A 54,570-nucleotide genomic window follows, 5' to 3' on the forward strand; every position below is an offset into this window, starting at 1 on the left:
GGCATCGGCGATTTCCCGCTTCACTTCCTTTGATTTGACGACCTATCCCGTCGCCTTACAGCGATTCACCAGTGCCCTCGAATTCGATGCGCTCGCTCACCGACAAGGAAGTCATCAAGCACGTCGGGGACGTTCGGGACTTCCGGACCTGGTGGGAGGAGATTCTCGCCCAGGTCGAACTCGTCGCCGACGACCTCTTCGAATTCATCCGAGATGCGCAGGAGATCGATCTCGAGTTCTCCGAGCTCCCGTTCACCGTCACCGAGTTTTACAGCCTGCTGGGATTCCCGGACTATCTCGCAGAGCGTGCTGCCGAGGATGCCGAGGCGAACGCTGCGTCGCCGTTCGAGATCGATATGTGGACGCTGCACTCCGGCGCGACGTACGCGCTCACTCACTTCTTCCAGGGCAAGGAGGGTGCGTCGCTGGACGGCTACGTCCGCACGGCCAACGACATCCTGTTCAACCCCGAGGGTACCATCGAGCGCGTCGAGCGAGCCTACGAGGAGCAGCTCGAGGCGGACGGCGACGACGGGTCGCAGGCGTCGCTCGCCGGCGAGCGTGCGCTCGCGAGCATCGAGCGCGTCAGCGATGATCTACAGGAGAAGGTCGACCAGTTCGAGGAGCGTGAAGATGCGCTGCGTGAGCGGTTCCAAGAGGCGATGGGCTGATTGTCGGAGCGGCGTTCACTGAAACTGTCCTCAAACAGCCGTTTACGTGAGCGGTTCCGGTTCCTCGTTATATTCGACGACTAATTCGACATCATCAGGACCGAATTCATCGCGTTCCGCTTCCAGCGTATCAAGAGCGTCTTTAACCGGGAAGAAATCCGGCTTCTCGAGTGCATCTTCTGTGGCCCAAGCGTATCGAATCGTTTGCTCCGAATCGATGAGGAACACGGCACGCTGTGGAACGCGCTCGTGGTTCTCCCATTCGTCATAACAGACATCATATGACTCGGCAACCCGCCCGGAACTATCACTAAGTAACGGGAAATTGATGCCGTATTCCTCGGCGAATGCTCGGTGGGCGTAGATGCTGTCCCCAGAAATTGCCCAGACATCGAGCGCCGGCGTCAGCTGAAACCACTCTGCATCGCGGATCGCACACAGTTCGTTTGTACAAACAGGACTGAAATCAAATGGGTAAAAAACTAGCAACGCAGCCCGATCATCCGCAGTTGTCTCATCCAAGCTGTACTCGGTTTGTTCTCCGTCACGGAGACCTGGAAGAGTGAATGACGGTGCAGACGCTCCCTCGTTTATCATGCGTCACAGTAGCACACGAAGAAAGGATAGTCTTGGGGCTAACACCCCCACCTGAATGGAGTAGCCTCAAATGTGGGATGAAATTCACTGGAATCCGTACGTCAGGAGTTCGCCGTCGCCCACTCAAGAAGGGGTTCTAATCTCGAACGAATCTCATCCCCTTCGTCAGTTAGCGCGTATTCGACGCGTGGCGGAATTTCGTTGTACTGCGTCCGTGAGACGATCCCTGCCTCCTCGAATTCGTCGAGGCGTTTCGAGATTGTCGACGTGCTCGCTGTAGGGAGGTGCGCCTCGATCTCCGCGAACCGCAGCGAATCGTGTGCGCCGATGATACTGACGAGTTGCATCGCGTATTTTCGGCTCAACGTGTCGATAACTCCTGTGAGCGGACAATAGCACGTCCCCTCAACATCGCACGTTGGCGCCGGTGAAGTAGTATCTGCCATAGCTTCGTGGCCTCCAACCTACTCTATAGCTTCGGACTCTGGAGTATAAGAACTTCCCGTCGTAAAGTTTCGGTATAGATGACTCACACATCCGACTATGATCTCGTGATTCTCGGCGGTGGCGCCGCAGCTTTCGCCGCGATCACTGAAGCGAGCCGACGGGACCTCTCGACGGCGATGGTGAACACCGGCTTGCCCATCGGCGGAACCTGCGTGAACGTCGGCTGTGTCCCGAGTAAGCATCTGCTTGCCGTCGCCGAGAGCGGCGCTGCAGCGTCGGAGAATCCCTTCGACGCCGTTCGATACCCTGAGGAACCGACTGTCGACTGGGCCGACGCACTCGACGGGACCGACGACCTCGTCGAGGGATTCCGGCGGGAGAATTACGTCGATGTCGCCGAGCACTTCGAGACCGACATCTACGAGGGGTACGGCCAGCTGGTCGACGACACAACCATCGAGGTCGTCGACGGCGCCGACGAGGGCGCGCGCATTACTGGAGAGAAGGCGCTCGTCGCGACTGGCAGTTCACCGTGGGCGCCGCCCATCGACGGCCTCGAGGAGGTCGATTACTACACGAGCGAAACCATCCTCGAGGAGCGCGACCTCCCCGAGAGTATCCTAATGCTCGGTGGTGGGTACATCGCGCTGGAGTGGGGCCAGATCCTCCACCGTGTCGGCGTCGACGTGACGATTCTCCAGCGCTCCGAGCGCGTCCTCTCGGACATGGAAGGCCAACTTGGTCGCGAGATGCAGCGTGCATTCGATGAGGAAGGCATCGAGATACTCACCGATAACGACTTCCGGCGCGTCCGCAGGCCAGCAGCTGACGGCGGCGCCGAAGCGATCCAGTCGGGCGTCGCCGTCGAAACAACCGTCGACGGCACTGAGCGAACGGTCACCGGCGACGCGCTGTTCGTCGCGACCGGGGTCCAGCCCAACAGCGAGGAGATCAGTCTCGAAACGGTAGGGGTCGAAACGAACCCCGATGGAACGATTCGTGTCGACGAGTACTTCCAGACGACGAATCCCGACATCTACGCGGCGGGCGACGTGATCGGCGAGCCCGAACTGGAGACGGTCGCCGCCAAGGAGGGCAATCACGCCGTCAAGAATGCCTTCGGCAACGAGGGCGTCAGCATCGACTACGATGCAGTCCCCGCAGTCGTGTTCACCAGCCCCGAAGTCGCCGCCGTCGGGACGACCGAACTCGAGTATATGGACGAGCACGGCACCTGTTCGTGCCGGACCGTCCAGATGGCGGACGTGCCGCGGGCGAAAGCCGTGAAGAATACTGACGGCCTCGTCCAGGTCGTCAAACACCACGAGACCGACGAAATCGTCGGTGTCCACATGGTCGGGCCGCGTGCCGCCGACATGATTATGGAAGCCACGCTGGCTGTGAGGTTCGGACTGACCGTCGACGACATCATCGATACTGTCCACCCGTTCCCGACGTTCTCCGAGGCGTTCAAGCAGGCCTGTCAGGCGTTCCGTCGGGATACGTCCAAAATGAGCTGCTGTATCGAGTGAGGTCAGTCGTCGGTCGAGAACACGTCCTCGAGCGTGCCGCTCTCGCCCAGTTCGATGAGGGCACGGTTCAAAAGTTCGCGAACGATGAACTCCTCGTAGTGCTGGGTATCGCAGTATTCACAGGGTTTCATCTCGCGGGCGACCGCCTCGATCTCAGTACCGTGGTCCGCGTACAACGTCTCGATGAGGGATGTCAGCTCCTCGGATGCGGTGGACTGCGCCCCTGCAAGGGTTTCGTCGGCACCCTCCGGGAGCTCGTACGAGAAGACTCGCGTGTTCGACTTGTAGTACTTCCGCGTCCCCCCACCAGCTTCCTCGAGACGGGCGATCTCAACCATCCCCGCGTCCTTCAGGACATTCACGTGGTGGCGGACCGTTGTTTCCGCCTTCTCCTCGCCGCGACGATGCAGTTCGTCGTGAATCTCCTCGATCGTCAGTTCATCGGTCGCGAGCATATCGAGGATCTTCGCCCGGACGTCGTTCTCCAGCGCCTTCGCTTTTTCCGGGTCTGTCGTCACGACTTCGCGGATCGGCACATCAGATTCGAGGAGCGCCATTCTTGTGAGGAGATAGGCGAACAACGACAGTAAGAGTAACGCCACTCTCCCGACATCGGTATTAGGACTTTGATACCGCTATAATTATTGTCGTAATGATTTTCCGCGTCGCGCGATAACCACCACTCACGATGGGAACGACACACGAACAATTCAACGTCGGGGGAATGTCCTGCTCGTTCTGTGCCGAGAGCATCGAGAAGGCCTACGCCCGGACCGACGGCGTCGAGGACGTCGACGTGAGTCTCGCCCACGAGGAGGTACTCGTCCAGTACGACGATGACCGCCTGAGCGAGGTGGCGGTGAAGGACACACTCCGGGACCTCGGCTACACCATCCGAGATCCGGACAAGGCAAAACGATACGAGCAGCAGCAGGCCGAACTCACCGACGGGAAGCGGCGTCTCCTCATCGCTGGCGGCGCATCTCTCGTTGTCGCAGCCCTGATGGGGTGGATGATTCTCGTAATGGGACGCTTCGAGTCGGCATCGCTCGCGATGGACCTGGTGACGCTGGGGCTAGCGCTCGGGACGATGTTCGGTCCCGGGCGCTACATCAAACAGAAGGCGTTCCAGAGCCTTCGTCGGAGGATCTTCAACCAGCACGTCCTCCTAGAAGCGGGCGCCTTCGCCGGGCTCCTCGGGGGGTTACTCGGCCTGTTTGTCTTCCCGAGCTTCCCGACCGTCCACTTCTTCGCCGTCGCCGTGTTCATCACCACCTACCACATCCTCTCGGAGTACACCAGCCTCATCGTCCGCACGCGGGCTTCCCAAGCCGTCCAAGGCCTTCTCGACCTCCAGCCCGACACGGCACGCCGCGTCAGTGATGACGGTGACGTCGAGGAAGTCCCCCTCGACGACCTCAACGTCGGCGACTACGTCCGGGTCAAGCCTGGCGAGAACATCCCCGTCGATGGGATGGTCGTCGAGGGAGAGTCCACGGTCGACGAGTCGGTTGCCACCGGTGAGTCCATCCCCGAGGAGAAAACGGTCGGCGACACGGTGATCGGTGGCAGCGTCAACGAGACCGGGACGCTGCTTATCGAGGTGACTGCAACCGGGGAGGACGCGTTCCTGAATCAGGTGGCACGCGAGATCGAGGAGGCGCGGGCGATGAAACCCGGCATTATCCAGCTCGCCGACCGCGTCCTCAAGTACTTCGTCCCAGGCGTCTTGACGATTGCCGCGCTCTCGTTCCTCTTCTGGGTGGTCGCACCGCTCGCGTGGGGGGCAGACCCCAATGTCCAGCGAGGGGCGTTCGCAGCGCTGGCGGTCCTCGTCCTCGGCTATCCGTGTGCGCTTGGGATGGCAACACCGCTCGCCCTGATTCGGGGTGGCGGGAAGGCAGCGAACCGTGGCATCTTGATGCGCTCCGGCGACGCCTTCCAGATTTTCCCCGACGTCGACCACATCGTGCTGGACAAGACCGGCACGATCACCGTCGGCGAACCCGCCGTCAGTGCGGTCGTCGGGTTCAACGCCGACGAGGAAGACGTACTCGCGACGGCGGCCAGCGCGGAGGCCTTCTCCGAACACCCGCTCGCCGATGCGATCCTCGAGTTCGCTGACGAGCGAGATGTCGAGTACGCGGATCCCGACGTCTTTGACTCGGTGACCGGCAAGGGCGTCCGAGCGATCGTCGGCAGCGACGACGTGTTGGTCGGGAAACCCGGATGGCTCAGCGATGAGGGGATTGACCTTTCGAAGAGGAGCGACGATATTGAGCGACTTCAGGGCCGCGGCCTCACCGTTGCCGGAGTTGTTCGTCACGGTGACCTACTCGGCCTGATCGGCATCGGTGACGAAATCAAAGCAGACGCCGCCGAGACCATCCGGCGGATTCGCGACGCCGGCATTACGCCCGTGATGATCACCGGGGACAACGAGCGCACCGCGAACGCGGTCGCCGAGGAGGTCAGTATCGACCGCGTCATGGCCGACGTGTTGCCCGACGAGAAACGCGAGGAGATCGGTCGCCTGCAGGAAGCCGGCCACCGCGTGGCGATGGTCGGCGACGGCATCAACGACGCGCCGGCACTCACACAGGCGGACATCGGCATCGCCATCGGCGCCGGGACCGACATCGCCATCGAATCGGCGGACATCGTCCTGATGGGTGACCGGCTCGGCGGCGTGATGGACGCCTATGAGATCGGGAACGAGAGCTATCGAAAGACTCGCCAGAATCTCGTGACGGCCTTTGCGTTCAACGGCATCGGCGTCGCCGCCGCGACCACGGGGCTCGTTCACCCGGTGTTCGCGATGCTTGCGATGGTGTTGTCCGTCTCGGCCGTCCTCGCCAACAGCTTCGCTGGTCAGCTCCTCTCCGGTGAGGGTGTCAACACCGAATTCGCTCTCAAAGAACGCACCGACGGCGAGCGTGGAGACGGCCGAGTGACAGCCGATTAAGCCTTTACGTCATAGCCAGCCTGTTCGATTGCCGCGTTCACGTCGTCGTCTGAGACTCCATCCTTGAGGACGACGTCGACCGTGTCAGCGTCGTGGTCGGCCTCGACCCGATTTACACCATCGAGGTTTCGCAGGGCGGTCTCCACGTTCTGTTCGCACCCGTTGCACGACATCCCGATGACGGCGATCGTCTTTCGCTCCATACGGGCCTGTAAACACTCGCGGGGGATGACCATTACGGTAACTGTTGTATCGGTTTTATCTCTATTAGAGGCGGGGCGTCATCGTCCGGAGAGTTGTTTGTGTCGGCCCCAAAGGGGTGGAGGCTCTTCGAGAGGAGGGGACCACTGACGACGAAGAGTAAGTCCTGTCCTTAACCAACAATCCCCGCATAAGTTTCCCTGTTGTTGGTTAACAGACTGTACCTCGGTTTGTCAGGCCCCCAGAAGGGGCGCGGGGCGGCCAACAGCGGCCTCGTAACTCCAATCATGTCCCTCGAGCTGAGCTCCAGCGCCAGCACGGCGAGCGACATCGCTGCCGCCAGACAAGCCGACATCGTGGCGTTCCTCCATCGAGCGCCGTTCACTCTGGATGCCTATGAGCTCGGTTTCCTTCCCGGCTTTCGGGAGGACTGCGGGTATCAGGAGACCCAATATCAGAATCTCACCCTCCCCGTCGGGATGCTCGACAACGACTTCCAGAACCCCGATCTGGATCGATTCGTCGAGCGGTTCTTCGAGTACGAGCCACAGGTCGGTGTCATCGGCGACATCTACGAACCTACTGACGTTGACGCCCACATCGCTGCTGCTCGTGAGATTCAGGACAGCTTTCCCGATGCCGAGGTCATCATCGTCCCGAAATCCCAAGCGGTGATTGACACGATCCCAGATGATATCATCCTCGGCTATTCGCGAGGGTACGCCGATCGCCTGGCGCACGAGTTCTCCGACCCAACCGATTGGAGAGGGCGGCGCGTCCACATCCTCGGTGGGAGTCCGCCCAAGCAGCTCGACGCCATTCGACAGCTGACCAGGCCGACACTCACCGACGAGCCACCAGCCGACATCGTCGGCCTCGATTGGAACGGGCTGCATCGCGGCGCGCAGTTCGGGGAGTTCTGGACGGCTGACGGCTGGGATGATAGCGGTCGTGACGCCTCCCACGTCACAGTTCGGAAGACGGTGCGACACAGTCTCGCCCGCATCAAGGCCTTCTGGCAGTCCCACGGCGTCTGGCCTGACTCAGCGCCACATAGCGACATCCTCGAAATCGAGTACGAGGGGCCGTCACCAACCGACCTCGATAGTGCTGCGTGTACCGAATGTGAAGCGAACGTCTGGACGACTCGGCGCGGTCCCTTCATCGCGGAGTATGATACCGGCGTGCTCTGTGGCTACTGCAGCTACGAGTGCTACTTCTCGCATCGCCATCGGAACAACCTCGAGGAGATCGCCGGCGAGCAGAGCGTGTACATTCCACCGGCGTGACGCTACGAGTGGTTTTTCGCGCCCCGGAGGGGGCGAGGGCTCGATCCAAAAAGTCCTCCGAGAAGGTGATTTTCCGTGAGTCAACAACAGCGTCCGAACGATGTCTCGATCGACGATATTCCAGTCGACGTATCGAACACCCAATCAGGCGAGGTCGACCCCGCTGAGGTACCCGAGGAAATCCGATCGATCACTCGTGGACTCGCAAGCGAGCAACCGCCGACGAATCCGCTCGTCGTCCTGAAGGCCGCCCGCTGGTGGTATATACATGGCAAGGGCGGAACCGATCCCGCGTTCCAGTGGGCGATCGAGTGGGTTCGACACCTCGCGACGGACACGCCGAGCGATGTCGACCAGTTCGACGCGTTCCTCGAGTACCTCGTCACGGTCGGCTTCGCTGACGAGAAAGCAGCGCTCCGATAGCAGCCCCGATCTAAACCCCCCGAAGTCGCGCCGATGTTTATCGTGCGCCCCCGAGGGGCGCGGCGCGTCCTGACTTCTCGGAGACGTCGTCGTACTCGATGTGATGCAATCCATGATGACAGCCAGTGAGTCGGGAGTCTCGTTCGAGGAGACCGACACCCGACACGACGAGATGCACAGTACCATCGAAGACTGGATCGACGAGCTCGTCGCAGACGTCGACGAGGCAAAAGCCAGCCAACAGTTCCAAGAGTGGCTCGATGTCCAGTCCCGATTCCACGACTACTCCCATCGCAACACCCTCTTGATCAAGCTCCAGTGTCCCGAGGCAACCCGCGTAGCGGGCTACAATACGTGGCGATCGGAGTTCGACCGGCACGTCCAAGAGGGCGAACAGGCGATCTGGATCTGGGCACCCATTATTACGAAGCAGTGCCCCGAGTGCGAGAACTCACCGAGCTACCACGAGCAAAGCGACTGTGACTACGACGAGACACCGGCCGAGGAGTGGTCCAAAGGACTGGTTGGATTCAAACCAACTGCAGTCTTCGATGTGTCTCAAACCGAGGGCGAACCGCTCCCCGAGCTGGAAACCGAGGCCACTGGTAACGCCGACGACCTGGTGCCAGCGCTCCTTGATGCGGCAGCTACTCTCGATGTCGACGTCCGTGTCGTCGACGCTGCTGAGTGGGAGCATGACGACGCGAAAGGCGTCTGCAAACACCGGAATCTCGACGAGTGCCAACCCGTCGTCGAAGCGAAAGATAGAGCGAATCAGGCCGACCTCGCGGTGACGCTGATTCACGAGTACGCCCACGCACTGCTCCATTTCGATGTCAACGACGAACCCGAGCGCGCAAAACGCGAGGTCGAAGCCGAAGCCGTTGCGTACATCGTCGGGCGGTATTTCAACCTGGATACGAGCGGGTCAGCGTTCTATCTTGCCGCGTGGCAGGACGACGATGCGGAGAGCATTCAGGAGCGTCTCGGCCGGATCAGTTCCACCGCGCAAGAGATAATCGGGACGGTCGCCGAGGACTGAACACGCCTTCTCCAGCTGTTAACCAACGGCTTGGGGTACTATCCCACTCTGTTGGTTAATTCGTTCGGCGTCCGACCCTGCGCGTTTCGATCGATTCCAAGACAAACCCCACCGACAGTCGATGTTATCGTTCAGAATCGATTCGGCGCTGCTGGTCACGAAGGAACTCAACGACGGCATCGATATCCTGTTCGGGAACCGTTTGCTGTTCGAAGACTCCTTTGAATGCATCTGCGAAATCCTCCGACGTGAGGCGGTTGAGGACAGTCTCGATGCGACCAGCGAGCTTCTCGGACTCTCCGCGATGCAGATGGGTCGCGATCCGGTCGAAATCCGCGCCAGCAGCCAGCACCACCAGATCCCGAGAGTCTGCCTTGCGGCCACTGTGGAGTTTCACCGCGAACAGCAACTCCCGTTCCGGAATCCTGGCTGTTACCGGGCGCCCGGTTCGCAGTTCCTCGGTGACAGAGTGCTGGGCCAGATAGCGATACGACCATTCAGCTTCCGTCTGGCGACAGCCCAGCGCGTCCACCATCGCGTCGAACTGAACCGGATTCCCGATATCTTTCGTAAACCGGATAGTCCGGCCCTCGTAGAGTTCGTTTCGCTCGACATCGGCCGTTTTCTCGTAGCCGCGGTCGGTGAGAAGGTCCGTGTAGTCGTCGACCGCTTGGGCCGGAATGACGACGTCGACGTCCGTGGTGAAGCGTTGATTGAACGCCGCGATCGCCCACCCACCGACGAGCACGTACGGCAGGTCAGCGTCGATGACTGCCTCCAGCGTATCCAGTAGTTCGTCTTCGCGTTCACCGAGGCTCATGCATTGAGACGCGGATCCTCGTGGGACGCGTCGATATCGCGGTCGTACTCGTCGGCGATCATCTCCAACGCCGGCTCGTAGTTCACCCGGTACTCCAACATGTGCTCGATCGTCTCGTCCAACGGAATAACCGGATTGCCGTCGACCCACTCGCGAGTGATGCCCCCACTCGTCGGGAACAACACGTACGAGACGGCCGCGTCGGAGTCGGTCGCGTCCGGCCGCTCTTCGATCCGGCTCGGAATCCCGAACTCATCGAAGAACGCCGTCCACCGTTCGATATCACGGTCGGCAACCTGGATGAAGATCGGATAGTCGTCGTGGCCGCGGGCGATCTGATAACCGCCATGGGTCCAGACGTAGACGCCGTCGATTTTCGTGTACGCAAAGGGCATCCCGGCGAAGTGCGGAATGACGTAGCCGTCGTCGATCGAGGGGGGAACAGCGCGAGAGATGGCCGCGACGAGATCGTAGTAGCGATCCCTGACAGCGTAATTCTCGATGTAGACGCCGTCCTCACGCCGGATGAAGCCTGCGTCCTCCAACCGCTCGATCCAGTCGTAGACCCACGAGTAGGAGCCGTCGATCTTCTGGGCGATTCGACGAATCGAGTCGCCCGGCCGGGCCGCGACCATGATTTTCGCCGCGGTCTCGTCGACGTACTCCATCATCGCTAGTTATCGGTATCGCATCTAACGGTATTAGTCTTGTCCCCCGTATTCCCTATGACGTTATCGCTATACAGATATACCATTCTTGGCTCCGGTAATCCGATCCGGCTCAGAATTTGAGCGGAGATGAATTAACCAACAAAGGATACGATGGATCGCTATTCGTTGGTTAAGTTTTTCAGCGCCCGCCGAAGGGCGGAGGCGCACTCCTGTCTCCACCGACCTATGACCGACCGATATCTAACGACCGTTCTCGACGAGGCAGAGCGAGTCGCAGAGCACCATGAGCAGGTCGCCCAATCTTCGGACCATCCGGAACACGAGTATCTCAGGTACGCCGTCCTTCGGCTGCTCGAAGGAGAGGCTGACGACACATCGGTGGAAGTACCGCAGGTTGACGGCGTGACTGTCGGCTACGGAGAGGACGACGCGATGTGCAACAGTTGGGACGACGACGTCGAGTGGTGGGAGACGGTTCCGCCGCAGGAGGAGTGTACTCGGTTCCGGGTGTTCTACCCCGACGAGTACGACGCTGTTCCGCGAGTCATCGTCGACGTGATGGCAGCACTCGGGGCGTGGCGTGTCTGGACTGGGAGCGCTGCCGCCTGTGGCTCCTACGACCATCGCGAGCGGCGGGAAGTCCACTATCTGTGGCCGGAGGGCCATCCAGTTGAGGCCCTGCTTGCGGATCGTCTCCAGGATCCCAAGGCTGCGGTTGCTCCAGACGGCGGCCGCACCGGCGACGTACGCGATCGGATGGTCGTCACGGAGCACTCAACCCAGCACGACGACCTCGAGCCGCGAACCAGACGTGCCGTCGACGAATCGATGGCCGTCTCGCTGCTCGAAAAGGGTGGCCGCTATGAGGTCCGATCGGCGTCCGGAAACTGGTATGAAGTCGACGTGATCAGCGAGTCGTGTACGTGTCCAGACTGGCGGAAGCGTACGCCCGAGGGCGGCTGTAAACACCTCCGGCGAGTCGATCAGGAGATCAAGCAGGGGCGGGTCCCACGACCTGATGGGCGTCTCCCCTCGAACTCGTAGGATCGCCCAGCGTTCGAGATCTCCCGAGGCTACTGTAACATCAGACGAAACTCCTTGATGGAGAGTTTCGAGTATTGATACAGCTGCTGGAGAACCGGTGAGAGCCGTTGGTAGCGGCTTAACCAACAAAACTATGCGGTTTGCGCCTTTGTTGGTTAACACAGATCGGCCCATGTCCTACGAGCCACCGACGCCCCCAGCGGACCTCCCCACCGACGTCATCGACACACTCAACGACTATTCACCCGAGCTGCTCCGAGACGTTGCCCACTATGCCGAGGACCTCGCCGAGCATCGCGAGCGCCAGGCCCGCCTTGCCGAAGCGGAGGAGGAAGACGAGATCGACGAGCGACCCGATGACCTCCCCGATGATGTCCCGACGAAGGCGACGATCACGATCAAGGAGATCAACGATAACCGCTACTACTACTGGCAGTGGCGGGAAGGAGATCGCGTCAAATCAAAGTACAAATCCCCAGTAAATCCGGACGAGTAGACGGACTAGTACCTCAGTCGGATGGCCAGTTGTTCGGGGAGACACCCCGTCTGCGAAGTGAAAGACGCAGGGTACGAGAGAAGTCCCGAGTTGATGAGTGAGGATCCGGTCACTGTCGACGAACTCGTCGAGAAAGCCGACGAGTATCTGCACGAAGCCTCACCCACACCGGAAGAATACGAAGCGCTGAAACAGAGTGTTGCGGAGCTCACGCCGATCTTCTCAGCTGAGAATTCGTACTTTGTCCTCGGCAGCTACGGGAAACCCGAAATCCGTCCTCTCCAGCTCGTAAAAGATCGCCTCAACCGACAGCCCGGTGCGTACGCGTTCCTGATGATCGACATTCGAAGCGAGTGGACGAATACCTACCTCAAGTTCCGGCTGCTCGCCGATCATACAGACGTCATCCTGGGCGTCACCGAACACGCCCAGGGCTGCTTCCTCGTCGAGCAGGGCTACTTCACAGCCCTTGAGGAGTACTTCGCGAAGACGCACGTGTTCAAACACGACGTACAATACGATAGATGTGGACGCGATCGACACAAACGTAGCCGTCGAGAGTCCCTACAGTGGAATGCAGACCGCGATCTTCGAGATGCTCAACGATGCTAGGCGTCTCTGCCGGTGGACGACTGAGGACGACCTCGTCGAGTGTACCGAGGCTCTCGTGAGTGATCAGGAATACCCGTAGACAGAGACGAATCGGTTACTCCCACCCCCGACGTTTCTGTCGTTTCTCCACGAAATCCTGTTCACCGATGGCCCAGACAACGAATGAACTCGAACAGGAAGACATCCCCCGTTTTCGAGTAGTAAGTGCGGGGTGAATCCGTGCAAGATTGGGTCTTCGAACCACGAACCCTTACGCGATAAGTAGCCCACTGAAGAGCGATTGCAAATGCTCGTAAATGAAATTTCGTTTAAATGCTGTCAGACACTCCACTATTGCCAGTAAAATCGGAGGACAAGACGCTATTTGATGAAATTGGCAACGGTGGTCCTGATAGTAACTAGTCGGATTGATTAGAACAAGGAAGTTACTGGCAACACCGGAGAGGGTACTGGAGAAACTGGCACTGACGGTTGCGCGGTTACTGGCAAAAGTGGAGAGGGTATTGGCAGTACTGGTGTTGGCGGTTGAGAAGTCACTCCAGAACCCGATGCCGCTTGGCAGTTTCACGAATGTCGTTGAGCTCACCTAGTTCGCTCTCGAGTGCGTCGAGGGCCGACGACAGAGAGACATCAAGCTCGTATTCGTTGTAGTTCCCGCGTCCACTCGACGAGTCGACCAACCGTAAGATCCCGTGGAGGCTCAAATCCGACAGGTGGTCGTGTACTCGCCTGCGTTTCAGTGGTTCACTGCCGTGATTACGAAGAACCTCTCGATAGCGCTCATAGATCAGTTTCGTCCGTTCGGGTGTTTCTCCCTCTGCCGCTAGCTGACAGACAGTCAGCAATACATATTGCCCCTGCCGGGTCAACGAATGCATCCCTTCGACAACCTGTTGTCGCTGGATCTGATGCTCGGCCTCCCGAACGTGGTCTTCGGTGATTTTCGCCTCTCCACCCGCCATCGCGTCGTTCTCGGCGATATCAGCTGCTTTCCGGAGTAACCGTAATGCCTGCCGAGCAGATCCCGAGTCCTGTGCAGAGAATGCTGCGCACAATGGGATTACATCTGATTCGAGGACATCGTCGTAGAGCGCGATATCGGCTCGGTGCTTGAGAATATTCTGCAGTTCAGTCGCGTCGTACGGAGGGAACAAGATTTCCTCTTCGCAGAGAGTGTCCTTGACTTTCGGAGAGAGGTTTTCTCGGAACTTGAAGTCGTTCGAGATGCCGACCACACCGATTTTCACATCGAGATCCAATTGCGAGCGTGCTCGTGGAAGCTCGTACAGAATATCGTCATCCGAGCCGATGTTATCGATCTCGTCCAGAACCACGAGAATAGTCCCACCGATCGACTCAAGGTCGTTGTAGAGTTCGTTGAAGATGCGTTTTTGTTGATACCCGGTTTCGCTCATCGGTTCGCGCGAAGACGAGACTGTGGTGAGAGGGTGAGAAGGAGAGCGAATCTCGTTCACGAGATTGACCGCTACCTGATAGGATGTGGTGCAGCCAGTACAGTTGAGTTCAATAACGTTGAGATCGACGTCGTCGTACTCTCCGGCGGATTCTTGCAGCTCCTCAAGAAGATCGTGCGTAGCAGCTGTCTTCCCGACGCCGGTAACGCCATAGAGAAAGACGTTGTTCGGTTGCCAGCCCTGAATGACGGGACGGAGAGCGGCCGCATATTCGTCGAGTTCTTCGTCCCGCTCCTCGAGTGTCTCTGGCTGGTAATCATCCCGGAGGACGTCTTTGTCTTGGATGATGAACGATTCTCGATTGAATCGGCCCATAGGCGGACTCAAGACGAAGAACCATCATAAAACCATGGGTTCCAGTATCACCACTAACCCACCACTCGAACCAATTATGCCAGTGTCGCATCCACTTATAAAACACACACACTCCACTATTGCCAGTAAACCTTTGCAACAACTGGAGGGGGTCAACGACCCCCTCTCTAATTAGCGATACTCTTAATACATTGTACGTTAAACCATACCCGCACTAACGAAAACTCCACTAGTTGTAGTAGGTTTAGATAACAGTAACTAGACTAGAGACGTGACAGTTTCTGCCCTCCCGTCCATTCTCCCCTCGTTACTGGCAATGGTGGAGTGAGAGAGGTACTTAAACGACGGTATTATTGGCAATACTGGCAACTCTGGTCGCCCTCTCCCTGCTACCATCGTTGCCTGGCCGATATTCCAGTCGAAATCTACCCTTCCCGACACCAGTCGATGATGACCGTGGACCTCTTTCGGTTAACCAACAAATCGTATGTATTAACCGTCTGTTGGTTAACTGCTCATGGCCTATGCTCGATTCGCAGTCGGCACTCAGTACTAGTATCCCGTGATTTCGGCGTTTCGCGATTCCGCAAGGGTTCGCTTGATTGCCGCTCGATCTCACCCAATCGGAGACAGGATATTACTGCATCGGCGACGCAGCTTCCGAACCGACGAGTGAGTACTCCCGGTCCCGGCTCGTGCCTTCCGCATCGACGAGGTTGTACTGGACCATCTTGGAGAGATACGTCCGCACTGTCCGTTTCGTCCGAGGATCGTCGACCTTCTCGGTATAGCGGTCGTGAATCTCGCTCGGCCCGAGTGGCTCGTGATCGCGAACAATGTTGTAAACGACGCGCTGGTGTGGCGTGAGTGAATCGATGCTCTTCTGCTTAATCTGGGCCCGGGCATCCTCGGCGGCGTCCAGGAGAATATTGTCGGTGATGCGCTCGTGGTTCTCGCGATCGGCCTTGCCGGCGGCCGTTCGGAGGATGCCGATTGCGAGGCGGGCGTCGCCGGCGGCCGCGTCGGCGATCCGGTAGAGCTGGTCGTCGGTGATGACGTCCTCATCGAGTCCCCACTTCGCCCGCGCACTCAGAATGTCGTACAGCTGCTCGTCGTGGTACTTGTCCATCCGGACGTGTTCGCTGGAGCGCAGCCGGCTCACGAGGCGGTCGTCGACGCGGCTGAACAGTTCCTCTTCCTTGTTCGCGATGCAGATGATCGCGAACTGCGGGAGGCTGTGGAGGTCGTAAATGACGCTGGGGTCCTCCAGTTGGTCGACCTCGTCGAGAATGACGACGGTTCGTGGGCCGTCATGCTGCTGGAGGCGATCAACCAGTTCGTCGTGGGGCGTCGACTGCCGGTGGATGTCGATGGTCGCGCCGAGGTCGTCGAGGATCTGGTAGAGCGTCCGAAATCGGGTGTAGTTACGCCAGCAGTTGACGTAGGTGGCCTCGACGTCGAGCACCTCCTCACGTAGGCGTTCGGTGACGAATTGCGAGATGCAGGTCTTGCCGGCGCCGCTAGGTCCAGTGACGATGGCCGTGTCGGCGGGTTCCCCGTTCGTGATGGGCTCAAGAACGCTGGAGAGGTGGTTGACTTCGGCGTCGCGATGCTCAACTTCCCGAGGGACGAACCCGGCGCGGAGAACGCGAGCATCGCGGATCATCTTTGCTTGATAGACTGGTTTTCTGGCTAGTACTAAAAACGTGACCGGGTTGCTTCCGGAAACGCTTCAATTAGTCCTCTCCGACCTATGGATATTCCTGCGCTGTAACGCGGTTCGGTTTGTGGAAGACCCAGTTTTCCGGGAATTTCCGGAATGGATTTCGGGCGGGATTGTGTGACACCGGGATTCTGCTAGTCATCGGCGTCGTGCTCCTCCCAAGGGAGGGGGTATACCTGGCTTGAAACCTCTTGCAAGGGGGTACGTCGGGTGCATTCCTCATTCGGACTTCAAATCACGATATTTTGATACCTAAGCCCCAGCCGAACGTTTACCTGAGATGACCCCCTCATTTCGGCAAAGTGGGCGTTATAAGCGCAATCTCGTCGAATCCAATCGTCTCCGGCATCATAGTCGCCGTGGTGAGCGGCATAATCGTCAAACTCTACCAAAAGCGACAGAAGCGGAGACAGCGAGCGCGTGAGTGGTACGAGACCTCACTTGGGATGCTCGGTCGATTACAGCAGGCTGCGCATCGGGCCACCGAGTATCAAGACGAGCCTGACTACGGCTCACTCCGCGAAAGACTAGAACCGCTCACCGAGGAGATGATTGAACACGCCAACTCCGCTCCATCAAAGGTGAGTGAACAGGCCCGGATCGATATGGCCACCCTCTCCGCCTTCGCCACAGGACTCGTGATTATCAGCGAACAATCCGAGGAAATGGACGTGTTTGATCTGTACGAGACCATTCAGAAAAGTGCTCGCGAGAGCTACGACGGGGAGTACGATATGGACGACGTGGATGAGATTTTCGGTCCGTTTGGCATCGATGAGTTTATCGAGGAGACCGACAGGGAAATCGAGATGGACGAGGAGAGAGCCGAGGAGTTCTTGTCAAACTTCGCGCCGGAGTCCATCGAGGCTGGACGCCCGACAACCGTTGAAGAGGCCCTGAACATGCCGATTGGAGAGGTTGATGAGATAGTGAGTGACGAGGGGTATCTAGAATCGATGCTTGAAGACTCTCTTGAGGCTTACGTCCGCACGGCCCTGCTCAACGTCATTGAGGATATCCACGGAATGATGGAAGCGAGGAAGGAAAGTGTCTGAACCGAGGTCACTCGCGCCGCCACTCCTCGACATCTCTCTCCTGCCTGACGCACTCGAAACCGGTGGCCTGCATAATGTTCCGGGTGGTCGCCCGAACCTTGTTGACGAGGAGTTCGTCGACGGGTAGTGTTTGCGCCATAGTTGACCGCGAGCCTGTTGCCCGCTCGGTGATCGATCCGTCGCTGAGGAGTTCGATTTCGGTGCTCAATTCACCAGTTGCCCCCCTTCTCAACACCGCGTCAACCTCCCAAGTCTCCGCCGCTTGAGTCCGTCCATGTCGTATCGAGGCCAGTCCATCAGCACCTCCAGGAGCCGCTCGCCTTTCCGAAGCCGAGTAGCGTGCCACGCGATCTGCTTCCGGACGGGCGCACGGAGTGGATCAGGGTGGGATTTGTCGTCCGAAGATTGCTTTCGACGCGAGAACTCGTCGTACTCGCCCAGCAACACTTCGCGCCGTTTTTCATGCCGATTTGGACGTACAGCGCGGCGTCTCGAAGTTCGCCGTCTCGGCCGACACCGTGAGGAAGGTACTATACCTTCACGTTCCACGTTAATATACGCTGTCTGACCATTTAAACAGAGTCCGAACAACTGATGTACAGATAGAAACAAAAGTAGAGGCTTTCCGAACCTAGAAAGTTCTATCTGACCGGAATGACAGGTAGCAGTTATGGCAACCGAGGGAGAGGATTCCGAACAAGCAGAAATTGAGGGAAGTGACGACGGGAAAGTTCCTCCTCCGGTCAAGCCAACCTCGTTAAAGCGGTTCGTCAAGCAGCAATCCGATATGAATGCGGGCGGTGATGCGGTCGAGGAGCTGCAGCACCATCTGGAGTTCGTCGCCGAACGAATTTGGCTTGAGGCCAGCAAGCACGCCGAGGACGACGGTCGGAAGACCGTGAAAGAGCGGGATGTCCAACACGCCATAGACGAGTTCACGGAGCCACACGATCTGATCAAGAAAACGGTCGAGGACTTGGACTGGATGAAACGAAACCTCGAGAGGCAGGTTGAACAGTCCATCGTGTACGCCGAGGATAGATATGACGACTGATCAGTTCCTCTTCCGGGACGGCTACTCCATTCCCGAGAAGATCAGTCGCATCCCAACTGCGAAAATCACGGCGGAGACACCGGAGATTGACTCGCGCCTCCAAGACCTCTCCCTGTCGGAGAGCGAGGTCAGCCGGATGGGGAAGAACGACTTCTTCGATGAGGCCGAGGAGCAGCTCACTACTTCGGTCTACAAGAGTCTCGTATCCAAGCTCTTCGACAAGTACGGCGAGAAGGGCGACAAGTTCAACATGCAGCTCTTCGTCGCCGAAGAATCCCTCTCCCGCGAACACCTCTCCCGCCGTGCCGATCAGTACGACGAGGAGCGGATTGACCACGACTTCGACTCCCTCGTGGAACCCATCGTCCTCACCGATCACGAGGAGGACTCCGACTCCATAGACCTCCAGTTCCGAACGACGGCCCACCTCGAAGACATTAATCCAGACGACAAGATCCCGATCCAGATCATCGACACTGAGTCCGGCGACACCGTGGAGAGGTACGGTTCTGACTACCACATCAAGGCCCCGGCCCGCTATCGTGTCGAGGCTCGCGTCTACACCGAGACCGGCCTCATAGCGGTGTCGAATTACTCCAAGATCAAGGATGGGTTGAAAACCGACATTGCGAAGACCGTCACCGAGATGGCTCGGAGCGGAACGCAGACCGGGATCGGAAACACCAGTCGACTGGAAATGAACGAGACAGAACTTCTCCTCCTCCTGCAGGAGATGGAAGGCGACATCTCGGGTCTCGGCTACACCCTCGAAATCGCCGGCGTCGACACGGCGGACTTCACCGGCCAACGTGACGAGGATATGGTTGACACTGATGTCATCCGTGCCGCCGACGAGGCCGGCCACATCAGGAAGATCAAGTTCTACGTCGATCATCCTGGCGCAGACCCCGGCGACGAGCGCGACGTGATGCTCCGCATCTTCGACGACGGCCACCTCACCACGTCCAAGCCCGTACCCTCCGATCTGCTTGACGCCATCGTGCTTCAAATTAACACTATCCGCGGGTACGACGGTTTCCTGACTCCCCTGATCGAACTCATCCACTCCTACGTCGGCGCGAAGTTCCGCGGAAAGTCCTCAATGATGCGCAACACCCACATCTCAAAGACCAACCTTGCATTCAACAACCTCATCGAGGAGTACTTCGAGAAGCACCAGACGCCGACCGAGGAACTTCGGCTCTACAAGTCGATGATAGCCAACATCGGGATCAAGCTCTGCGACGAGGGCATACCAAGGGCCGCGGACGTGGACGAGGTCTCCGAGGTGGACGAGTTCTACGATCTCGAAGGTAAAATCGAGGAGTTCTTTCAAGATTACTCTCAACGCTCACTCGGAAAGACCAACATCGACTACGATGAACTGTCGAACCACCTTGACCACCTGCTCCGACAGGACTGGGAGAGCCCGGTCGAAATCATCGAGTACGCGATAGACCTGTATGATCTTAGCCGATGAGGCCGACGTGCTCGAAGAGGCCTTCTTTCGGGCCGACGTGAGCGACGTCTCCGCACTCGAATACCGGGAACAAGACCTCGAGGACTACGCCGAGTACCTGCACATCGAGCGTGACATCCTCCCCGACATTCGTCCCTACTTCTCCATCTCCGAGGAGCAGCGGTGCGAGCAGCACGGCATCCCAACAACCTCCTGCGGGTGCGGCGAGTCACGACAAGTGCAGGCTGCCATCTACCATCTAGATCCCGAGGCCCTCGTCGAGGACTGGGTGGCCGCCGTGAGGGACAGCGACACCTTCGATTCCATCGAGCTGGAGAAGATAGACTCCACGAGGTACGTGCTGAAGGCGTGGCTTGATCGCACCAAGATCACCTTCCAATGCTTCTTCGACGGGGACGAGATGGAGAGGCACGACTTCAAGCCGCAGGCGATGGAGTTCGGCGTCTCGTTCTTCGGCGATCAACAGGTGGTGGAGCGCGAGCATCGGTACTCGTGGCGCGAGTTCCTCGAAGACGACTTCAGGGATACGATTACCACCGATGTCAAGCACCTCAAGGAAGCCATCGGCTCGGACTTCTACGAGTACCGCCCGCTGGAAGAATTTCGCGATCGCGTGCGGCAGAGCCTCCGTGACTACTTCTCCGAGTCGGGATACGAGGTGCGCCGAGAGGTGGGAGAGGTCTGCGCCGTCGAGACCACCCAGTACGGCATCGACACGGGGAAGACCGACTTCGCGGCTCGCCGTGACGGGTCGAAGTTCATCGTCTGCCATTGCGAGAAGACGCCGGGGTGGCACGTCCACCACTTCTCGGACGGCCGCATTGAGTCCGCCGAGCAGACGCCGATCATCGAGGATATGACCGAGAAGATCGAGGGGAAGATCAACACGTATCAGGACATCCGCCTGAACAAGCAGACCGCGTCCAAGTTCGTGACCCTGCTGGCCACCTTCTTCTCCATCGGGTTCGTCGTCCTCTTCCTCGACAGACTTGGGCTCATCTCCTCCGTCCTTCGGGAGCAGTTCCAGCTCGGCGGGAGCCTGCATCTGATCGCGTTCGGTCTCCTCATCTTCGATGCCCTCGCGGCCATCGCGCTTGCGGCGGTGGTCACTCGCCCGTACGTTCGAGACGCGCTGTTTAGCTGGAAGATCGAGCCGTTCGACGGCGACGATCGTACCACCTAACTACAGAACGCTAATCAGACACGTCTCCGATACATCGAATATGGCTGATGACAGAACCGAGGGCGTCATCGTCCACCTCGTGGACAAGCACGGCGAGGGAGAGATAGAGCGCGAGTACGACGACTGGGAGATCGTCGACGAGGGATGGATCAGGTGCATCGGCCCCTCGCACGGCGGCGAACTCGACAGCGGCCACGTCCCGGTCGCGTACTACCCGCCCGAGCGAGTCGTCTCGGTCGACGTCTACGAGAGGCCCTCGCGGAAGTCGGTCTGACGGGGCTACGTGGACGCGATCTCGTCCACATGTTCCTTCAGCGTGTCGAGCGCGTACTCCGCCTCCTCTCTGCTCCAGCCGCCCGTCACGATCACCTTCCCCGAGCCGAACACCAACAGAACGCAATCGAACCTCTCGGGTCTGTACACCACGCCGGGGAATTGCTCCGGCTCGTACTCGGTGGACTCCAAGCCGAGTGAAACGGCCAGCGCAGACAGGTTCACGTCACGCTCGAGGTCAGTCATTAACACCGAGGTGACGTGCTCGAACTCGTACTCCGGCACGTCCACGCCGATCTCGTCCAGCACGTCGAGGAAGGTGTCCTCGGCGGCCGCCAGCTCGTCCTCCGACGCTGCGCCCCGGACTTGGAACGTGCCCGTGCGGTAGACCGTGTACGCCGGGCCGTCCTCGTCCAACCGCAGGGTGACGATGCTGTCGCTGGTGAAGTTCGCTTCGACTGATTGCCCGAGCGCGTTCTCAATCTCGGCCACGAGAGTCTCCAAGTCCACCTCGCGTCCGAGACTGCCGCTCCCCATCGTGCTGACCGTCTCCATCTCTACTCCCTGATGGCGTCGATGAACCCGTCCACGTCACCGTACTCGGCCTCGAGCGACTCCAGCCGCTCGTCGGTCACGCGGATGAAGCGGACGGGGAAGCGGTTGCCGTAGTCGAGCAGTTCCTGAACATCGTCGCCGCTCACCGAGACGGAAACCGGGTCATTGAGGAACACGAGCAAGTCCCAATCCCGGTTCTCGCTCTCGTCGGCGTCAAGAATCTCCTCCCGGATGGCGTCGCCCAACTCCGGGTTGTGCTCCTTCCCAGCAACCCTCGCCGCATACTCGTACTCGTTCTCGCGCGTGTAGAAGAGAAGCCAATCGCCCTCATCAATCGATTCCCACGCCGCCTCGATGGACGAGGTGAGACCCCACATGCGAGCGTTGTTTCCTCGGTCGACGTCCGAGTGGTTAGAGTAGAAGCTCCACCCGACACCGTCGAGAACCGTCCGCTCGAAGTACCTGTAGACACCGCCGCCCCGCGTCGCCGGCGCGAGATACAACTTACCGCTCATAACATCCTATAAACGGAAATCATACTTAAGCGGTCAGAAGTCGCTCAACGTCGTGCTTTCGCGGGCCTCTGACACGCCCGCGATGTCGATCACCTCGCGCTCCTCCTCGGCGCGATCAACCAGAACCTCGGTGTGCTGACCGGCGCCCTTCTCTCGCATCGTGATCATCAGCTCGACGGCCTGCTTCACGTCCTCTACCTTGTCCTCCAGCCCCATCGCCGACAGGACGGCCCGATCAAGCTCGTCGCGCTCCTCCTCGACATCCGACGCCTCAGGATCGGGGCCGTGCCGCTTCTCACCCTCGATCAACTCGTCGAACGCCTCGATGATGTCCTCGCGGTCGTCCTCGTCGATCTCGCGAGGGTCTAACAACGGCAAGTCCCGCGCCTCGTACAGCATCAGGTCAATCCTGTCCATCCCCTGACCGCCAGTCCACCTGCCGCCAAGCTCGGCGTTCAGATGCATCAGGCGGGTATTGAGGATGGCGCAGAGCAGCTTCGCGTCGACGCCCGCCTTTGGTTGCACGTTGTAGAACTTGTTCGTGCAGACGCCGTCGCTGTCCGCGGCCCACGAGGCACGGAACGTCCGCCACGTGAACTCCGGCACGAATATCGGCGGGTACGGGAGATCGCCGAGATCGAACCAGATGTCCCTCGACTTCATCGACGCCCGCTCGTGGTACCCCTGATCTTCGCCCCACCCAATGTACTCCACGAGCGTCTCGTGCCCGTTGTCCTTCAACCAGTCCTTCACCCGCGCCTCCTTGTCGGTGGTCATCACCGACTCGTCGTCGCCTGACGCGAACCGCTGCCCGATGTCCGACTGCGCCTCCTCCACGAGATCGTGCAGGTCAACCATCCGCCACTCCTCGCTGATCGGGCCGTCGAAGTCGATCTGCGTGATCTGCCCCGACGCCTTCAGCAGCGGCGTGGTGTACTCCTCGATGCCGAGATCTTCCACGTCCTCCGTCTTCCGGCAGAAAAACGGGTTGGCTCCCGTCTTTTTCCCGTACGAGAGATCGGCCACGTCGGACAGCTCGGTGTCCGTCTCGCCGAGGGCCTCGAAGTAGACTGGCGGCGCGATGAAGAACAGGTTCCATTTGTCCTCGCTGTACAGGTCTTCCTGCGTCCGAGTGACGAGTCGGTACTCGTCGGTGCGAATGATCTGCTCGGCCTCGTAATCGTCCTCGACGATCTCCACGATGTCGTCTATGTCGAGCGACTGCTTCACCCGCAGGAACTTCGTTGTGTTGTTGTCGCGCTCGCTCTGCGTCGGCTGCTTCTCGATGATGAGGACGGTCGAACCGATCAGCGCGTCCTCGAACGCCTGCTTGTCGAACTTGATGACCGCCTTGATCTCGTAGTTGTCGAGGATGAACTCTTGCAAGTCCTCACCGTACGACGTGTCCAGCCACCGGTCACTCGTGATGAAGCCGAGACGGCCACCGTCTCGAAGGAACTCGGTCGCGTGCGTGACGAAGTAGGCGTAGATGTCCGCCTTGCTCGATATATGGTCGGCATCAACGTACGGAAGGTGCCAGCGAACCCGTTCCTTGTCGTCTATGGACTCGTGGCGGATGTACGGCGGATTCCCGACGACTGCATCCATATCGTCCGGAGTCATAATGTACTCCTCGCTGGACTCACCGGACGCATCTCCAACCTCGCCCTCGTACTCTTCGGTGGCCGGAAGCACCTTGAAGAAGTCCTTCACCCGAATCTGCACGTTTTCGGTGTGTGACGAGAGGTCTTGGATGGCGAGGTTGATCGCCGAAAGGTGTGCCGGGAATCGGTTGATGTCGATTCCGTACAGGTCATCGAGGATTCGCGTGTGACTCCCCTGCGGTTTGGCCAGCATCTCGCGCTTCCGGTGGTAGGCCGAGACCGGGAAGCCACCCGAACCGCACGCAGGGTCAAGAACGTCGGCGTTCGCGTCGCGGATGGTGAGCCGCGTGATGAGATCACAGATCGCGGGCGGCGTGTAATACTCGCCCATATCGTGCCGCCTCTCGGCGGGGATCACACCCTCGTAAATCCGCCCGATCACGTCCGAGTCGAACTGCGTTAGGTCTTGATCGTCCAGCTCGATGATGAAGTCGCGGATGCGCCCGGCCACCGGATCGAGCGGAATCTCGCTGAAGACCTCGTCGTGCTCGAAGATGGCCTCGAAGTCAACGTTCTCCACCACGTCGGTGAAGTAGTCCTCCAAGTCCTCCTGCACCCGGTGAATGCTCACCGCCAGCGGCTTCACGTCATCGGCGTACGCATTCGAGTCTTCCAAAATTCGGTAGAAGATGATCTTGTTGACGATGAGGTACGCCGCCTGCTCCGCGAAGTTCTCCTGCACCTCCTCACGCTCGTCATCGTCCATCTCGTCGTACTCGAACCCCTGCGCCTCCACCCACTCGATGAAGTCACTCCGAAAATCCTCGCTCTCCTCGAGGTGGTCAGAGAGTGACGACTGCATCGGCGGCGTGATCTGCTCGTGCAGTGAACGAACCCGCTCGATGAAGGCGTCGTCGAGACTGTCCCACTTCGCCTCACCCTCCTCTAGCCGAGCGATCTCGTCCAGAATCGAGTCCGCGAACTTCTCCAGACTGCTGATCTCGTACGACTTGGTGCTCCGCTCGAGCAGTTGCGCACCCTCCTCGAACGTGTTGAACAGTACGAAGCGGTCACCGTTGAACGTCGCGAAGTACCGCGAGCCGATCTGCGCCGCGTAGGAGAACGCCTGCTTGATGACCTTCGGCGAGTAGGGGTCAATCTCCCGCTTGTTGCTCCCCTCCGGCTTCTTCGCCTCGATGGTCAGTACCGGCTCGTCGTCATCGTCGAAGACGATCAGGTCAGCAAAGCCATCGATGCCGTCACCGAACTCTGGGGAAACCGTCCCGTAAGTCCTGTTGCCCCGTCTTGGCCCGTCCTCGATCGCGTTCTGGAGATGGTGGTAAAGATCGAAGTGGATGGCGGCCTCGCTCATATCACCCATCTGCACAGTCCACCATTTAAGTTGTTTCGCAGAAAGTCGATGACAGATGGAGGACATCCCGCAAACGGCCGACGAACCCTACTCGCGGGGAGACGAGGTGCGGGTCTACCTCGGCCCCGACGATCCCGACTCGCGCCACCACGGGAAGACCGGGACGGTCGTTGATGTCCTCGAAGACTCTTTCGCCGAGGAAACCGAGCGCAATCTGGACTCATACTCGTACAGGATCGAAGTGGACGGTCGGGAACTCGACGTGTGGTTCCGCCATCGAGACCTCGTGCCGGAGACCGGGTGAAGATGGGGCGGAAAGCATCAATCTTCGTCAGAGTTTGGGGGAGACTCCTCCTCTACGGCACACTCCTCATCGGCGGTGCCGTGGCAGCCACCGGTGTGATAATGATCTTCTTCGTTTGGCCGTGGCTGACGGGTGCCTACCTGCACGGTGGCGTGAGCAACCTGCTGGCGGAGCAGCGGGTGATACCCTCCCCGTGGCCCATCGTCGGCTGGGCCTGGCTTCTCGTCGCCATCACAGGCGGGATCGCCCTCTATCAGACGCTCACCCTTGGAGACGACGACGGAGATGAGTGGGACGACGTGGAGCTGGAGCAACTGGGATGTTGTACGAGCTGTGGGGCCGAAATAGAACGACTCGTCGAGCAGGAGAGGAACACGGCGTACGACGAGGCCGTGAGAAAGTGCCCCGAGTGCGACGCCATCCTCGGAGTTGTCGGCACCACCGCGTGACCGCCGAGGACGCGTCGGAGTGTCCCACGAGCTCTATTCGTACTCGCTTTCCGGGCCGAAAATCTTCGGCGTCGCCAATCTGTCCTGCCACTCCGGCTCCACGCCCAACTCCCTCAGGATCACGAACATCACCATCTTCCGCATATCGACCAGAATGTCGTTGTTATTCTTCAAACGCGCCTCCTCGATGTGATGCAACACCTTGTTCCGGATTCCCCTCGCCTCGATGACAATCTCCTCCACCTCATCCATATCGAATCCCAAGTCCAAGTGCTCCACGTAGTCAAGTATCTTGACCTTCGAGCTGTCCTCGTAAATGTCGTTTCTGCCGAGCAACCACCTCAAGTGCCGCAACTGCGCGTCCGTGAACTCGTCCTCGAAGCCGTCCAACACAAACTCCCGAATCCTGGTCTGCTCACCCTCGTCAAACAGGGTCTCGCCGCGGGTCTTCTTAGTGCGATTGTAGTGCTTGTTTGCGTTCGCCTCCAGCACCATCCACAGACACGTGTGCTTCAACGCCATCACGTTGCTCGCCTCTGCCTCCAAGAACATCGAGATGTTCCTGAACACGTCTCTCCTGTCCGGCTCGCTTAGCTCATCCAACGTCTCCAAGGCCACCTCCACCAACGCCCCGATGTTTGCGTTCCAGCTTATCCCGCCTTCATAAACCGCCCTCACGAACCGCATCTGCGTGTTGTCCAGCGGGAACTGATACGTGCTCATCCGCCGAACTTTGTCAGGCGAACCCTCCGGGTGGTACGTGTCCCACCGCACGTCTCGACTCTGGAAAAACGAGTAAACGTACGTCAAGCATTCCGCCAGCTCCCTCGCCCGCTCCTCCTCGGCCTCAATGAAGCAGATGGCCGTCCGCCAGTACCCCGTCCTGTACTTGCTGCCGTCTTCAGTGCGCTCCTCTTCGAACCCTTCGACGCCCTCTATCGGTTCGATGCGGATCGGGAACGAGTCGCTGTCGTACACCTCATCTCTCGGAATGTACAGGTTCTGCATCTCGAAAACGTATGTTTCCATTTATACGGGAAATAGCAGATTGTGAAATATTACTGGTTTCGGTCCTCCACTTGTCGACAGGACTTTCCCACGACAGTTTGTCGAGCGTTCACCACACAGGGTAGCTGTCTTACGGATTCTTTGAATTATGATATTGCTGAGGATGCGTTCCACCATCTTCAGGAACACGAGACAACCCCACTCGAACATTAATATCTCTGGTTTCTCTGCGAAACCATATCTCTCGCAGTCCGTAAAACAACGCTTCTGAACACCTGCTTGTCGAACTGGCTGTCGGAGGTGGTAGTAGTCGATAGAATTCTTTCCAAGCCCGTCAGGTGTGATCGTCTTCAAAGCGCCCCTCATCCAAATATGATCTCAGACCCAGTGGATATTCTCGATGACCTGGCTGACCAGGTCGCCGAGGAATTCGAGGCGTACAGACAGCCGGACGAGTCCAAGGATGTCTCACTCGTGCTCAAGAACAACGACGAGGAGCGTTCGACGCTGATCGTCCACCTCGGTAGGGAGATTGCGGAGTCCCTTGCCGACCGCATTGATGAGTTCCTCCGCGAGCACGGAGCTCGAACTGAACGGGAACGACACTCAGCTACGGATGTCCGTGTGTTAGCGACGGTCGACTGACATCGCCCCTCCAATTTTTCGACTGACTGCAAGCGCCGCTGAAGGGCCCTATCTTCCCTTCCGAGCAAGGGGGTCCCGACCGCTTCAGCTCAGGTGGTTAATCTGTGCAGACAGATACTCTTGGAGAGCGGTGACCGTTTCTTCTGAGACTGCTGAGGCCCCGAAGTCACTCCGAAATCCGTGTTTGAGTTCGTCACTCTCCAAGATCTCCAGTCCACGCTCAAGCTGCTCTCGTAGCGCATCGTCGTCCCCTCGCCGAAGGTGAGGCGTGACAGCGTCGAGATCGATTTCTTCTGCGACTGCCAGGACGTCTCGGAGGTCCGTTTCTCTGCCGCTGTGGAGCTTTGCCGCCACGAGGACGGCCCCATCGATCACTCTGGCTGTCGTCGTCACTGTGCCTCCGCTCACCTCCTGTTGGTGGCTGTGGTCGTACAGGTAGTCGAACGACCACTGTGCCTTCGTCTGGCGACACGCGAGTCCGTTCACCAGGAGATCGAAGCCGATCGGCTGCTGCGGCGTGAGCCGCTTCTCGTACTCGATTACTTCGGTGTCGTAGAACCATTCTTTGGCGTGGCTGTCCGTTTTCTCGAATCCCCGCTGTTCGAGGAACTCGACGAAGTCAGCTTTGGAATCCGGCGCGACGACGATATCGAGATCCGTGGAGAAGCGAGCATTGAACGCTGAGACAGCGTAGCCGCCAACAAGAACGTACTCGTGACCCTGTTGGGTGAGCTCCTCGAGCAGCTCGATGAGTGCGTCACTTCGGTTGTTGAAGCTCATGGCTCTGCCCGTTCAGTCTCTCGATACGTGACGCCGAGGTCGAGGTCCTCGTACATCCGGTCGAGCATCGCCAGCGCCGACTGGAACTGGGCGTAGTTCTCGCGCATATACTCGATTGTCTCTGCTCTCGGGATCACCGGGTACCCTTCGACGTACTCGATATCGAGTGACGTGCGTGGCTCGAGGACGATCTGCAGCGGACCGTCCAACTCGTCTCCGGGCTGTCGCTCGAAAGCAGTGGGGAGGTCGAACGACTCGAAAAACGCCTCCCAGGCGTCGACGTCCTGCTCACGAACAGCGAGGAACAGTGGATAGTCATCCGGATTCCGCCCTACTTGGTAGCCGCCTTGGGTCCACACGTAGACGGCGTCGATCCGCGTAAACGCGAACGGCCAGTCGCCGAACTGTGGGATAACATAGGTTTCCTCGATGGAGGGTGGACTGACGCCGGCGCTGGCAGCGACGAGATCGAGCGCTGCGTCGCGTACGCGCTCGTCGACGACAGTGAGGCCGTCGTCATAGGAAACGTAGCCTGCGTCTTCCAGCCGATTGACGGCCTGTCTCACTGTCTCGTAGGGCGTGTGGAGGTGTTGGGCGACACGGCGGATTGAGTCACCACTCTCGATGGCGAGGATGACCTGCGCCGCGGTGTCGTCGAGCACCTCATACATCTGGTGGTTACCAATAATCCGGTAACAGTTAAAAGTCTTACTAGAGGACGGGGTAGACGGCTCTGTCTGAGTTCTATCACTCGGGATTCTCCCATTGAATGACTGAAGAATGTAGATATCATAGCCAATCTGCATAATGTGGATAATGTATATAATGCAAATTGGACTTCTTCAATTGGTTCGTGTGGGTGGCAAAGATTGCGATGAATACGTATGAAATGCTGATAATCTAAATTATGTAGATTGCGTAGGGTCGACGGTGAGTATGCCAATTGGGATTGTGCCAACAATCTACGTAATGTACAAAATGTAGATTGTGTAGATGGCGTACGCAATCTGTCTGACACAGAATTAAGGTGGACGAGCTTCATTGACCGCGTATGACCAGTGCAAAACGTACATTATCGACAAAACTCGCGCAACCTTCAACATCTACCCAATGTACATTACCTACAAAATGTACAAAATCCACTTCTTACGGGGGTGCTGAGCTATGAGTGCTGACGAGTTTGAAGGGCTCCCCGGAGCAGCTGTCTCGTTGCTCAAGGGAGGGGTAGGGAAATCCACGATCGCGCTCAACATCGCTGATCGACTCGCTGCTCGTGGCCATGAGACGGTACTATTGGATCTGGATAAGGACGGGCACATGACGACTCAGTTGGGATACGACGATGCGTACGACCGAGATGCGAACCTCGGTGACGCCCTTATCGATGGTGAGGACCCCGAAGACCTGCTTATCGAGACGGACTTCGGCGTTCACCTCCTCCCGTCGAGTAACGAGCTCGAGAATGTTGAGACGAGGCTGAAGGACGAACGGTTCGCAGACGTGAAGCTTCGGCGGAACGTTGTCGATCCGCTCATTCAAAACGGATACGACTACGTGATAATTGATGCCGCAGGCGGCCGTGGGAAACTCTCCGACAACGCCCTCATCGCCGTCCAGCGCGTCATAATCCCGCTAATCCCGCGTGCTGGCTCGATCAACGGCCTCAATAAGATGATTGAACGCCAGATCTCCCCAATCCGGCAGAATATCGGGTTGGATATCCTCGCAGTCACTCCGAATATGATTCGCGAAACAATGGGACAACGCAACGAGCATCGGACTCTCGTTGAAAATCTCAACCGGGAGTTCGGTTCATTCGTCCCCGAGTACGCTCGTGTGGACCCGGAGATCTTCGATGCCCTCGATGATTCGGGACGCACCATCGATAGTATTCCGAAGCCAGGGATTCGCGAACGGACCGCAATTTCCCGCGCCTTCAAGCAAGGAATGCCGGTCTCGGAGTTCGACGAAGATTGCGACCAGATCCCGAATTTCGATCACTTAGCGGACCTCGTGGAGGAACACAGCCATGCCTAATGAGGACGACCGTTTCGGGGACGTCGCTGAACAGCTCAAACAAACGGAGGAAGGAGCCGAATCGGATGACGACGAACGTACTGACGCCCAGGATGAACCGCAACCGGATGAAGAGATAACTACTGAGGACACAGAGTCGGAGACTGAGTCCATTCCTGAGCAGGATGAGGAGGATGTGGACGAATCCACCGGTGGACCGGCCTTCTCCTTTGATGAGACCGATATGCACGGCTTCTATGTCCGGGAGGACACGTGGGATGGCGTCACCCGGATGCGATCATCGGTAACTGCTGCGTGTTCTATGTTTGATGTTCCCGAGTTTGAGGGAAGAGAGTTTCAAGATGCGTGTCTCCGGGTAATTGCGGACCACGGTGATGAGGTTGCCCTCCAGATCCTCCGGGAGCGTGGTATCGAAGCCGATGAGGAACGTGTTCAGGAAGTTGTTGAGATGCTGAGCGAGCAAGCTACGAACGACTAACATTGGATTTGGCTGATTTTCCTCACCATTCAAATTTTGTGCGCATTGTACATTATGCAGATTGTGTAGCAAGCTATCTGCTTGCAGTCTTGCGATTATTCTCAGAACCGGGTCCGAACGGCGGTCGCGCAACAGTTGAGACTGGCAGTCTCAATGCATACGGTTCCGCTCGACTCTATTGGTATAGAATTGGGTAGATACTGGGCGGGATGAAACCGGTGGCGAACATCGCCCGTTTATCTGATCCAACTTATCCGTGAAGGTAGCTGCAACGACCTCTCGGCTCTATTCGATGGCGACGACGGCATCCACGGTAACTGCAGCATCGCCGAGCAGTTCACAGACGCCGATCGTCGTTCGGGCTGGATACGTCTCATCAAAGTACTGCTCATAGGCGTCATTCACACGCTCGTATGCATCCATCTCAGCGAGATACAGGGTGAGCTGCAGAACGTCACTCATTTCTTTCCCGTGCCGTTCAAGCTGGGTTTCGAGGTTTCCTAAACACAATTCGAGCTGACGCACAGGGGATGCATCGCTCGCGATCCGGTCTCCATCCTCCGGCAGTTGGCCTTCGATGAAGAGGAGGTCCGAATCTCCCGTTTTCTTGCCATAGCCGCCGATAAATTTTGTTCCGTCACGCTGCTTGCGGCTACTCTCACTGGCACGACTTAGCTGTGATTCGGTCACTGAGTTCGCCTCCATATTTTGATTTAGAGTATATTCAAGTATAATGTTTTCCGTCTGTTCTCGATTCTCGAGCACCACCGCACTGTGAGGCGCTTGAGTGAACAATACCTCGGCTATACCGCAACAATTAATTGAGAATCTACTCAAGTCGATATTGATGGCACAAACTACAGAACGACTTCGCCGCTATCTCGATGATGAACTCGGGGAGTGTCGCAACGAGGATGTTGAGCGCCGCCTCGACGAACTCAGCACCCTCGAAGCAGCACTCGGGACAGCGCAGGTGAACGCTGAACTCGATGTGCTCTCAGCACTCTCCAACGAGACACGATATACGCTCGTCCGTGTGCTCGTTGCCGCACAAGAGGAACTCTGCGTCTGTGAACTGAATGCGGTCGTCGACGTGACCGAGAGCGGGCTCAGCCACGCGCTCTCGAAACTTCTCGATGCAGGACTCGTTTCGGGCCGAAAAGATGGCCGGTGGAAGAAGTACCGTGCAACAAACCGGGCTGTCGCGCTTATCACTGTCCTCGAGGGGAGCGTGACCGATGAGTAACGTCGATGCTCACGACCATGGGCCGAACTGCGACTGTGAGAGCTGTGGCGACCCGCGGTCGATGGACTTCCTCGATAAGTACCTCACCGTCTGGATTCTCGGTGCGATGGCCGTCGGCGTGGGACTCGGATTCGTCGCCCCGTCGGTAACCCAGCCGATTCAGGACTTCCATCTCGTCGAAATCGGCCTCATCGCGATGATGTATCCGCCGCTGGCGAAGGCTGACTACTCCCAACTGCGGGCCGTGTTCAGCAACTGGCGTGTGCTCGGACTAAGCCTAATTCAAAACTGGTTGATCGGCCCGACGCTTATGTTCGGACTCGCTGTGATCTTCTTCAGTGGACTCGTGCCTGGCCTGCCTGCTCGTCCCGAGTTCTTCCTCGGCCTCGTGTTCATCGGAATGGCCCGCTGTATCGCGATGGTCCTCGTCTGGAACGAACTCGCAGAAGGCTCGACGGAGTACGTGACTGGGCTGGTCGCGTTCAACAGCCTCTTCCAGATCGTCACGTACGGTGTCTACGTCTGGTTCTTCGGGCTATTCCTCCCGCCACTGCTCGGGATGGAAACGCTCGTCGCGGGCATCGAGACGTTCAATGTGACGCCGATGCAGGTGTTCCAGGCGATCGTTATTTTCCTCGGCATCCCGTTCATCGGCGGGTTCCTCACGCGGTACATCGGCACGCGAGCCAAGAGCGAGGAGTGGTACGACGAGACGTTGGTCCCCAAGATCGACCCAGTCACGCTCGTTGCGCTCCTCTTTACGGTCATCGTGATGTTCGCCACGCAAGGCGAGAACATCGTCGCCTCGCCCGGTGACGTCCTCCTGATCGCCGTCCCGCTGACGATCTACTTCGTCGTGATGTTCCTCGTCAGCTTCGGGATGGGTAGGGGCATCGGCGCGGATTACTCGACGACGACGGCCATTGGGTTCACCGCCGCCTCGAACAACTTCGAACTCGCGATTGCGGTGGCGGTCGCGGTGTTCGGTGTCGGCTCCGGCGTCGCCTTCACCACCGTCGTCGGCCCGCTCATCGAGGTCCCGGTCCTATTAGCGTTGGTCAACGTGGCGCTGTACTTCCAGCGCAAGTTCGACTGGAGTGGTGCCACAACCGGACAGCTCAGCACCTCTTCCTCCCCACCGCCCGCTGAAGACGACTGATGGGGGAGCCACTGATGGTATCACACACAGACACCCTCGGTCCGCTTCGCCTCGGGTTCGTCTGCGTGCAGAACGCAGGCCGGAGCCAGATCGCCGCCGCGCTCGCCGAAACCCAAGTTCAGGTTCAGATGCGAAGTGACATCGAGATCGTTTCTGGTGGGACCGATCCCGCTGTCGCGATACATCCGACCGTCATAGAGGTGATGTCTGAGAAAGGCTACGACTTATCTGACCGGTCACCGACGAAGATCACCCGTGAGTCGCTCGAGGCGTGCGATTTTATCGTATTGATGGGCTGTGCACTGTCAATCGAGGACCTTCCACCCGGAGTCGTCGTTCGAGACTGGGGGTTTGTCGACCCAGTAGACTCCGATCGGGAGTCTGTCTGGGCGATCAGTACCGAAATCGAACAGCAGGTGATCGAACTTTTCGACGAGCTGCCGACACAGGCGGAGCGTCGCGCGAACTACGTAACACATGAATGAGAACACAGAATCCGAACCGCTGAGAATTGCCTTCGTCTGCGTGCAGAACGCAGGTCGCTCGCAGATGGCCTACGCGCTCGCACAGCGAGAAGTTGAACAGCGAGGACTCCAGGACGAAATCGAAATCATAACTGGTGGAACACGCCCTGCTGACCATGTCCACGACGAGGTGGTTCGGGCGATGCACGCAGTTGGCATCGATATCTCGGGACGGACACCTCGGGAGATCGCGTTCGAGGAAACACAGGGGAGCGATTACGTCATCACGATGGGTTGTTCGGCCGACGACGTCTGTCCCGCGGGATGGGCGGGCGAGAACCGTGACTGGAATCTCGACGACCCGGACGGGAAGTCGGCTGCTGAGGTCGGTCGCATCCGCGACGAAATCGAACGACGGGTAAACGACCTCTTCGATGAACTCGGATCGACGTAGCAACCCTCGTCACACCGATCGGTACCTGCGGTGTTGATCTCGTTGTTCTATCTTAGACGCAGATATGAGGCACTCTTGACCCTGTTTTGGCTCAACACTTGGTAATGTCCCAATCCCCAAAGTCTAACCGAACCGTGTTTCGTCGGATTGCACGGCAGTCACACGTTGATTATCCGGTGTATGATTCGACACCACTGTACGATAGAACCTCACTTGCAGGATTGGAATCGGATATTCGCGTTGTCTCGGCGACGTGGTTCAGACACGATAGCCACGTCTCAGTCGAGGAGTTCGTCTGTGAACTCCCGCTAGCCTACTTTCGGTTCAACACGCATGACTGCTATGGAGGGCTAACACGCTACGAGATGGACACGCTCTTTCGCGTGTTCGTCCTGAAGGAACTTCACGGATGGGACCACGAAACACCCCTGGTCGAGTATCTCGGTTCTCACCCAAAACTCAGTGAGGGAATCGGGTTGGACACGGTTCCTGATCAGTCGACGCTGTGGCGCAGCTGGAACCAACGCTTCACCACAGACCTTCGCGAAACCGTCGAGACCGCTGCTCGAACGATTCTGATTAAGGCTCAGAATGCGGGCGTCGATGTTCCCCATGAACCAGAGCGAAAGCTGCAACACCGCCTCGACGATTCTGACGAGCCGGAACCGGACGACCAGACTGTCTTGGACCAGGCGGAGAAGCTCACTGACCACGTCAGCCGCGTCGTCTTCCCAGCGTTCTCGTTGGACCGTGGTGGGGGCTGTGAGATCCACGAGAACGCGTACTGGGACTTACAAACGTATCTGGGGCTCCGAGAGAACTTAGCCGCAAATGAAGGCGCTCGCAGCTTCGTCTACGAGTCGACCCGGAAGAGAACACCACTCGGTCACACCCATCGCGAGCACATTCGAGATCTCTCGATCGAACAGATTCGGGAAATGTATCGGCAGGCTATCGGCCAATTGTTGGGTGAGGTAGCAGCGACGGAGGAGTTCTTCCGAGCAGGGGTCGTCGCCATCGACATCACCGAAGCCGATCCGTTCACGGGCGACCGAACCGGCCACGAAGACGAGATTATCGGGACGAAAGAGCAGACCGACGAGTATGCCTATCAGTGGGCAACGGTCCAGCTGGTCGGGAACGCCGTCCCAATCGTGCTGGACGCGCGCCCGGTACGGAAAGGCGAGTCACGAAAGGAGATCGTCGAGGACCTGCTGGATTCGGCTGAAGAGCTCGTCCACGTCGATAACTTGCTGATGGACCGAGAGTTCGACAGTCAGCACGTCTTGGAGAGGATCAGCCAGCGCGGGCTCTCTTACGTCGTTCCGAAGCGGATGCAGACCAGCGAGAAAGCCCAGGCCAAGCGGTTGCTCCAGCGTGACAAGGATCGGTATGAAACCGACCGGAAACTCCATCTCGGAAAGAACGAGTGGCACCAGACGACGCTGATCTATCGTCGAAAAGAGGACTCAGAGCACGACGACCATCGACAGTATTCAGTGTTCATGACGAATTGCGGGAGTGGTCACCTCACGGAGTACGGCGATCGCTGGGAGATCGAGAGCGGGTACCGGTCGATCAAGCGGTTCATGGCGGCGACGACGTCGAAAGATTTCGGGCTACGGTTCTTCTACTTCGCATTCGCGTGTCTCCTGTACTCAATCTGGCGTGCCGTTGATCTGCTTGTACAGGTCGAGTTGACTGGTGAGTACGAACACTCCCCGATGGTGACGGCTGACAACACGCTGACACTGTTGAAGAAAGAGACTGGAATCGGGTAGTGAGCAACTCTGTTCGGGTTAGCGTGCCGCTAAGTGGCTACGCTGCTGGAAGTCTCGAAAATTTGCCCATGTGATTGAGTATGTGACAGGAATAGCCGCTTGGAAAGCCATCTGGAGCAGTTTTCGCTGGCCGAATCGGTCAAATTCACGCATCACAGCCCTGCTAAACCCCCTGTAGTCTCAACTGTTCCCGGCTCAGTTTTGGTATAGCGATATATGGTTTATAGTTGGACGATTTGGCTTATTAGGGCTTGTAATTCCGGAAAACGACACTTTGGGTTGATGCCTGGTTGGTTGTGATTAGAATAGTAATCACGACCACTTTGAAGTACCCCGGCGCCGTCGGTGAAGCACGAATGCTGCAACCGCCTCACGACGACGCTTCCCCCAGGGTAGAGGACCCGAGACCGGGGCTGCAGGACGGTGGAGGGCCGGTGAATGCCTGACCGAGCGCTTTCGACGCCGCTCGACGACAGCTTCGAGCGCTACCTCCAAGACAAGGGGAAAGGCCGGGGCGGCGGCGGTGGGAACTATCGACGTAACGCTGCACGCGAGCTCGAACGGTTCGCCGAGTGGGCCGCCGGCGACCGCGGCGCCGACGACTGGACCGGGATCGCCGACGACGTCGGCCGCGAGCCGACCTTCGACGATCTCGACGAACGCGTGTTCCGGGAGTACGCCCGACATCTCGGTGGAGATCGGGGACTCAAGCAGAACACAGTACAAACCTATTACCGCTATATCTCTGCGTGGTGTGGCTGGTGCGTCAACGAGGGATATCTTGAGGCCCACTACGCGCAGCGAGCGAGTGCGATGGCGCCGCTGCCGGAGGACGACGGCCGCAAGCCCGGCGACCAGCAGGCCTGGACGTCTGAACAGCGCCACGCCCTCACCCGCCACGTCGACGAACGGGCCCGCGACGCTGTCGAGGCGTACACGACACTCCCAGAGGATACTGACCCCCTCGACAAGCAGCGAGCACGCTACGCGGCGCTGAAGGCGACTCGTGACCGGGCTCTGGTGTTCGTTCTCGCGTACACAGCTGTCCGCGTCGGCGAACTGCTCCGGGATCCGAACGACCCGCGCCGGCGCGGCGTCCGCTGGGAGGACCTCTCGCTCGACGACGGGAGCATGGACGTCTACCGGAAGAAACAGCAGTGGGACGCCGCCAGTCTTCCCGATCCGGTGATCTCGCCGCTCCGGAGCTATCGCCAGCTGATGGATCCGCCGACGGAGCGCTGGCCGGTGTTTCCGACGTTTGACCAACGGACGCTCGCAGAGCTCGTCCGGGAAGAGCTAGCCGAACGAGGGGAACGCCCAGAAGCAATCATTGAACGCCGTGCGGAGTACGCTCGCGACCTGCTGCTGGCGCTCGATGTGGACATTCGGCCGCCGTCGATCACGACGGACGGCGCACGGTCGATTCTCCAACGACTCTCGGAGGCCGCGGAGATCGACATCGACCATCCGAAACACGATTATCTTGCTCCGCACGGTGGCCGTCGTGGCATGGGCGAGGTTCTGGTCCGGGCATTCGGATATACTGTGGCGGCCCGATATCTCGATAATTCTGAGGAGATGGTTCGTGAGCGGTACTCGCATATCGAGGCTGGTGAGTTAGGTGATGTCGCTACTGAGGCCCTTGAGGAGATCGATAGTGTACCGCAGTAACTTATTTCGAGTGAGAGGGGTAGACCGTCGCGTTCACACCGCGTCGACGGTGAACAGCGAGTCGTCGCTGAGGACGACCTGTACCCGGCGGTGCCAGGCGTCAGCGAAAGCCTCTCGTTGCTGGTCAGTTGCCGATTCGTCGAGAATCCCTTGGAGGTTCCCGATTGCGGGTCCACCGTCAGGAACGTCGCTGACGTGGTAGGTCACTTCGACGGTCTCGTCCGTGTCGGTTCGCCGGAACCGGAACGTCGGGTCCGCCGTGTCCGGGTCGAACGCGTCGAAGCGCAGGAGGTCGCGGCGGCCGCCATAGCCGCCGGCGAGCCCGCTGAATCCGTCATCGCCGGTCGCGCCAGTCACGTACGAGATGATGCGGCTCATCACGCCGTACGCGGCATCGTCCTGCGGGCCGGCCGTCTGGACCTCGATTTCGCTCCGGACTGGATAGTCGTCGGGATACAGGGCGTCGAGCCCGAGCTGGACGATCCGATAGGCACCCGAGGCTGTCGGACAGGAGTGTCCGGCTTCTTTCACCGCGTCCCGGTAGGTGACGACGAACGGCTCGCCCGGTTCGAGGACGCCGAGGGCCTCCGCGACGGGGTCGCGGATTTCGATCGGGTCGGCGTCGTAGTCGACCTGCCAATTGGTTCTCGTCTGGGTCGTGTCAGTCGCAGTCGAATTCGATGTCATGAGTTGTGGTTGTGATCGTGTCTCGTGGTCAGTAGCGGAGCAGTCGCATCCCGTTGAGGATGACGAGGAGGACGCTGGCCTCGTGGACCAGCATTCCCGACGCGAGGGTGACGTAGCTGGTGAGCACGCCCGCGAGGAGGACGGTCACGGTCAGCACCGCGAGCCCGACGTTCTCGAGGACGTTCCAGCGCGTCGCCTTGCTGAGTTTGACCGCGTACGGGATGCGTTCGAGGTCGTCGGCCATCAACGCCATGTCAGCCGTTTCGATAGCGGTGTCCGTTCCCGCAGCACCCATCGCGATGCCGACATCGGCAGTGGCCAGCGATGGCGCGTCGTTGATGCCGTCGCCGACCATCGCGACGACGTGGCCGTCGGCCTGGTAGCCCTCGATGACGGACTGCTTGTCCTCGGGGAGGAGTTCGGCACGGTACTCGTCGATACCGACCTCCTCGGCAACGGCAGCGGCCGTCCGCTCGTTGTCGCCGGTGAGCATCACCGTCTCGATGCCAGCGTCTTGGAGCGCCGCGACGACCCCAGGAGCGGCCTCCCGGAGCTCGTCCCGCATCGCAATCGCGCCGATGATGTCCCCGTCCCGAACGACGTGGACGACTGTCTCGCCGCGCCCCTCACGCTCGCGGACGTAGTCGGCGACCCGATCGGGGACATCGACGTCGCGGTCGTCCAGCAGCGCGCGGTTGCCGACGACGACTTCCTGGCCATCGGCATGGGCGATGACGCCCTTGCCGGCGACCACGTCGAAGTCGTCGGGATCGGGGACCGACCTGCGCCCCACGTCCGTATCGTCCGCTTGGGCGACCGTCGCTCCACCGTCCGTCGCAGCCGTCTGGCGTTCGCGGGCCATGTCGACGATGGCGTCCGCGAGGTGGTGTTCGCTCTTCTTCTCGGCGGTCGCTGCGAGCGAGAGGACGTCGGCGGCGGCGACGCCGAACCCCTCGATACCGGAGACGGTGGTCTCGCCCTTCGTGAGCGTCCCCGTCTTGTCGAAGGCGACGAGATCGATCTTGCCGGCGCGTTCGAGGTGTTCGCCGCCCTTCATCAGCACGCCCGACCGGGCGGCGTTACCGATGGCCGAGACGATGCTGACCGGTGGCCCGATGACCAGCGCGCCCGGACAGCCGATGACCAGCAGCGTCAGCGACAGGATCGCGTTCTGCGTGACCGCGTACGCGCCGATAGCCAGGGCAATGACGGCCGGCGTGTAGTACTTCGCGAACCGGTCGATGAGACTCTCCGTGGGCGACTGAGCCTCCTGGGCCTCCTCGACGCGACGGATGATCCGTTCGAGAGTCGTATCCGATCCCGCTCCCGTCGTCCGGATTTCTAGCGCGCCCTCCTGGTTGACCGTCCCGGCGTACACCTCGTCGCTGTCGGCCTTGTGGACGGGCGCGCTCTCGCCGGTGACCGGCGCCTGGTTGACTGCGCTCTCGCCGTCGACGACGGTTCCGTCGACCGGGATCTTCCCGCCCGGCTTTACGACGACGACTTCGCCCTCTTCGACATCGCGGGCGGAGACCTTTTGGAGTGTCCCGTCGCGACGGACGGTCGCCGTGTCGGGCGTCATCTCCAGTAGCTCCTGAAGTGCCGTCCGGGTCTTCCGCATCGTCCGGCCTTCGAGGTAGCTGCCAAGGCTGAACAGGAAGACGACGGCGGCGGCTTCCCAGTACTCCCCGATGACGATAGCACCGATGGCGGCCAGCGTCACCAGCGTCTTGATGCCGAGCGTCCGGTTGGTGACCTCGTGGTAAGCGGTCTTGGCGATGTCGTAGCCACCCACGACCGTCGCGAGGACGAGGATGGCGGCGCTTGCCATCTCGAAACTCGTGAGGTAGCCGAGACTCCAGCCACCGCCGTACAGCAGGCCGCTTGTCGCCGTGACGATGGCCTTCCGGTGGTTCCGGTAGTACTGCGTGATCGATTGTTTGTTCATAGTGTTAGGCGGGCTGGGGAGTGTACCCCTGGTTTTCGATGGTCTCTGCGAAGGCGTCGGGGTCAGCGACGCTGTCGTCGTACTCGATCTCGACGCGGCCGGTCGCGTAGTGGACTTCGACGTGCTGGACGCCGTCGACGTTCGACAGGGCGCGTTCGACGGTACTCGCGCAGGTCGGGCAGTCGAAGTCGAGGACGCGGAATTGGGTTGTGTCGCTCATTACAGTTTGAGATAGTGCCCGTACCTCAATAAGTATTTTTTATATGATATGTTTGAATTCGCATACGAGTCGTTGGAACAGTCAAACGGGTCGTCTAGGGCTTTCGCTATCGCGGGTCCATCCTGTACTGGATACCTCGACAGACACCTACCCGACTCCTGCCCCGCTACCTTTTCCCGCGTGCTCGCGCTCAGTCCTCGTATGAGTGATTCCGATACCGACCACCGTCTCGACGACATCGCGGTGCGAGACACTCGGATTTCGGACGCCATCGACGAGCCGATGCGGGCGATGGTCCTCGACATTCTGTCCGAGGAAGCCCTAACTGCGACCGAGGTCCACGAACGCCTCGACGATCGCGGCATCGACCGGACGGAGAACACGGTCCGCCATCACATCAACGAGCTCCGGGATGCGGGCCTCGTCGACGTCGTTCGCTTCGAGGAGGGGCGTGGTGGGACGACGAAGTACTACCACGCGAACACGATCGTCCTCTCGTACTCACTACCAGATTCGGCCGACGCCGCCGTCGAGGAGATGATCGACGCTGCCCAGCCCCAGATCACGGACGCGCTCACTACGCTCACCGACGAGTACGACGACGCTATTGAGGAGATCGTCGAGGATATGCAGCCCTGCGAGCACTGCCAGACCCAGAAGTACGAGACGTACGTTCTTCTGACCGTCCTGCGACGTGCGTTCGTTCGCGCCCACAGAAATTCCTGAGGGGGAACCACCCCTACGCTGGCAGGGTCTTAGAAGGAGAACCGATCACGCGCGGATTGCATCGCGAGGCGAGTCAGGAGTCGCGCAGGGCCACGCTTTGGGAGGTCCCGTACAGTCTCGATGCTGGTCGGCGGTTCACTACCACCAATGTCTAACTCCCAGCCTGTCTCGTCCATGAAGCGTTCGACAGCCTGATTTACTCGCTGTCGCACGTCGTCCGAGTCCATTGTCTCGGGCACACCATTCCGGAGGACGACGTCGCCGTCAACGATCACTGTCTCGACGTCGGCCGGGACCGCGTTGTTCACGACGTGTGCGGGAACGTTGGTCAGTGGCGTGAACTTCGGTTTGTCGACGTCGAGGAGGATAATATCCGCGCGCTTTCCCGCTTCGATACTGCCGATCTCGTCGCCCATCCCCAGCGCGCGTGCGCCCTCGATAGTGAGCATTCGTATCAGTTCCATCGAGTCGAACTGCCCGGCTGAACGCTTGAGATTTGCCGCCAGCCGAGCTTGCCGCGCTTCACCGAACATGCTGTACGAGTCGTGCCAGTAGTGGTCGTCAATCCCTACTCCGACGTCGACGCCGGCGGCTCGAAGCTCGGGAACGGGCGTCCACTGCGTCTCCCCGTCCGGATTCCAGTAACAGAAGACGGACGGGCAGTGCGCAACAGCCGCGTCCGCCTCGGCGGTTCGCTGGATGTCCTCTTCGTCGCCGAGGCGGAAGTGAGCAGCGACCAGTCGGTCGTCCAGGAGTCCAACGTCGTCGAGCAATCCTACCGAGTCCTCGCCACCGTTCGCTCGTGCCATCGTGTTACTCTCCTCGAGTTCGAGCAAGTGCGTGTGGACGAGCAGGTCCGGATACTCTGCGGCGAGGGATGCGGTCCGTTCCCACAGCTGCCGGGTACACGACCAGTCGTCGTGCGGGCAGATCGTCGCCCTGATTCGGCCGTCGTACGTGTCGTGGTACGTTTCGACGAACTCGCGAGCACGGGAGAACTGCTGATCGACTGGTTGGTCCCAGAAGAGGTCCGAGATCGCCGGGCCGAAAAATCCGCGGAGCCCTGCTTCCCCGAACGCCTCTGCACCTGCGGCAGGCCGTGCGTCCATCGAGTTCACGGTCGTGACACCGCCCAAGAGGAAATTGAGCGCTGCGAGCTCGACGCCTGCCTCGACGAGGTACTCGAATTCGCCGTTCCCTAATCTGTTAAACAAGGCCGTCCCACTCCCAAGCATCTCCGTCAGCTCGAGTTCGCTAAACGCACCGATGAGCGGTGTCATCTCCAAGTGCGTGTGGGCGTTCACCAACCCCGGCATCACCAGTTTCCCGTTCCCGTCGATAACGGTGGACGCTTCTAATTCTCCGTCTCCTGCACGTGATGGTCGGACTTCTTCGATACAGCCATCGGTGATGCATACTGTGCCGCGCTCGTACAGGCGGTTCCGCTCGTCGGCTGTGAGAACGAGTGCATCATGGATTGCCAGATCGACAGCCATCGTAAATTAGGAAGTGGATGTGACAGTTACCGTACTGGACAACCGAGCAGGCCGGCGAAGGCTGTTCTTCCAGGTGGTGTTCCCCTCATTTGGGATATCATCGGTCTCTACTGGTCCCATTAGCCTCTAATACGTCGGCGTGATTTAATCAGATTCCCCTTTTGAATCTGAAGTCGGATTCCGTGGAGCTTGTGGAGGTTTGCAATGTTTTCCCCTCTTCACGATAGATCATCTATGGCCGACGGTTACGATGCCATAGTACTGATACCCTCATAGGCAGTATATTCTAATCAAAACCGCAATAGATGATCCCTACAATGATACACCTATGCAGGCGACGATAATCGACGGAGTTCTTGAATCCCTTCGTATCGGTGTCGGATTTCTCTGGACGGCGGCGTGGGCGATCATCATGGGCCTCACGATTACGAGTCTCGTCCAGGTCTACGTCTCGAAGGAGCGGATGGCACAGGTGCTGGGTGAGGGCGATCTAACTGGACTTACCAAGGCGACTGTGTTCGGAGCAGCAAGCAGTGGCTGTAGTTTCGGCGCCGTCGCCATCGGGAAGGGCCTGTTCAAGAAGGGGGCGCACGCGGTGAACTTCCTCGCGTTCATGTTCGCGTCGACGAACCTCATCGTCGAACTAGGGCTGATGATTCTCATCCTGCTTGGCTGGGAGTTCCTCGTCGCGGAACTGCTCGGCGGCCTGATTCTCATCGCCGTCATGGCCGCCATCGTCCACCTCACGCTTCCCGAAAACCTGTTTAACGAAGTCCGCGAGAAGCTCAACGAGCGCGACCGCCAGGCGGGCGTCACGGAAGATCCCACCTGCGGGATGGAGGGGAAAGACGAGTACACGCTCACGACCGACGGCGGTGAGACGCTCAAATTCTGCTCGGAGGGCTGTATGGAGACCTATCGCCAGGAGACGTCGAGTAGCGGCGGGTGGCGTGACGAGTTGCTGTCGTGGGGTGGCTGGTACAAGGTCGGGAATCAGTACCGCAAGGAGTGGTCGATGATCTGGAAAGACATCGTCGCCGGCTTCCTTATTTCTGGGTTCGTCATCGTCTTCGTCCCGCAGTGGGTGTGGAACACGCTGTTCATTCAGGGCGACGGCCTGCTCGTGACTGCCGAGAACGCCGTCATGGGCGTCATCATCGCCGTCCTCAGTTTCGTCGGCAGTATGGGCAACGTCCCGTTCGCCGTCGCGCTCTGGGGTGGTGGCGTCAGCTTCGCCGGGATCATCGCGTTCGTCTACGCCGACCTCATCACCGTGCCCGTCCTGAACGTCTACCGGAAGTACTACGGCTGGAAGGTGATGCTGTACATCCTCGGCGTCTTCTTCGTCACGATGGCGTTCACCGGCTTCCTCATGGAGCTGCTGTTCGACGCGCTGGGTATCGTTCCAGATCTGGCGGGCGGCGAGACGGCGACTGAACAGACGTACTTCGAGCTCAACTACACGTTCTACCTCAATATTATCGCCTTTGCGCTCTCCGGGTTCCTTCTGTATGTCTACCGGCGGGGACTCGGCGCACCAGGTCAGTATCGAGATCCGGTGTGCGGGATGCGAACCGACGATGAGGGCCCGAGTGCGTCCCACGATGGGACGACGTACTATTTTTGCTCAAAGAAATGCAAGCGTACGTTCGAAGAAGAACCAACGGAATTTACTAATCAAAGCCCGCAAATATCGAGCCACGATCACGATCATGACCACTGATGATCGCACTGTGGTTCATCCGCTGTGATGGGGTTCATCATCACAGTTTCAATCCGCAATTGTCACACCTACTGCGCTCAAATAGACGGTATGAATAGTCAAATCCCGCAACTCGGGGCTGTCATATGAATCGCCGTCGAGCAGATACTGTCGTCGGTGTGCTTCTCGGGTTCGTTCTCCTGGCCGGCGGGGTACTCAGTTGGCGGGCCTATCAACAGCGTCGGGCTATCGAGCAATCGATGGGGTCAATGATGGGTTCATCTATGGGAACGATGCACGGCCCAGACCCCCTCTGGTACGTGGTTGGAACCCTGCTGGTTGCTGGCGTTATCGGTGGCGTCTATTACGTGGTCCGGGGAGAACTCACCGATCCAGAAGTGGCCGACACAACGGCGCCTGTCGATCCTGCACAGACATCGGCGGCAACAGCTACGTCGATGGATGATGACGCTGCACCGGCGACGTCTATCAATCCTGAATCGGACCCCCAAGCACGCGTTCTCGATCTCTTACCGGATGATGAACGACGCGTCCTCGAACCCGTCCTGAACTCCCCCGGAATCACGCAGATTGAACTTCGGGATCGATCTGAGTTCTCGAAGAGTAAAGTAAGCCAGACCGTGAGTTCACTCGAGGAGCGAGGTCTGCTGTATCGGGAACGACAGGGTCGGACCTATCGTGTGTATCCGAGTGATGACCTTCGGCAGCAACAACCGGGAAAATAGTCGCTATCTATCGGGCGCTCTCCCTCTCGAATTCCGTAGGTATGAACGGTCTCCCTCGAGCAAAACGGTTAGAAGATGTTATAGACGTTCTCGAACGTTCTCCTGTATGGATTCACACCCATGTCGATAACTCCCGAGCAGGCCTACGAGTAACCGAGGAGAGAGACAATGACCAACTTCAAACTCGGCCGGTGGCTGCTCGTGGCGCTCGCGATTGTCGGACTCGCGTTCGCCGCACCGGCAGTCAGCGCACACGACAACGCAACGACCGCTGACGACGCGCCTACGGACAATGCCACCGCAGATGAATGGGCCACTTGGATGGAGGCACAGATGACCGAACACATGGGCCCGGGTAGCGTCGAGTGGATGGAGTCGCACATGGGTGTGACCGTCGACGAGATGGCCCAGGACATGGCTGACGGGGAATACCACGACGGGGCTGACGACGGCTACAACGGCGGGATGTACGGGCAGGGCCACTGCTGACGGCTCTGGCCGTTTCGATCGCTCCAATCGAACACCACAACTCACCAACGCAAGATAATGACGCAACTCACCACTCACATCGGACGCACTGCTCGGCGACTCGCGATCCTCGCCGTCCCGCTGCTAGTTGCGGCGACTGGACCGGCTGTTGCCCACGGTAGTGGGAGCTACGGCGGCGGCATGATGGGGGGCGGCTGGGGCCTCTTCGGTGGAGCGATGGGGCTCTGGGGGTTCCTCTGGATGGGGCTCCTCATCGCCGTTCCGCTCTACATTGTCTATGCGCTCCTCAATCGAGGCTCCGGTGGGAACGAAGAGCAGTCGCTGTCGGTTCTCCGTGAGCGCTACGCCCGCGGAGAGCTCTCGGATGACGAATTCGATCGGCGGCGAGAACAGCTCGAACGCACCGGATGACTGGAGCAGCTGCTGTTCCAGCCGATACATCATATTCCCAACGGCCGCCGTTGCGGCACCCAACCGTTAACCCCGTAGACGGGGTATGATACTTCATGGAATACACAATACAGACTTCAGTCACCGGTGAGTTCGACGACGTCGTCGACACGACGATTGCGGCGCTCAAAGACGAAGGATTCGGCGTCCTCTGTGACATCGACGTCCAAGCGACGCTCGAGGAGAAACTCGGCGAGGAGTTTCGACAGTACTGCATCCTCGGTGCGTGCAACCCGGGGCTGGCACACGAGGGCCTGAACGAAGAGATCGAACTCGGCGCACTCCTCCCGTGTAACGTCATTGTCTACGAAACCGACGGCGGCGAGGTCATGGTGAGTGCCGTCGACCCACAACAGCTCGTCGGCATCGCCGACAACGAGGCACTCGACTCGATCGCGAACGAGGTCCACGACCGGTTCGAACGCGTTCTCGCCAGCGTCGCGGACGAACTCGAATCATCGACCGAGATCTGAACCATGACATCATCAAACCAACTCGACACCACAACCATCGTCCTCCTCATCCTCGGGGCGATCATCGTCCTCCCCTTGCTCACGATGGGGATGGGATTCGGCGGGATGATGGGATACGGTGGAATGATGGGTGGATACGGGACGACCAGCGGCTGGTGGCCACTCGTCGGGATGCTCGTCCAGCTGGTCTTCCTCCTCCTCCTGCTCGGTGGCGGATATCTCGTCTTCCGTCGCGTGACGGCATCGCAGTCGTCGCGGAATCCCGCAATGGAGGAGCTGCGTATGGCATACGCCCGCGGAGATCTCACCGAGGAAGAGTTCGAGGCGCGTCGGAACAAGCTCGAACGCTCGGAGTGACGGTCCGACCACCAACCTCCGGCGTTACTCACGTCCGGCCCCTTGGAATCCGAAATCTGTGACCCTCACAGCTTTCGGATGTGAATAGAAGTGTGCTAAAAGCATAAGACCATACTAGCTACTATGACGGAAGTTATCCTGTTCACACAGGAGACTTGTGGAGCGTGCGCAACGCAGCGAGAGAAAAACGAGGGTATCGAAGATGCGTATCCGGATGTCGAGTTCCGGGAGGTCGACATCCAGACCGATCTGGAGACGGCCGAGGAGTACGGTGTCCGAAAGACGCCAACGACGCTCGTGTATGCAAACGGGGAACAGACGGCCGAGTTCATCGGCATCGTCGACCGGGACGAATTGGAGGCTGCCATCGAGAGCGCCGGCCAGCAATCGCCCGGACTCACGAACCGGCTCGCCAGCATCATCCGTGGATAACAGAAGCCAACCAGCTACAATGACAGACTACAGTAGACGCCAGTTCCTGGGAGCGCTCGGTGCTGGCACAGTCGCGAGTGCGGGATTCACCCAACCAGTCGCCGCACAGGAGACGCCCGTCGTGAAGATGGGCAACAACTACTTCGACCCGATCGGGCTCCACGTCGAACCTGGCACGACCGTCCGCTTCGAGATAGCAGCCGGAGCTCACTCGGCGACGGCCTATCCGGACCGCGTTCCCGCCGACGCCACCGCCTTCGACAGCGGGACCATCTCGCAGGGGAGCTTCGAGCACACGTTCGAGGTGCCCGGAACGTACGACTACTACTGCATCCCTCACAAGACGGTCGGCATGGTCGGTCGCATCGTCGTTGGTAGCCCTGGCGGTCCAGCTGAAGACAGCCCGATCCCGGACGGCGAGGTCCCAGACAGCGAAACGATCGTCCAGAACGGCGCCGTTGCCGTCGGCTCGGACGTCGACGGCAGTGGGAGTACCGATGGCGGAATGATGGGTCCAGGGATGATGCACGGCCGGAACGGTGGATGGTTCGGTGGGCTGCCGTTCGTCGGCGGGGCACTCGGGATGCTGGGGCTGGTCGGCGGCTTCCTCTACTGGGCAATGGGTCGAGGCGATGCACCTCCAGAGAGTGACGATTCCGCTATGGAAACCCTCCAACGTCGTTACGCACGAGGCGAGATCGACGAAGAAGAGTTCCAGAAGCGTCGTGAACGGTTGGAGACTGGGAGTGAAGACCCATCTCGGTAAGGCGCGGTGTCGTCGCCATTTCTACACGCCTGAGGTCCCTCGCTCAGGAGTCCTTCGAAGACCTGTTCCTACGCCGCGGCACTTCTCCGCGGAACGTAAGCCGCACTCATCGGTGCCCAGAGAACGAGGGACACAGCAGCAACCAGAGTCCACCGAACCGTTTGCCCGATCAGACGGTCGTAGTGAAATCCGAGTCAAACTATCCAATTGAGCGAAGCTGGATATAGTGCTGTTTGGGTCTTCTCCCCTACAGTTACCGGAGTAAGTAGTCTACTGGCCTGATCTTACTTCTCCTGTGTAATTCGGTAGTAGACGCCGATTGTGAGGACAGCTACGAGGAGGAGGTATCCAGTAGCCCACACCAATGAGAGAGTCGTATCTACGTCCGTTGTGAGTCCGGTATCGACCATCACACGGACGGGCCAATAGCCGGGGAGTAGTTTCATCCACCATTCGGGCTCGGACTGGATGAACAGCGGATCCTGGAAGAGTCCGATATCGAGCATCGGGAGAATCAGCATTAGCCACATCCCGGCTAGGCGGTCGAAAACGGCCCCGACGAGCATCCCGATGAGACCATACGTGACCGAGACGACGAGCATCGCTGCGACGAACCACCAGAGATGCTCAGGCTGGAAATCGACGAGCATCACGCCGACTGAGACGCCGGTAACGATGAGAGTGATTGCTGCGAGGACCCCAAACCGGGCAGTGATTACCTGTCGTGCACGATAGCCGGCGACTGCCAGACGACCGTCTGTGTCTTTGGCTTCTCGCATCAGGAACAACCCGGCGAGTCCCGCGATGAGGGCGCTCGTAATCGGCGTCATAATCACGCCGTGGACCTCAGGCATCCCTCGCATGACCGTCACCGTCTCACCGTCGACGAGCGTCCGAACCGGCATCTCGACGTCCTGGGTGACTGCGAACGCCAACGTGATGAACGAGACCGGTAGGACGACCAGTAGAGCGACGAGGACGTAGTTTCGCGCCTGTTCTTTGATGCCGATTGTGAACGCCGTTGTCGTACGACTCATGCGGACCACCCACCACTGGTGCGCATCGTCACTCCGAACACTGCGGTGACGAGTACAAGCAGGACTAGCAGGTATCCGGCGACGAAGCCGAGATCACCCGTCGTATATGTGCCTTGGAACATCGCCTCCTGAAGGAGTTCCTTTGGATGATAGAGCGGGAAGTATTCCACGAACTCGGGAACGTCGGCGGCCAGCGGACTGTCGCCACTGAGGAACGCATCCATCATCGCAAGGAACACCACGACGAGCGAGCCTTCGAACAGTCGTGGAAGGAGCGCCCCGACGAGTGCGCCAAGAAACGCATAGACGAGGCCGGCAAGTACGAGGAATACGAACGTCAGGACAGGGGCTTCCGGTGAAATCGTCAGCCAGAGAACGCCGTAGTTTACGGCAGCCACGACGACGGTCACACCTCCGAGCGTCGCTAATCGAGTCGCAAGCAGTGTTCGGGGTGGATAGCCTGTCTGAACGAGTCGCCGATCGGCTGCACGCGCACTAATCATCTGCGCGAGTCCCATCAGGCCGGCAATGATGGCGACCCCGAATATCGCTCCGAGGAGGCGACCTAGCTCGATCGGAATCGCCTCGACCGTCGGCATACTTGGTAACCCAGCCATTGCTTGTCCCCAGCCTTCGATAACGACAATCGGAAGGAGAAGTGCTAGGACAACATTCAGGGGGGTTCTGAGGAAGGTGGAGACGTTCGCCCGAATCCCCGTCCAAACCCTATTCATCGGTCTCTTCCCCCCGTTCACTGGCCGTTGCATCAGTCTCGCCTTCCTGGTCAGTCACGTCGTAGACCTGTCCGTCACGAACCTCATAGATGCGGTCGAGACGACTTTGCTCTTCGATCAGGTGTGAAATCATCGTGACAGCTGTTCCGTCGGCAGCGAGTTCCTCGGCGAGATCCCAGAACGTGAGATACGTTTCCCAGTCGAATCCAGTGTAGGGCTCGTCCAGCATGAGGACGTCCGGATCGTGCATCAGGGCGATACTGAGATTGATTTTCTGCCGGTTTCCACCACTGAGTTGGTCGATTCGGTAGTCAAGGTACTGCTCGAAATCGAGTTTCGACGCCAAGCGGTGTTTGGCCTCGTCGATTTCTTCGGCGGTCATTCCGTATCCGGAACCGAACAGTCGGAACGTCTCTCCGACCGTCAAGCGGTCGTAAAGCAGTGGTTCCTGTGGACACCAGCCAACGGTTCCCGTCCGTTCGACTGTTCCGGAATCCTGTTCGAGGACACCGACGAGGATGTTCATGAGCGTGGATTTGCCCGACCCGTTCGCGCCGACGATCCCGACGATTTCCCCCGTCCGAATTTCGAGATCGGCATCGGTGAGGACGGTCACTGACCGCGTAAATGGAAAACTCGATCCGTACGTTTTTTCAATCTCATTAGCACGGACGAGTACCTTGTTGCTTGTAGCTTCTCCTTTGGTGGTTGTGGACGCTTCCATAGGTGTATACACACGCTTCTAATTCACTGCGATTACTGTTTCAAATCAAAACTATTTGCAGCAAACTCGTAAGCAATCAGGAATTGAGTATACAGCTAATGCTAGACTCTAAGCATCAGATTTCTCTTGACTTTCTGTATACTGTTCCCTATACGTTGTTTCACAGTTCTCACTGCAAAACTGCTGGAGTGAACCACCGACACGGGTGGCTAGTCCGTCTTCACCGACAGTGGTTCCGCAATTTGCACATTTGAGTGCGGATTCAGTCCCCTCGGCATACGCTGATTGAGCAGCGTTCGACAGCAGTTGTACGTCGTATCGCCGCACGTCAGTCAGTGGTAGATATTGCTGCGCCCAGTTTCCGACTGTATTCCGCGGCGGCGTCGCAACAGCTACGATTTCGCCCTCCGCAGTTGTGAATACGTGTTCTACGGCTGGGGTCTCGAGGATCGATTCTCGAAGAGAATCCGTCTTTCCGAGCTCAGGCTGGAGGCGTACCATGACGTGTATCCGGTTTTCGTACTGTGTGAGGTCGAGATCAACGGTGAATCGACGAATGACATCTTCTTGCTCCAACTGACGGACGCGTGCTGAAACGGACGGGGGTGAAAGATTTACAGCCTCAGCAATAGTGCTGTAGGGTCGTCTCGCGTTCTCCGCTAAAAGACGGAGGATTTCGCGATCCGTGTCGTCAAGTTCTGGTTGGGTCATCGAAAGGCGGAATGGGGGTGGGTGTGGGGGAGCTACGACGCAGGTGTGGGGTGTGACGGTTAGACGTACTCCTCCGGTGTCGAGGTGAACGTCTCCTTGCAGCCCTCGGCACAGAAGTAGTACGTCTGACCGTCGTACTCAGCTGTGGCCGCCGGATCACTTTCATCGACGTCCATTCCACAGACTGGATCAGTTGCCATTCGGTTTCACCCCACATCAATGGTACGAGGGCCTGAATCAAGCAATTTGTTCTTAGCAATCCAAAGTCGGGATACATAGCGATTTGAGCCGTGCTGCACGGTTTGGCTTTTCTGACTCCACAATCAACGGTTAGTACCTCACAATCCCGAACTATCGTTCGAGTATACCAACGGATTCCTATCTGTGTCCTATATAAATACTGGAGTCTGAACCAATTCTAAACCTATGGGTCACGATCCACCACACGACAATCACGAGCAGTGAAGACCCCACAGGTCCATCCAAATTCGTGGATGCTCAAGCGTCGACGTGACGATCCGATTCTTTCTTGCGCCGTGCAAGTAGCAGTCAAGTAGTCTCTAGTTCCGCAACGAAGATAACGTGTCGCAGGAACGGCAGCGCGTGGTGAGCCTTCCGTACCTGCTCAGTAATCGCTGGGGGATCGAGATCATACGCTCCTAACAGTCGTTCAATGAGAGCCCGGAGCGGGCTCGTGAGTAGCTGGAGGTACAGCGTCGTCCACTTTCGGAAGCGTCCGACGCTGTGTTTCGTGATATCTTCGACCGCTTTGAGCTCAAAGCTCGTCTCGTCGAGAGCAGCTTTGTATCCTTCAACAGTACCCAAGGACGGCATATCCCACGCATCCGCAAATGAATCGACCAATCTCCGTTCCGTTTCAGTCACGTCTGACTGCATCACGAGATCGGAGACTACGAGAACCCCCTCGGGTTCGAGGGTATCTGCGACTGTAGCGAAAACGCGATTCCGCTCGGGGAGGTATACGAGTGCGTCGATGGCTGTACACGCGGTAAACGAGTCCCTGGTAAACGGGAGTTGTGTCGCGTCACCGATGATGAACTCGGAATCGAGGTGCTTACCCCGTGCGTTCTCGGTTGCCATCTGGATGTTGTACGGAACGAGGTCGACACCAGTGACGTTGAAGCCGAACTGATAGGCGAGGTGGAGGGCTGGACCCCCCCGACCGCAGCCGACATCGAGGAGGCGCACTCCGTCGGTTGTGGGTAGATGCGACGCGACCCTTGAGCCGACTTCCGTGACGAGGCGACGTTGACTCGAACCGGCTATATGTGGCTGGTACCACTCCGAGTAGCCGAGATTGAGGAACTCGTCAGTATCGAACAGGAGGTCGAACGCCCGCCAGATATCGGCTCGCTCGCCGCGGTAAGAAAACTGGTCGGTGATTCGGTGGCGGAGAGTACTCTGATCCATCGGCCACCTACTCGAGTTCGGAAACCTCCGAATAGCAGTACTCGGATTCGTCGCAGTACGCGAGGTCGGCACACCCGCGAGGACGCTGGTAGTCGATTCCCTTGTGCCGCCGGAGATACGTCACGTAGCCGTCGTCCACGCGGTCTAGGATGTCATGACAAATCCACTTCTCCCCGAACCAAGTGGCGCCCAGATTTCGGTACGGACACAGGAAGATCGTCCGTTCGACCGAATCGATCTGTGGCGTCTCGACGATCCGGACACCGACAAGACGATACGCGATACGAAGACGGGTGACGACCGAGTCCGGCGTATTCGCGCCAAGGAAAAGTACGTACGCGAACACATACCCGAGGCCATGGAGGAGTCGTCGAATCATCGTTCAGGCTGTCGACTGCCGTCCCAAAGTATCTTGACCAGATGTTCTCTGTTCAGATCTCGGTGTACACGTCACCTGTCTTTCCGCCGCCGAGTTTGTAGACGGTGAATGTGTCGGACTTCGTCCCGCCCATCCCCGGCGATCCAGCCGGCATCCCGGGCAACGCGATGCCGTCAATCGCCGGCTCTTCCTCGAGCATCGTCGCGATAACCTCGGCAGGAACATGTCCTTCGACGACGTACTCGTCGAGGACGAGTGTGTGACAGCTCTGTAGATCCGATGGAATACCGTGTTGGCGCTTGAGATCCGTCACGTCCTCGGTTTCGGTTTCCCCGAGCGTCGTGTCGAGCTGTTCCCGCAGGTACGACGCATATTTTCCACAACAGCTACAGCCTGGTGAACTGTATTGTTGGGCGTTCGTCACCGCTAGCGTTCCCTCGATATCCCACTCATCCCCACTCGATGACCCCAAACAACCGGCGGTTCCGAGTGCGACTGTCGTCGCACCGACCCGTAGTAGTTCGCGACGAGTTACGGCCCGTTCCATATGCTCGTCACTTGGCTCGGAAGTATTCAATTGTACGTCGACCTTTCCTGTGTATTGAGAACGGATTCAAGCACGACGGGGAAGGTGACTTTCAGTTCTGAGGAGGAAACCCCAAAGGTCAGAGTCCCGTATTCGTCTCTATGTGGCGACCCTCATCGGTCGAGGGTGCTGCCGTGACGGTTTTCCGTCAACGAGCATATCGGCCTTAAATTGCGCCCAACATGACCCAGAGCATGACTCGTCGCACCGACTCCGACACTTCACTCCTCGAAACTGTGGGAAATACGCTCTCGTCGAACTGATGCGACTCCAAACGACGTCTCCACTCTTTTCGAAATAGACGTGCTATAGCGAGTTACTTGCGATAAAAGCCTCAAGTCACCACCCCAGAGACTGTTCTCCCGGTTTCGATTCTTAACAGAAAGCACGGTAAATCGTCGTTACGTATAGATATGTATGAACTCCCCCAGCCATCTAGAAGTTCGAGAAGGTGCGGACATCAACCTGTACAACCAGATCCTCATTCCACTCTACGGAGCTGATATAAGGGACTCAGTGGTCCAATATGGCCTATCACTTGCAGAAACGTATGATGCGGCTCTCCACGTGTTATATATTCAAGATG

61 protein-coding genes and 2 pseudogenes (1 of these 63 only partly in view) are annotated in these 54,570 nt (G+C 58.7%); 35 read left to right on the forward strand and 28 right to left on the reverse strand.

Annotated elements, in window-relative coordinates:
• Nucleotides 1-77: 77 nt before the first annotated feature.
• Nucleotides 78-671 (forward strand): annotated as a pseudogene (locus SM753_RS17695) (hypothetical protein); the annotation flags it as partial.
• Between the two features lie 42 nt (nt 672-713).
• On the opposite strand, the gene SM753_RS17700 reads toward SM753_RS17695, so the two are convergent.
• Together SM753_RS17700 and SM753_RS17705 are read right to left on the reverse strand one after the other, a co-directional pair.
• Entirely contained in the window at nt 714-1,268 is a 555-nt protein-coding gene (locus tag SM753_RS17700; protein WP_135306298.1) for a peroxiredoxin, read from the reverse strand.
• A gap of 101 nt (nt 1,269-1,369) precedes the next feature.
• A complete protein-coding gene (locus SM753_RS17705) occupies nt 1,370-1,714 on the reverse strand; it encodes a helix-turn-helix domain-containing protein (RefSeq protein WP_128904656.1) in 345 nt (114 codons plus the stop codon).
• Between the two features lie 78 nt (nt 1,715-1,792).
• Here SM753_RS17705 and merA point away from each other — a divergent pair, with 78 nt between their 5' ends.
• Nucleotides 1,793-3,247: a mercury(II) reductase gene (merA, locus tag SM753_RS17710; RefSeq protein ID WP_134671652.1), complete on the forward strand. Its 1,455-nt coding sequence runs from the start codon at nt 1,793-1,795 to the stop codon at nt 3,245-3,247.
• Between the two features lie 2 nt (nt 3,248-3,249).
• On the opposite strand, the gene SM753_RS17715 is transcribed toward merA, so the two are convergent.
• Nucleotides 3,250-3,804: a winged helix-turn-helix domain-containing protein gene (locus tag SM753_RS17715; protein WP_128904658.1), complete on the reverse strand. Its 555-nt coding sequence runs from the start codon at nt 3,802-3,804 to the stop codon at nt 3,250-3,252.
• A gap of 131 nt (nt 3,805-3,935) precedes the next feature.
• Here SM753_RS17715 and SM753_RS17720 point away from each other — a divergent pair, with 131 nt between their 5' ends.
• Entirely contained in the window at nt 3,936-6,212 is a 2,277-nt protein-coding gene (locus SM753_RS17720; RefSeq protein WP_128904659.1) for a cation-translocating P-type ATPase, read from the forward strand.
• Here the strand turns inward: SM753_RS17720 and SM753_RS17725 are convergent.
• Entirely contained in the window at nt 6,209-6,415 is a 207-nt protein-coding gene (locus SM753_RS17725) for a heavy-metal-associated domain-containing protein (RefSeq protein ID WP_128904660.1), read from the reverse strand. The genes SM753_RS17720 and SM753_RS17725 overlap by 4 nt on opposite strands.
• A gap of 285 nt (nt 6,416-6,700) precedes the next feature.
• Between SM753_RS17725 and SM753_RS17730 the strand changes: the two genes are divergently transcribed.
• The 3 genes from SM753_RS17730 (at nt 6,701) to SM753_RS17740 (ending at nt 9,167) form a co-directional block, all read left to right on the forward strand.
• Complete coding sequence (locus SM753_RS17730) at nt 6,701-7,702, forward strand: DUF6610 family protein (RefSeq protein WP_128904729.1); 1,002 nt, start codon at nt 6,701-6,703, stop codon at nt 7,700-7,702.
• A gap of 75 nt (nt 7,703-7,777) precedes the next feature.
• Nucleotides 7,778-8,125 (forward strand): hypothetical protein, encoded by a 348-nt coding sequence (locus SM753_RS17735; protein WP_128904661.1) that lies wholly within the window; start codon nt 7,778-7,780, stop codon nt 8,123-8,125.
• Nucleotides 8,126-8,237: 112 nt separating this feature from the next.
• Entirely contained in the window at nt 8,238-9,167 is a 930-nt protein-coding gene (locus SM753_RS17740; protein ID WP_128904662.1) for an ArdC-like ssDNA-binding domain-containing protein, read from the forward strand.
• 124 nt (nt 9,168-9,291) lie between these two features.
• Here the strand turns inward: SM753_RS17740 and SM753_RS17745 are convergent, their stop codons facing one another.
• A complete protein-coding gene (locus tag SM753_RS17745; RefSeq protein WP_092893729.1) occupies nt 9,292-9,987 on the reverse strand; it encodes a hypothetical protein in 696 nt (231 codons plus the stop codon).
• Nucleotides 9,984-10,655 carry a helix-turn-helix domain-containing protein gene (locus SM753_RS17750; protein WP_135306301.1) on the reverse strand — a complete coding sequence of 224 codons (672 nt, stop codon included), beginning with the start codon at nt 10,653-10,655 and terminating at the stop codon, nt 9,984-9,986. Before SM753_RS17750 ends, SM753_RS17745 begins: the two co-directional genes overlap by 4 nt.
• Before the next feature lie 228 nt (nt 10,656-10,883).
• Between SM753_RS17750 and SM753_RS17755 the strand changes: the two genes are divergently transcribed.
• From SM753_RS17755 to SM753_RS17765, 3 genes and pseudogenes are all read left to right on the forward strand, one after another.
• Nucleotides 10,884-11,702: a hypothetical protein gene (locus SM753_RS17755; RefSeq protein WP_103992931.1), complete on the forward strand. Its 819-nt coding sequence runs from the start codon at nt 10,884-10,886 to the stop codon at nt 11,700-11,702.
• 172 nt (nt 11,703-11,874) lie between these two features.
• On the forward strand, nt 11,875-12,198 hold the full coding sequence (locus SM753_RS17760; RefSeq protein ID WP_004594473.1) for a hypothetical protein: 324 nt from the start codon (nt 11,875-11,877) through the stop codon (nt 12,196-12,198).
• Between the two features lie 93 nt (nt 12,199-12,291).
• Nucleotides 12,292-12,889 (forward strand): annotated as a pseudogene (locus tag SM753_RS17765) (hypothetical protein).
• A gap of 454 nt (nt 12,890-13,343) precedes the next feature.
• Here SM753_RS17765 and SM753_RS17770 read toward each other — a convergent pair.
• Both SM753_RS17770 and SM753_RS17775 read right to left on the reverse strand, forming a co-directional pair.
• Nucleotides 13,344-14,600, reverse strand: coding sequence for an orc1/cdc6 family replication initiation protein (locus tag SM753_RS17770; protein WP_004594472.1), 1,257 nt, complete (start codon nt 14,598-14,600; stop codon nt 13,344-13,346).
• A gap of 637 nt (nt 14,601-15,237) precedes the next feature.
• Nucleotides 15,238-16,266 (reverse strand): Cdc6/Cdc18 family protein, encoded by a 1,029-nt coding sequence (locus SM753_RS17775; RefSeq protein WP_222923975.1) that lies wholly within the window; start codon nt 16,264-16,266, stop codon nt 15,238-15,240.
• A gap of 359 nt (nt 16,267-16,625) precedes the next feature.
• Between SM753_RS17775 and SM753_RS17780 the strand changes: the two genes are divergently transcribed.
• Nucleotides 16,626-17,378, forward strand: coding sequence for a hypothetical protein (locus tag SM753_RS17780; RefSeq protein ID WP_222923976.1), 753 nt, complete (start codon nt 16,626-16,628; stop codon nt 17,376-17,378).
• A 7-nt stretch (nt 17,379-17,385) separates the two neighbouring features.
• On the opposite strand, the gene SM753_RS17785 is transcribed toward SM753_RS17780, so the two are convergent.
• Nucleotides 17,386-17,517, reverse strand: coding sequence for a hypothetical protein (locus tag SM753_RS17785; RefSeq protein WP_323192652.1), 132 nt, complete (start codon nt 17,515-17,517; stop codon nt 17,386-17,388).
• 531 nt (nt 17,518-18,048) lie between these two features.
• On the opposite strand from SM753_RS17785, the gene SM753_RS17790 reads away from it, so the two are divergent.
• From SM753_RS17790 to SM753_RS17805, 4 genes are read left to right on the forward strand one after another with little or no spacing between them, the layout of a single operon-like run.
• A complete protein-coding gene (locus SM753_RS17790; protein ID WP_222923978.1) occupies nt 18,049-18,432 on the forward strand; it encodes a histone-like protein in 384 nt (127 codons plus the stop codon).
• Complete coding sequence (locus SM753_RS17795; protein WP_222923979.1) at nt 18,422-19,912, forward strand: hypothetical protein; 1,491 nt, start codon at nt 18,422-18,424, stop codon at nt 19,910-19,912. The genes SM753_RS17790 and SM753_RS17795 overlap by 11 nt, the downstream gene beginning before the upstream one ends.
• A complete protein-coding gene (locus SM753_RS17800; RefSeq protein WP_222923980.1) occupies nt 19,896-21,095 on the forward strand; it encodes a hypothetical protein in 1,200 nt (399 codons plus the stop codon). Before SM753_RS17795 ends, SM753_RS17800 begins: the two co-directional genes overlap by 17 nt.
• A 40-nt stretch (nt 21,096-21,135) precedes the next feature.
• Nucleotides 21,136-21,369: a hypothetical protein gene (locus SM753_RS17805; protein ID WP_222923981.1), complete on the forward strand. Its 234-nt coding sequence runs from the start codon at nt 21,136-21,138 to the stop codon at nt 21,367-21,369.
• A 5-nt stretch (nt 21,370-21,374) separates the two neighbouring features.
• Here SM753_RS17805 and SM753_RS17810 read toward each other — a convergent pair whose 3' ends face one another.
• The 3 genes from SM753_RS17810 to SM753_RS17820 are packed head-to-tail and all read right to left on the reverse strand — an operon-like array spanning nt 21,375 to nt 25,414.
• Complete coding sequence (locus SM753_RS17810) at nt 21,375-21,923, reverse strand: TATA-box-binding protein (protein ID WP_222923982.1); 549 nt, start codon at nt 21,921-21,923, stop codon at nt 21,375-21,377.
• Nucleotides 21,924-21,925: 2 nt separating this feature from the next.
• Nucleotides 21,926-22,438: a hypothetical protein gene (locus tag SM753_RS17815; protein WP_222923983.1), complete on the reverse strand. Its 513-nt coding sequence runs from the start codon at nt 22,436-22,438 to the stop codon at nt 21,926-21,928.
• Between the two features lie 33 nt (nt 22,439-22,471).
• Complete coding sequence (locus SM753_RS17820; RefSeq protein WP_222923984.1) at nt 22,472-25,414, reverse strand: N-6 DNA methylase; 2,943 nt, start codon at nt 25,412-25,414, stop codon at nt 22,472-22,474.
• A gap of 55 nt (nt 25,415-25,469) precedes the next feature.
• On the opposite strand from SM753_RS17820, the gene SM753_RS17825 reads away from it, so the two are divergent.
• Nucleotides 25,470-25,718: a hypothetical protein gene (locus SM753_RS17825; protein WP_222923985.1), complete on the forward strand. Its 249-nt coding sequence runs from the start codon at nt 25,470-25,472 to the stop codon at nt 25,716-25,718.
• A 2-nt stretch (nt 25,719-25,720) separates the two neighbouring features.
• A complete protein-coding gene (locus tag SM753_RS17830) occupies nt 25,721-26,167 on the forward strand; it encodes a hypothetical protein (protein ID WP_222923986.1) in 447 nt (148 codons plus the stop codon).
• A gap of 33 nt (nt 26,168-26,200) precedes the next feature.
• Here the strand turns inward: SM753_RS17830 and SM753_RS17835 are convergent, their stop codons facing one another.
• Complete coding sequence (locus tag SM753_RS17835) at nt 26,201-27,196, reverse strand: hypothetical protein (RefSeq protein WP_323192653.1); 996 nt, start codon at nt 27,194-27,196, stop codon at nt 26,201-26,203.
• 351 nt (nt 27,197-27,547) lie between these two features.
• Here SM753_RS17835 and SM753_RS17840 point away from each other — a divergent pair, with 351 nt between their 5' ends.
• Nucleotides 27,548-27,820: a hypothetical protein gene (locus SM753_RS17840; RefSeq protein ID WP_222923988.1), complete on the forward strand. Its 273-nt coding sequence runs from the start codon at nt 27,548-27,550 to the stop codon at nt 27,818-27,820.
• Nucleotides 27,821-27,904: 84 nt separating this feature from the next.
• Here the strand turns inward: SM753_RS17840 and SM753_RS17845 are convergent, their stop codons facing one another.
• Nucleotides 27,905-28,600, reverse strand: a complete 696-nt coding sequence (locus SM753_RS17845) for a nucleotidyltransferase family protein (protein ID WP_222923989.1) — start codon at nt 28,598-28,600, stop codon at nt 27,905-27,907.
• Nucleotides 28,597-29,271 (reverse strand): helix-turn-helix domain-containing protein, encoded by a 675-nt coding sequence (locus SM753_RS17850; protein WP_222923990.1) that lies wholly within the window; start codon nt 29,269-29,271, stop codon nt 28,597-28,599. Before SM753_RS17850 ends, SM753_RS17845 begins: the two co-directional genes overlap by 4 nt.
• Nucleotides 29,272-29,764: 493 nt before the next feature.
• Between SM753_RS17850 and SM753_RS17855 the strand changes: the two genes are divergently transcribed.
• Nucleotides 29,765-30,637, forward strand: coding sequence for a ParA family protein (locus tag SM753_RS17855; RefSeq protein WP_004594451.1), 873 nt, complete (start codon nt 29,765-29,767; stop codon nt 30,635-30,637).
• On the forward strand, nt 30,630-31,115 hold the full coding sequence (locus SM753_RS17860; RefSeq protein ID WP_121513335.1) for a hypothetical protein: 486 nt from the start codon (nt 30,630-30,632) through the stop codon (nt 31,113-31,115). The genes SM753_RS17855 and SM753_RS17860 overlap by 8 nt, the downstream gene beginning before the upstream one ends.
• 285 nt (nt 31,116-31,400) lie before the next feature.
• Here SM753_RS17860 and SM753_RS17865 read toward each other — a convergent pair whose 3' ends face one another.
• On the reverse strand, nt 31,401-31,820 hold the full coding sequence (locus SM753_RS17865; RefSeq protein ID WP_135306283.1) for a RidA family protein: 420 nt from the start codon (nt 31,818-31,820) through the stop codon (nt 31,401-31,403).
• A 142-nt stretch (nt 31,821-31,962) separates the two neighbouring features.
• On the opposite strand from SM753_RS17865, the gene SM753_RS17870 reads away from it, so the two are divergent.
• The 6 genes from SM753_RS17870 (at nt 31,963) to SM753_RS17895 (ending at nt 37,890) form a co-directional block, all read left to right on the forward strand.
• Nucleotides 31,963-32,361, forward strand: a complete 399-nt coding sequence (locus tag SM753_RS17870) for a metalloregulator ArsR/SmtB family transcription factor (protein WP_135306282.1) — start codon at nt 31,963-31,965, stop codon at nt 32,359-32,361.
• A complete protein-coding gene (gene arsB / locus SM753_RS17875) occupies nt 32,354-33,520 on the forward strand; it encodes an ACR3 family arsenite efflux transporter (protein WP_135306281.1) in 1,167 nt (388 codons plus the stop codon). Before SM753_RS17870 ends, arsB begins: the two co-directional genes overlap by 8 nt.
• Nucleotides 33,521-33,585: 65 nt before the next feature.
• Nucleotides 33,586-34,005, forward strand: coding sequence for a low molecular weight phosphatase family protein (locus SM753_RS17880; RefSeq protein ID WP_323192654.1), 420 nt, complete (start codon nt 33,586-33,588; stop codon nt 34,003-34,005).
• Entirely contained in the window at nt 33,998-34,438 is a 441-nt protein-coding gene (locus tag SM753_RS17885; protein WP_135306279.1) for a low molecular weight phosphatase family protein, read from the forward strand. The genes SM753_RS17880 and SM753_RS17885 overlap by 8 nt, the downstream gene beginning before the upstream one ends.
• Before the next feature lie 104 nt (nt 34,439-34,542).
• Entirely contained in the window at nt 34,543-36,219 is a 1,677-nt protein-coding gene (locus SM753_RS17890; protein ID WP_136689350.1) for a transposase, read from the forward strand.
• A gap of 438 nt (nt 36,220-36,657) precedes the next feature.
• Nucleotides 36,658-37,890 (forward strand): phage integrase SAM-like domain-containing protein, encoded by a 1,233-nt coding sequence (locus tag SM753_RS17895; protein ID WP_222923991.1) that lies wholly within the window; start codon nt 36,658-36,660, stop codon nt 37,888-37,890.
• A gap of 33 nt (nt 37,891-37,923) precedes the next feature.
• Here the strand turns inward: SM753_RS17895 and SM753_RS17900 are convergent, their stop codons facing one another.
• The 3 genes from SM753_RS17900 to SM753_RS17910 are packed head-to-tail and all read right to left on the reverse strand — an operon-like array spanning nt 37,924 to nt 40,745.
• Nucleotides 37,924-38,577, reverse strand: coding sequence for a hypothetical protein (locus SM753_RS17900; protein WP_004594625.1), 654 nt, complete (start codon nt 38,575-38,577; stop codon nt 37,924-37,926).
• Nucleotides 38,578-38,605: 28 nt separating this feature from the next.
• A complete protein-coding gene (locus SM753_RS17905; protein WP_004594624.1) occupies nt 38,606-40,525 on the reverse strand; it encodes a cation-translocating P-type ATPase in 1,920 nt (639 codons plus the stop codon).
• 4 nt (nt 40,526-40,529) lie between these two features.
• Nucleotides 40,530-40,745, reverse strand: a complete 216-nt coding sequence (locus tag SM753_RS17910) for a heavy-metal-associated domain-containing protein (protein ID WP_004594622.1) — start codon at nt 40,743-40,745, stop codon at nt 40,530-40,532.
• A 201-nt stretch (nt 40,746-40,946) separates the two neighbouring features.
• On the opposite strand from SM753_RS17910, the gene SM753_RS17915 reads away from it, so the two are divergent.
• Entirely contained in the window at nt 40,947-41,471 is a 525-nt protein-coding gene (locus tag SM753_RS17915) for a helix-turn-helix domain-containing protein (RefSeq protein WP_004048660.1), read from the forward strand.
• Between the two features lie 29 nt (nt 41,472-41,500).
• Here the strand turns inward: SM753_RS17915 and SM753_RS17920 are convergent, their stop codons facing one another.
• On the reverse strand, nt 41,501-42,967 hold the full coding sequence (locus SM753_RS17920; protein WP_011222406.1) for an amidohydrolase family protein: 1,467 nt from the start codon (nt 42,965-42,967) through the stop codon (nt 41,501-41,503).
• Nucleotides 42,968-43,295: 328 nt separating this feature from the next.
• Between SM753_RS17920 and SM753_RS17925 the strand changes: the two genes are divergently transcribed.
• From SM753_RS17925 to SM753_RS17960, 8 genes are all read left to right on the forward strand, one after another.
• A complete protein-coding gene (locus tag SM753_RS17925) occupies nt 43,296-44,690 on the forward strand; it encodes a permease (RefSeq protein WP_004594620.1) in 1,395 nt (464 codons plus the stop codon).
• Between the two features lie 263 nt (nt 44,691-44,953).
• On the forward strand, nt 44,954-45,415 hold the full coding sequence (locus tag SM753_RS17930; protein WP_004594619.1) for a MarR family transcriptional regulator: 462 nt from the start codon (nt 44,954-44,956) through the stop codon (nt 45,413-45,415).
• Between the two features lie 168 nt (nt 45,416-45,583).
• Nucleotides 45,584-45,904, forward strand: a complete 321-nt coding sequence (locus SM753_RS17935; RefSeq protein WP_004594618.1) for a hypothetical protein — start codon at nt 45,584-45,586, stop codon at nt 45,902-45,904.
• A gap of 57 nt (nt 45,905-45,961) precedes the next feature.
• Nucleotides 45,962-46,315, forward strand: coding sequence for an SHOCT domain-containing protein (locus tag SM753_RS17940; protein WP_004594617.1), 354 nt, complete (start codon nt 45,962-45,964; stop codon nt 46,313-46,315).
• A gap of 95 nt (nt 46,316-46,410) precedes the next feature.
• The gene (locus SM753_RS17945; protein ID WP_004594616.1) at nt 46,411-46,827 is read left to right on the forward strand and encodes a DUF302 domain-containing protein; all 417 of its coding nucleotides are present in this window, start codon (nt 46,411-46,413) and stop codon (nt 46,825-46,827) included.
• 3 nt (nt 46,828-46,830) lie between these two features.
• Nucleotides 46,831-47,184: an SHOCT domain-containing protein gene (locus SM753_RS17950; RefSeq protein WP_004594615.1), complete on the forward strand. Its 354-nt coding sequence runs from the start codon at nt 46,831-46,833 to the stop codon at nt 47,182-47,184.
• A 123-nt stretch (nt 47,185-47,307) separates the two neighbouring features.
• Nucleotides 47,308-47,616, forward strand: a complete 309-nt coding sequence (locus SM753_RS17955) for a thioredoxin family protein (RefSeq protein WP_004594614.1) — start codon at nt 47,308-47,310, stop codon at nt 47,614-47,616.
• A gap of 19 nt (nt 47,617-47,635) precedes the next feature.
• The gene (locus SM753_RS17960) at nt 47,636-48,382 is read left to right on the forward strand and encodes a plastocyanin/azurin family copper-binding protein (RefSeq protein WP_004594613.1); all 747 of its coding nucleotides are present in this window, start codon (nt 47,636-47,638) and stop codon (nt 48,380-48,382) included.
• 284 nt (nt 48,383-48,666) lie between these two features.
• Here SM753_RS17960 and SM753_RS17965 read toward each other — a convergent pair whose 3' ends face one another.
• The 8 genes from SM753_RS17965 to SM753_RS18000 all read right to left on the reverse strand — a co-directional run bounded on the left by SM753_RS17965 (nt 48,667) and on the right by SM753_RS18000 (nt 53,945).
• Nucleotides 48,667-49,419, reverse strand: coding sequence for an ABC transporter permease (locus SM753_RS17965; protein WP_004594612.1), 753 nt, complete (start codon nt 49,417-49,419; stop codon nt 48,667-48,669).
• Nucleotides 49,416-50,018, reverse strand: a complete 603-nt coding sequence (locus SM753_RS17970; RefSeq protein WP_225935280.1) for an ABC transporter permease — start codon at nt 50,016-50,018, stop codon at nt 49,416-49,418. The genes SM753_RS17965 and SM753_RS17970 overlap by 4 nt, the downstream gene beginning before the upstream one ends.
• Nucleotides 50,019-50,145: 127 nt before the next feature.
• Nucleotides 50,146-50,769 (reverse strand): ABC transporter ATP-binding protein, encoded by a 624-nt coding sequence (locus SM753_RS17975; RefSeq protein WP_004594610.1) that lies wholly within the window; start codon nt 50,767-50,769, stop codon nt 50,146-50,148.
• Between the two features lie 216 nt (nt 50,770-50,985).
• Nucleotides 50,986-51,588 carry an AsnC family transcriptional regulator gene (locus SM753_RS17980; protein WP_004594609.1) on the reverse strand — a complete coding sequence of 201 codons (603 nt, stop codon included), beginning with the start codon at nt 51,586-51,588 and terminating at the stop codon, nt 50,986-50,988.
• Between the two features lie 59 nt (nt 51,589-51,647).
• Nucleotides 51,648-51,788 (reverse strand): YHS domain-containing protein, encoded by a 141-nt coding sequence (locus SM753_RS17985; protein WP_011222411.1) that lies wholly within the window; start codon nt 51,786-51,788, stop codon nt 51,648-51,650.
• Between the two features lie 349 nt (nt 51,789-52,137).
• Nucleotides 52,138-53,019, reverse strand: a complete 882-nt coding sequence (locus SM753_RS17990; protein WP_004594607.1) for a class I SAM-dependent methyltransferase — start codon at nt 53,017-53,019, stop codon at nt 52,138-52,140.
• Nucleotides 53,020-53,026: 7 nt separating this feature from the next.
• Nucleotides 53,027-53,398 (reverse strand): hypothetical protein, encoded by a 372-nt coding sequence (locus SM753_RS17995; RefSeq protein ID WP_135306274.1) that lies wholly within the window; start codon nt 53,396-53,398, stop codon nt 53,027-53,029.
• Nucleotides 53,399-53,450: 52 nt separating this feature from the next.
• Entirely contained in the window at nt 53,451-53,945 is a 495-nt protein-coding gene (locus SM753_RS18000) for a DUF411 domain-containing protein (RefSeq protein WP_004594605.1), read from the reverse strand.
• Between the two features lie 456 nt (nt 53,946-54,401).
• Here SM753_RS18000 and SM753_RS18005 point away from each other — a divergent pair, with 456 nt between their 5' ends.
• Nucleotides 54,402-54,570, forward strand: the start of a protein-coding gene (locus tag SM753_RS18005) for a universal stress protein (RefSeq protein ID WP_004594604.1). The gene runs 830 nt beyond the window's last position; 169 of the gene's 999 nt are visible here — the first part of the coding sequence; its start codon is at nt 54,402-54,404; the stop codon falls past the right edge of the window.

It is taken from the genome of Halostella sp. PRR32 (assembly GCF_034808085.1).
Taxonomy (GTDB): domain Archaea; phylum Halobacteriota; class Halobacteria; order Halobacteriales; family Natronoarchaeaceae; genus Halostella; species Halostella pelagica.

What these genes read in the sequence shown, in the direction of transcription:
- SM753_RS17700 (WP_135306298.1), bottom strand. Translation starts at nt 1,268, where the DNA reads ATGATAAACGAGGGAGCGTCTGCACCGTCATTCACTCTTCCAGGTCTC.
- SM753_RS17705 (WP_128904656.1), bottom strand. Translation starts at nt 1,714, where the DNA reads ATGGCAGATACTACTTCACCGGCGCCAACGTGCGATGTTGAGGGGACG.
- merA (WP_134671652.1), top strand. Translation starts at nt 1,793, where the DNA reads ATGACTCACACATCCGACTATGATCTCGTGATTCTCGGCGGTGGCGCC.
- SM753_RS17715 (WP_128904658.1), bottom strand. Translation starts at nt 3,804, where the DNA reads ATGGCGCTCCTCGAATCTGATGTGCCGATCCGCGAAGTCGTGACGACA.
- SM753_RS17720 (WP_128904659.1), top strand. Translation starts at nt 3,936, where the DNA reads ATGGGAACGACACACGAACAATTCAACGTCGGGGGAATGTCCTGCTCG.
- SM753_RS17725 (WP_128904660.1), bottom strand. Translation starts at nt 6,415, where the DNA reads ATGGAGCGAAAGACGATCGCCGTCATCGGGATGTCGTGCAACGGGTGC.
- SM753_RS17730 (WP_128904729.1), top strand. Translation starts at nt 6,701, where the DNA reads ATGTCCCTCGAGCTGAGCTCCAGCGCCAGCACGGCGAGCGACATCGCT.
- SM753_RS17740 (WP_128904662.1), top strand. Translation starts at nt 8,238, where the DNA reads ATGATGACAGCCAGTGAGTCGGGAGTCTCGTTCGAGGAGACCGACACC.
- SM753_RS17745 (WP_092893729.1), bottom strand. Translation starts at nt 9,987, where the DNA reads ATGAGCCTCGGTGAACGCGAAGACGAACTACTGGATACGCTGGAGGCA.
- SM753_RS17750 (WP_135306301.1), bottom strand. Translation starts at nt 10,655, where the DNA reads ATGGAGTACGTCGACGAGACCGCGGCGAAAATCATGGTCGCGGCCCGG.
- SM753_RS17755 (WP_103992931.1), top strand. Translation starts at nt 10,884, where the DNA reads ATGACCGACCGATATCTAACGACCGTTCTCGACGAGGCAGAGCGAGTC.
- SM753_RS17760 (WP_004594473.1), top strand. Translation starts at nt 11,875, where the DNA reads ATGTCCTACGAGCCACCGACGCCCCCAGCGGACCTCCCCACCGACGTC.
- SM753_RS17770 (WP_004594472.1), bottom strand. Translation starts at nt 14,600, where the DNA reads ATGGGCCGATTCAATCGAGAATCGTTCATCATCCAAGACAAAGACGTC.
- SM753_RS17775 (WP_222923975.1), bottom strand. Translation starts at nt 16,266, where the DNA reads ATGATCCGCGATGCTCGCGTTCTCCGCGCCGGGTTCGTCCCTCGGGAA.
- SM753_RS17785 (WP_323192652.1), bottom strand. Translation starts at nt 17,517, where the DNA reads ATGGCGCAAACACTACCCGTCGACGAACTCCTCGTCAACAAGGTTCGG.
- SM753_RS17790 (WP_222923978.1), top strand. Translation starts at nt 18,049, where the DNA reads ATGGCAACCGAGGGAGAGGATTCCGAACAAGCAGAAATTGAGGGAAGT.
- SM753_RS17795 (WP_222923979.1), top strand. Translation starts at nt 18,422, where the DNA reads ATGACGACTGATCAGTTCCTCTTCCGGGACGGCTACTCCATTCCCGAG.
- SM753_RS17800 (WP_222923980.1), top strand. Translation starts at nt 19,896, where the DNA reads ATGATCTTAGCCGATGAGGCCGACGTGCTCGAAGAGGCCTTCTTTCGG.
- SM753_RS17805 (WP_222923981.1), top strand. Translation starts at nt 21,136, where the DNA reads ATGGCTGATGACAGAACCGAGGGCGTCATCGTCCACCTCGTGGACAAG.
- SM753_RS17810 (WP_222923982.1), bottom strand. Translation starts at nt 21,923, where the DNA reads ATGGAGACGGTCAGCACGATGGGGAGCGGCAGTCTCGGACGCGAGGTG.
- SM753_RS17815 (WP_222923983.1), bottom strand. Translation starts at nt 22,438, where the DNA reads ATGAGCGGTAAGTTGTATCTCGCGCCGGCGACGCGGGGCGGCGGTGTC.
- SM753_RS17820 (WP_222923984.1), bottom strand. Translation starts at nt 25,414, where the DNA reads ATGAGCGAGGCCGCCATCCACTTCGATCTTTACCACCATCTCCAGAAC.
- SM753_RS17825 (WP_222923985.1), top strand. Translation starts at nt 25,470, where the DNA reads ATGGAGGACATCCCGCAAACGGCCGACGAACCCTACTCGCGGGGAGAC.
- SM753_RS17830 (WP_222923986.1), top strand. Translation starts at nt 25,721, where the DNA reads ATGGGGCGGAAAGCATCAATCTTCGTCAGAGTTTGGGGGAGACTCCTC.
- SM753_RS17835 (WP_323192653.1), bottom strand. Translation starts at nt 27,196, where the DNA reads ATGGAAACATACGTTTTCGAGATGCAGAACCTGTACATTCCGAGAGAT.
- SM753_RS17840 (WP_222923988.1), top strand. Translation starts at nt 27,548, where the DNA reads ATGATCTCAGACCCAGTGGATATTCTCGATGACCTGGCTGACCAGGTC.
- SM753_RS17845 (WP_222923989.1), bottom strand. Translation starts at nt 28,600, where the DNA reads ATGAGCTTCAACAACCGAAGTGACGCACTCATCGAGCTGCTCGAGGAG.
- SM753_RS17850 (WP_222923990.1), bottom strand. Translation starts at nt 29,271, where the DNA reads ATGTATGAGGTGCTCGACGACACCGCGGCGCAGGTCATCCTCGCCATC.
- SM753_RS17855 (WP_004594451.1), top strand. Translation starts at nt 29,765, where the DNA reads ATGAGTGCTGACGAGTTTGAAGGGCTCCCCGGAGCAGCTGTCTCGTTG.
- SM753_RS17860 (WP_121513335.1), top strand. Translation starts at nt 30,630, where the DNA reads ATGCCTAATGAGGACGACCGTTTCGGGGACGTCGCTGAACAGCTCAAA.
- SM753_RS17865 (WP_135306283.1), bottom strand. Translation starts at nt 31,820, where the DNA reads ATGGAGGCGAACTCAGTGACCGAATCACAGCTAAGTCGTGCCAGTGAG.
- SM753_RS17870 (WP_135306282.1), top strand. Translation starts at nt 31,963, where the DNA reads ATGGCACAAACTACAGAACGACTTCGCCGCTATCTCGATGATGAACTC.
- arsB (WP_135306281.1), top strand. Translation starts at nt 32,354, where the DNA reads ATGAGTAACGTCGATGCTCACGACCATGGGCCGAACTGCGACTGTGAG.
- SM753_RS17885 (WP_135306279.1), top strand. Translation starts at nt 33,998, where the DNA reads ATGAATGAGAACACAGAATCCGAACCGCTGAGAATTGCCTTCGTCTGC.
- SM753_RS17890 (WP_136689350.1), top strand. Translation starts at nt 34,543, where the DNA reads ATGTCCCAATCCCCAAAGTCTAACCGAACCGTGTTTCGTCGGATTGCA.
- SM753_RS17895 (WP_222923991.1), top strand. Translation starts at nt 36,658, where the DNA reads ATGCCTGACCGAGCGCTTTCGACGCCGCTCGACGACAGCTTCGAGCGC.
- SM753_RS17900 (WP_004594625.1), bottom strand. Translation starts at nt 38,577, where the DNA reads ATGACATCGAATTCGACTGCGACTGACACGACCCAGACGAGAACCAAT.
- SM753_RS17905 (WP_004594624.1), bottom strand. Translation starts at nt 40,525, where the DNA reads ATGAACAAACAATCGATCACGCAGTACTACCGGAACCACCGGAAGGCC.
- SM753_RS17910 (WP_004594622.1), bottom strand. Translation starts at nt 40,745, where the DNA reads ATGAGCGACACAACCCAATTCCGCGTCCTCGACTTCGACTGCCCGACC.
- SM753_RS17915 (WP_004048660.1), top strand. Translation starts at nt 40,947, where the DNA reads ATGAGTGATTCCGATACCGACCACCGTCTCGACGACATCGCGGTGCGA.
- SM753_RS17920 (WP_011222406.1), bottom strand. Translation starts at nt 42,967, where the DNA reads ATGGCTGTCGATCTGGCAATCCATGATGCACTCGTTCTCACAGCCGAC.
- SM753_RS17925 (WP_004594620.1), top strand. Translation starts at nt 43,296, where the DNA reads ATGCAGGCGACGATAATCGACGGAGTTCTTGAATCCCTTCGTATCGGT.
- SM753_RS17930 (WP_004594619.1), top strand. Translation starts at nt 44,954, where the DNA reads ATGGGAACGATGCACGGCCCAGACCCCCTCTGGTACGTGGTTGGAACC.
- SM753_RS17935 (WP_004594618.1), top strand. Translation starts at nt 45,584, where the DNA reads ATGACCAACTTCAAACTCGGCCGGTGGCTGCTCGTGGCGCTCGCGATT.
- SM753_RS17940 (WP_004594617.1), top strand. Translation starts at nt 45,962, where the DNA reads ATGACGCAACTCACCACTCACATCGGACGCACTGCTCGGCGACTCGCG.
- SM753_RS17945 (WP_004594616.1), top strand. Translation starts at nt 46,411, where the DNA reads ATGGAATACACAATACAGACTTCAGTCACCGGTGAGTTCGACGACGTC.
- SM753_RS17950 (WP_004594615.1), top strand. Translation starts at nt 46,831, where the DNA reads ATGACATCATCAAACCAACTCGACACCACAACCATCGTCCTCCTCATC.
- SM753_RS17955 (WP_004594614.1), top strand. Translation starts at nt 47,308, where the DNA reads ATGACGGAAGTTATCCTGTTCACACAGGAGACTTGTGGAGCGTGCGCA.
- SM753_RS17960 (WP_004594613.1), top strand. Translation starts at nt 47,636, where the DNA reads ATGACAGACTACAGTAGACGCCAGTTCCTGGGAGCGCTCGGTGCTGGC.
- SM753_RS17965 (WP_004594612.1), bottom strand. Translation starts at nt 49,419, where the DNA reads ATGAGTCGTACGACAACGGCGTTCACAATCGGCATCAAAGAACAGGCG.
- SM753_RS17970 (WP_225935280.1), bottom strand. Translation starts at nt 50,018, where the DNA reads ATGCCGACGGTCGAGGCGATTCCGATCGAGCTAGGTCGCCTCCTCGGA.
- SM753_RS17980 (WP_004594609.1), bottom strand. Translation starts at nt 51,588, where the DNA reads ATGACCCAACCAGAACTTGACGACACGGATCGCGAAATCCTCCGTCTT.
- SM753_RS17985 (WP_011222411.1), bottom strand. Translation starts at nt 51,788, where the DNA reads ATGGCAACTGATCCAGTCTGTGGAATGGACGTCGATGAAAGTGATCCG.
- SM753_RS17990 (WP_004594607.1), bottom strand. Translation starts at nt 53,019, where the DNA reads ATGGATCAGAGTACTCTCCGCCACCGAATCACCGACCAGTTTTCTTAC.
- SM753_RS17995 (WP_135306274.1), bottom strand. Translation starts at nt 53,398, where the DNA reads ATGATTCGACGACTCCTCCATGGCCTCGGGTATGTGTTCGCGTACGTA.
- SM753_RS18000 (WP_004594605.1), bottom strand. Translation starts at nt 53,945, where the DNA reads ATGGAACGGGCCGTAACTCGTCGCGAACTACTACGGGTCGGTGCGACG.